We start from the raw sequence: 57,006 nt of genomic DNA on the forward strand, positions 1-57,006 counted from the left end.
TGGCCACCCAGGCGGCGATCTCCCTGGAGCACGCGCAGATCTACGAAACCCTGGAGCAGCGCGTCGGCGAACGGACCCTCGAACTGGACCAGGCGCGCATCCGGGCCGAGGAAGCGGCGGCCGCCAAGTCGCTGTTCCTGGCGACCATGAGCCACGAGATCCGCACCCCGCTCAATGCGGTGATCGGCCTCAGCCGCCTGACCCTGGGCACCCGGCTGTCCGGCGAACAGCGCGGTCACGTCGGCAAGATCCTCGACTCCGGCGAGACCCTGCTGGGGGTGATCAACGACGTGCTCGACTATTCGCGCAACGAAGCCGGTGGTACCCAGCTCGAACAACTGGGCTTCAACCTGGCCAAGGTGCTCGAACGCACGCTTAATCTCTGCGCCATCAAGGCCCACGAGAAGGGCGTCGAACTGGTGCTGGATTGCGGTCCGGACATTCCCCTGGCGCTGGAAGGCGATCCGTTGCGCCTGCAGCAGGTGCTGGTCAATCTGCTGAGCAATGCGGTCAAGTTCACCGAGCGGGGCCATGTGCTGATCCGCGTCGGTGCCGTCTGCGAAGCGGGCCGGGCCCATTTCAGCCTGGCGGTGGAAGACACCGGCATCGGCCTGACCGAGGCGCAGCAGGCGCAACTCTTCCAGCCCTTCACCCAGGCGGATGGCTCCATCAGCCGTCGCTATGGCGGTACCGGCCTGGGCCTGGCGATCTCCCGCCAGCTCACCGAACTCATGGGCGGCACCCTCGAGGTCCATAGCGAAGCCGGGCGCGGCTCCTGCTTTACCCTGCGTCTGACCCTGCCGGTGGTGGGCGAGCCGGAGCGGCTGCCCAGCCAGACGCCGCGGCAGGTCCTGCTGGTGGACGACCACGGCCTGGCCCGGCGCACCCTGGGGCAACGCCTGCGCGAACTGGGCATGCAGGTGGTGGAAGCGGAATCCACCGAGCAGGCCCTGGCGGCCATGGCCACGGCGGTCTTCGAACTGGCCATCGTCGATTGGCGCCTGGGCGCCGAGGACGGCCTGGCGCTGGCGCGCCAGTTGCGCTTCCGTCAGCCGGAGCTGGCGCTGACCCTGCTGGCCTCGCCCTACGAGGCGGAAGAGGTGCGCAGCCTGGGCGAGGATCTGCCAGGTCTGGAACTCCTCGACAAACCGGTTACCGGTCCCGCCGTGCAGCGACTGCTGTCCGGGCTGGGCCTGACACCGGTGACCGCGCCGACGGTGGGCCAAAGCGTGGTGGATCTGCAGGGCATTCGCCTGCTGCTGGTGGACGACAACGCCATCAACCGCCAGGTGGTCATCGGCTTCCTGCAGGGCAGCGGCATCCTGATCGACGTGGCCGAAGATGGCCAGGTGGCGCTGGACCAGCTGGAGCGGCAGCGCTACGACCTGGTGCTGATGGACGTCCATATGCCGCGCCTGGACGGCCTGTCGGCCACCCGCGAATTGCGCACCCGCCCGGCGCTGGCCGCGCTGCCGGTCATCGCCATGACCGCCAACGGCCTGCCCGGCGATCGCGAGCGGTGCCTGGATGCGGGCATGAACGATCACCTGGTCAAGCCGCTCGATCCCGCCGAGCTGTTCCGTATCATCGCCGCCTGGGCCAATCTCGAGCAGCTGCAGCGCGCCGAGCGCAAGGCAGTGGAAGAGGGGGGGGATGTGAAGGAGGTCGGCGTGCTGGCACGCGCGCGGGCCAGTGCGGTGCTCGAACCCGAGTCGGCGCTGCGCCTGCTGCGCGGCAGCGCCGAGCTCTATGAGCAGCTGATGCGGGATTTCCGCGTGCAGCAGGCCGAATTGCCTGGGCGGATCGCCGCTTGGCGCGCGGCCGACGATGTCACCGCGCTGTTCGAATGCGCCCACGGCCTGCAGGCCACCGCCGCCTATGTCGGCGCCATGGACTTGCAGGACGCGGCGCAACGCCTGACCACCCGGATCCGGCTGGCCCAGCCCATCGGCGAGGAGGTGCGCCGCCTGCAGGCCGAGGCCGAGCGGTGCCTGGCGTCGCTCGACGAGATCCTGGTCGAGGTCGCCGGCGGCGAGGAGGCCGCCGTCGAGGAGCTGGAAGCCCTGCTCGAACGCCTGGTCGGACTCCTGCAGACGTCGGATTTCGCTGCCGAGGAGGTGCTCGATACCCTGCTGCGCGCCTGCGTGAGCACCCCGCACACCGCCGATGTGGTACGGATCCGCGAATGGGTGAACGACGTCGAGTTCGAGCATGCCGCCGATGCCACCGCGGATCTGCTGCGGCGAGTGCGGCAGGCCGGACAACGGTCGGGATAGTTGCCGATGGAGGGGCGTCGTCCCGAGCTGCCGTTGATCCTTATCGTCGACGATCAGAAGAGCAATCTGCGCGTCCTCGGCGATCTGCTGCGCAACGAGGCGCGCATCATGCTGGCCAAGAGCGGGGTCCAGGCACTGACCAAGGCCGCCCGCGAACACCCGGATCTGATCCTGCTGGACGTGGTGATGCCCGGCATCGACGGCCTGCAGCTGATCCAGCTGTTCAAGCGCCGCGCAGAGACCAGCGCCATCCCGGTGATCTTCATCACCGCGGCCAACGACCTGCACCGCGAGGTGGAGTGCTTCGAGCTGGGCGCCAGCGACTTCATCCAGAAGCCCTTCAATCCACTGGCCGTGCTGGCGCGGGTACGGCTGCACCTGCAGCTGGCCCGTCAGCGACGGCTGCTCGAGGAATTGGCGCACATGGATCCGCTGACCGCGGTGGGCAATCGCCGTCGCTTCGACGAGCAACTGACGATCGAGTGGCAGCTGGCGGTCAGCCGGCGGGGTTCGCTGGCCATCGCCATGCTCGATATCGATTACTTCAAGCAGTACAACGATACCCACGGCCATGGCGCCGGGGATCAGGCGCTGGCGCGGGTCGCCCAGGTGCTGGAGCAGCGCATCCGCGAGCGGGATTGCCTGGCGCGCTATGGCGGGGAGGAATTCGTGCTCCTGCTACCGGGCGCCACGCGCACGGCGGCGGAAGCGGTGCTGGAGCGCTGCCGGCAGGGCATCGCCGAGTTGCGCATCGCTCATCCGCTGGCGGAGGACCGCCTCTGGCTAACCATGAGCATGGGCCTGGCCTGCTGCAATCCGACCCCCGAACAGACTCCCGACGGACTGCTCAAGGCCGCCGACAACCTGCTCTACCAGGCCAAGGCCGAAGGGCGTAATCGCCTGGTGAGTCGCAGCTTCTAGCCGGTTGGCGAAACGCCCTGGGACGCCAGCTCCTTGCCGCCCTTGACCAGATGCACCCGGTTGCGGCCTTCGGCCTTGGCCTGGTACAGCGCCTGGTCGGTGCATTCGATGAAGGCTTCGTGATCGTCGCCGCTCTGCGGCTGGATGCTGCCGACGCCGATGGAGATGGTGACGAAACCGAGGTCGCTGCCGGAGTGCGCCACCTGCAGCCGTTCCACCCCGGCACGGCAGGCTTCGGCGACCTTGAGCGCGCCTTCGGCATCGGTCTCCGGCAGGACCATGGCGAATTCCTCGCCGCCGTAGCGGGCCACCAGATCGGCCGGGCGCTTGAGTTGCTCGGTGAGCACCGCCGCCACCTTCTTCAGGCAGAGATCGCCGCTGAGATGGCCATAGGTGTCGTTGTAGCGCTTGAAGTGGTCGACATCGCACAGCAGCAGCGCCAGCGGCTGGCGATTGCGCCGGGCGCGCAGCCATTCGCCTTCGTAAGTCTGGTCGAAATGACGGCGGTTGTTGATGCCGGTGAGGCTATCGATGGCCACCAGCTTCTGCAACTGGATATTGGCTTCGGCGAGCTGGCGCTGGCTCTCGCGCAGGAAGCGAAAGGCCTCGTCGCGCTGGGCGCGCAGGACGTGGGCCTCGGAGTGGTAGCGCACCCGCGCCAGCAGTTCCAGCTTGTCGGGCAGCTTGACCAGATAGTCGTTGGCACCCGTGGCGAAGCTCTGCGCCTTGACCTGGGGATCCTCCTTGGAGGAGAGCACCACGATGGGCACGTCGCGCAGGGCCGGTTCGGCGCGGAAGCGCCTGACCGTTTCCAGACCGTCGATCTCGGGCATGATCAGGTCCTGCAGGACCACCGTGGGCTTGAGTTGCAGGGCCATGTTGACCGCCTGGTGCGCGTCCAGGCAGTAATGCAGCTCGATGTCGGGCTGATCGGCGATCATCCGCCGCAAGGCTTCGATGATGATCAGCTGATCGTCCACCAGCAGCAGGCGCACCTTGGGTGCGGTCAGGCTGTCCTGGGCGTTACCCTCATGCGTGGCCATTACTGCGAGTCCTTGTGCGGGCGGGGTCGGGCGTCCCGCGTCTCTTCTTGGCCAATCCCTGCCACTGCGCCGTCCAACGCTCCTGTTGGCGACCTTTCATGTCATGTTACGCGAGCCGTTGCCGAAGCGTCTTTGCAGCCAGGCGCCGATCTGCGCGGGGCTGAGAATGCGCTCCGCGGCGCCCATTCTAACCGCAGCCGCGGGCATGCCGTATACGGCACAGCTGGCCTCGTCCTGGGCCAGGGTCGGGCAGCCGCTCTGGCGCAGGGCATAGAGGCCGCTGGCGCCATCGCGGCCCATGCCGGTCAGCAGGATGCCCAGGGCCTTGCTGGCCCGCAGCGGGTGGCTGGCGAGCTGGGTAAAGAACACATCCACGGAGGGACGATAGGGGTAGTCCACCGGCTCGGCGGTATAGGCGAAGCGGCCGCGCTCATCCAGCAGCAGGTGGTCGTCGCCCAGGGCCACGGCGACGTGGCCGGGCTCCGGCAGGGCGCCGGGCATGGCGGCGGTGACCGGCCAGGCGATCTGGGTGCCGAGCCAACCGATGAAACTGGGGGCGAAGCGGCGGTCGATATGTTGCACCAGTACCACGCTGGCCTCCTGGGTAGGCGCCCAGGTCTCGAACAGGCTCACCAGGGCCGCCGGTCCACCCGTGGAGGCACCGATGGCCACCAGGCTATCGCGGGTGGCCTCGGCCGCGGTGCTCGGCGTGGCAGCGCTGGCCTGGGGCGGGCGCGAGGCCCGTTCGGGCAGCCGCACCAGGGGTTCGATACGGGCGATCTTGCGCAGCAGGGCGCCACCATCGGCACCGCCGCTCAAGGCCGGGGTAGCGGTTACGTCGAGGGCGCCGGCGCCCATGGCGCGAAACACCCCTTCGCAGTCGTCGGGGGTGGCGGTGACCATGAGGATGGCGCAGGGCGACTGCGCCATGATCCGGCGCGTCGCCTCGATGCCGTCCAGGCGGGGCATCTGCAGGTCCATGAGGATCAGATCCGGGCGGTCCTCGGCGCAGCGCGCCACGGCTTCCTCGCCGTCATGGGCGATCCAGGCGACCGTATGGCGCCCGTCGCCGATCAGCAGGCGACGCAAGGCCTCGGTGGCGAGCAGCAGATCGTTGACGATGGCGATTCTCATGGCGCTCCGATGAGGTCCTGCACGGCGGTGATCAGGGCGTCGTCGTGGAAGCTGCCCTTGGTCAGATAGTAGTCGGCACCGGCCTGCATGCCCTTGAGCCGATCTTCCGGACGATCCTTGTAGGAGACGATCATCACCGGCAGGGCATGCAGACGCGGATCGCGGCGCACCAGTTCCACCAGCTCGATACCGTTCATGCGCGGCATGTCGATATCCGACAGCAGCATGTCGAATTCACCGGCGCGCACGGCGTTCCAGCCGTCCATGCCGTCCACCGCCACCTCCACCTGATAACCCTGGCCTTCCAGGAGCTTGCGCTCCATCTCGCGCACGGTGAGGGAGTCGTCCACCACCAGGATCCGCTTGACCCTGCGGCTGTCGAGGGCGGCGCCGCTCTGCACCTGCCGCAGGCGGCCCTCGCCGAGCAGTCGCTCGATGCCGGTGAGCAGGTCGGCCACGTCCAGCAGGAGCACCGGGCTGCCGTCGTCGAGCAGCGCCCCGGCGATGACCGAGCGCAACTTGCCGAAGATCTCGTCCAGCGGCTTGAGCGCCAGGCCCTGTTCGCCGCGCAGGCGATCCACCACCAGCCCGTAGCGCCGGTCACCACCACCGATCACCAGCACGGCGAGATCGCCGCTGGGCGGCGCTCCATCCAGCTCCAGCAGCTGATGCGCCGCGACCAGCCCCAGGCGATCCTCGCCGAGCAGGAAGAAGGCCTTGCCCTCCAGCGAGTGCACCTCGGCCGGATCCAGGCGCAGCACCCGTTCGATGCGATTGACCGGCAGGGCATAGGCCTCGCCGGCGATGTCGACGATCAGCGCCCGGACGATGGAGCGACTGACCGGTACCAGCAGGTGGGTACTGAAGCCCAGCCCCGGCCGGGTTTCCAGGCGCACCTCGCCATCCAGGGCGCGAATGGCGTCGGCCACCACGTCCAGGCCCACCCCGCGACCGGACAGCTCGGTCACCGTCTCCTTGAGACTGAAGCCGGGCAGCAGCAGGAACTCCAGCAACTCCGCCGGGCTCAGCTCGGCGGCCACCGGCGCCGGACTAAGGCGCCGGGCGATGACCGCGGCGCGGATGCGCTCCAGGTCCAGGCCGCGGCCGTCGTCGTGCAGGCTGACCTGCAGGCGGCCGGCGACATGGCGGGCCTCCAGGCGGATCTGGCCGCACTCGGGCTTGCCCAGGGCGCGGCGTTCGGCCGGGGTTTCCAGGCCATGGTCGACGGCGTTGCGCAAGAGGTGATTGAGCGGGCTTTCCAGTCGCGCCAGCACCTCCCGATCGATCAGGGTGTCGGCGCCGTCCACCTGCAGCATGGCGTCCTTGTCCAGGCCCCGGGCCAGGTCGCGCACCAGCCGCGGAAAGCCCTGGACGGCATCGCGCAGCGGGCGCATGCGCACCCCCAGCACCTCGTCCAGCAGACCCTGGCAGACCCCGAGCAGGCGCCGCTCGTAGGCTTCCAGCGCCTGCAGCTGCTGCTGATAGCGATCGAGCAACCCTTCCTGGCGCTGACGCACTTCGCTGCTGACCGCCTGGGCCTGGCCGAACAGGCCCTGCAATTCCGCGCGATAGCCCTGGAAACCCTGGACCAGGCCATGCAGGCCGAGGCCCATGACCCGGGCTTCGCTGGTGAGGGCGAGAATCTGGTTGAAGCGACCGCTGTCCACCCGCAGCGGGTCCCGGCCGCGCTCGACGTCGGGGGCTGGTTCTTCGGGTACGACGGGCGCCGGCGCCGACTCACGGGGGGCGCCTGCGGCCGCTGGCGGCGGATCGCCCGCGCCAGCGCTCAGCGCCTGCGCCAGCGCCCGCTGGCTATCGCGCTGTTCGCGCTGCCAGCGCTGGCTGGCGGCCTCGTCCAGGCGACTGACCTCGCCGAGGACGTCGACGCAGCGAAACAGCCGATCGAGGTCCGCCGGGCCGAGCTGGCGACGTCCGGCCTGGACCGCGACCAGGCAGTCCTCCATGGCGTGGGCCAGCTCCACCAGGCCGTCGAGGTCGACGATGCGCGCCGCGCCCTTGATGGAATGGGCCGCGCGCATCATCGGCTCGATCACCCCGGTGTCGCTGGGGTCGCGCTCCAGGCGCAACAGACCGGCATCCAGCGTCTGCAGATGACTCTGCACCTCGCTGGCGAAGAGATCGTAGAGCGACATCTCGCGCACATCGCGCGGCGGCTGACTCATCGCAGCGCCTCTTCCAGGGCCCGCTCCAGGCGCGTCAGCTCGAGCAGGCCGACCTGGTGCGCGCCTTCGCGATAGACGCCGCCCAGGTAGCTGAGCAACTCGCCGCCCAGGGTGGCTGGCGGCGGCTGCACCTCGCCCGGGGCATAGCGCTGCAGGCCCAGCACCTCGTCTACCTGCACCGCCCAGTCGCGGCGCCCGACATGCAGCAGCAACAGGCGCGGAAAGCCGCGGGTCTGTTCAGCCGGCGCCACCGCCAGCAGCAGCTCCAGGGCGATGCAGGGCTGCAGCTGACCGCGCACCGGGACGATGCCGCGCAGCAGTGGCGAGCGCCGGTGCGGGACGCGGTGCACGGCGGTGGGTTCGGTGGCGGTCACCAGGCAACTGCCCGGCAGCCCCAGCCATTCCGCGCCGAGGCGAAAGACCAGCGCACTGGCCGAGCGCGCCTGGCGATCGTCCAGCGGCTCGGCATAGTGCTCGGCCCAGGCGGCGCGCTCCAGGGCGCTGAGTTCACGGTTCAGGCTCATGCCTCGTCACCGGCGCGGGTCTGGATGCGCGCGGCACGTTCGCGCAGGCGTCCGGCTTCGTCGAGTCGGCCGGCTCTTTCACAGATCAGCGCCAGGCGACAGAGGGCGGGGTAGTGGCCTGGCTCCAGATAAAGTGCCTGGCGCAGCGCCCGCTCGGCTTCGGCGGCGCGGGCGTCGGGCAGGATCAGCGCCAGCAGGAAGTGGGCACCGGCCTGGCTGCGATCCGTCTCGAGCAGGTTGCGCAACAGCGCCTCGGCTTCGGTGCCGCGCCCGGCATCGGCCAGGCGCCGGGCTTCTTCGAGCGGCGCAGGGGCGGCGGAGACGGGGGTAGCCGGGGCAGGTGAAGGCGTGCTTCTGGCGCGCAGGCGCGCAGGCAGGTTCGCCGCCGCGGGTGGGCGCGGCGCGGCCTTGCGCCGTGGCGGCGCAGCCGGTGTGGGCGGGCGCGGTTGTTCGGGGGCGACGGCCTGACGTTTGACCAGGGCGGAGGCGTGGGCCACGCCCAGGCTGGCGAAGCCGTGGCGCATGGCGCTGACCATCTCCGAACTGCCGACGCAGAGCAGGCCGTCGTCGTGCATGAGCGCGGCCAGGTGACTGAGGGCGCGGCCCTGGGTCTGGTCGTCGAAATAGATCAGCAGGTTGCGGCAGAGCACCACGTCGAAGGCGGTGCCGTCGCGCAGGCTGCCCAGCTGCAGGATGTTGCCCTGGCGAAAACGCACTTGGTTGCGCACCCGTTCGGCCAGGCGATGGCGATCGCCCTCGGGTGCGAAATAGCGATCGCGAAAGCTCAGGTCGCGGGCGCGAAAGGAATTGCGCCCATAGAGGCCGCGGCGGGCGCGCTCCAGGGACGGCTCGTTGATATCCACCGCGGTCACCTCGAAGGCCTGGGCCGGCAGGCCGGTGTCGAACAGCGCCATGGCCAGGGTATAGGGCTCTTCCCCGGTGGAGCAGGGCAGGCTGAGCAGCCGCACCGGTGCGCCGCTGCGGGCATGGCGTTCCTGGGCGAAGCGGGCGGCATGGGCGATGGCCTGGGGATCGCGAAAGAACCAGGTCTCGGGAATGACCAGCAGGTCCAGCAGATCGGCGAATTCCGCTTCGTCGTCGAGGACGCGCGCCATGTAGTCCTCCGCATCGCCCTCCTGGCGCTCGCGCAGGCGCTGGCGGATGGCGCGACCGAGCATGTCGTCGGCGATGGCCAGGCCGGTGCGCGCCCGTACCAGGGGCGCCAGCCGGGGATCGAGCTTCACGCGGCCTCCTGGAACAGCAGGGCGGCCAGGGCCGGTGAGAGCAGGCGATCCGGTTCCAGCCACATCCAGAGGCCCTCGGGCGTCTCCAGCACCTCGCCGAGCCAGGGATAGTCGGGTAGTCGGACACCTGCCGGTCGCGGCACGCTGGCGGAGATCCGACGCACGCCGGCGACGCCTTCCACTACCAGTCCGAGCGGCCGGCTGCGGCCATCGGGCAGGGTGAAGTCCACCAGCAGGATGCGGGTGTCCTGGCGCGCCCGGGCACCCAGGCCGCCGCTCATGGCGGTGACATCGACCACCGGGATCGCCGCGCCGTGCAGGTTCATCAGGCCGGCGACGCCCGCCGGCGCAGCAGGGAAGCGGGTGAGCTGCAACAGGGGCAGCACCTGGCGGATCGCCGTCGTCGGCAGGGCCGCCGCGGCATCGGCCAGCTGGAAGATCAGGATCTGCATGGTCAACGGGTGACCGAGAAGGTGGCGACGCTGCTCTGCAGGTCCTGGGCCGCCTGTTGCAGATACTGGACCGCCTCGCTGGTGGCCTTGAGCGCCTCGGTGGTCTGCTGGGTGCTGTCGTTGAGCTGGGTGATGGTCTCGGCGATCTGGCCGGCACCCACCGCCTGGGACTGCATGCCCTCCAGGACGATATCGAACCGCGCCGGCAACTTCTGCACGTCCTCGATCACCCCGGCCAGCTGATCGCTGACGCTGGCCACCTCCTGCACGCTGCGGCGGATCTCCTCGGAAAACTTGTCCATGCCCATGACGCTGGCGGAAACCGCGGAGTTCATGTCCTTGAGCATCTGCTCGATGTCGTCGGTGGCCGCGGTGGTCTGGTCGGACAGGCGACGGATCTCGGTGGCCACCACCGAGAAGCCGCGGCCCGCTTCACCGGCCTTTTCCGCCTCGATGGCGGCGTTGAGCGACAGCAGATTGGTCTGGTCGGCCACCTTGGTGATGGTGGTCAGCACCTTGTTGATGTGGCTGGACTTCTCCGACAGGGCGGCGAGCTTGGCGTTGATCGAATCGGTCGCCGCCACCATGCGCTGCATGGTGCCGTCCATGCTCGCCAGGCTGCTGCGCGCCTGCTCCGCGCCCTCGGTGGTCTCGTCCGCCACCTGCACGGCTTCTTCCATGGTGCGTACCAGGGCATTGGCGTTGGCGGCGATCTCGCGCGTGGTGCTCAGCACCTCGACGCTGGTCTGCGCCTGCTCGATGCTGGTGGCCTCCTGCTGGCGCGAGGAGGCGGCGATCTCGGTGGTGGAGGAGGTCACCTGGATGCCGGCGCGCTGCACCTTGGCGAGCATGCCGCGCAGGTCCTCGATCATCTTGCTAAGGCCGCGGGCCAGTTGGCCGATGGCGTCGTCGCCGCTGACCGCGGTCCGTCCGGTGAGGTCACCGGCGGCGGCCTTGTTGACCAGCCCGAGCAGGTCGTCGACATCGGCGCGCAGGCGCTGCATCAGCGCCTGTTCGCGGGCGTGGTCGTCCTGGATCTGCTGCGCCATCTGATTGAAGGCCAGACCGACCTGGGCGAGTTCGTCACGGCCCTGGACCGCCACGCGCGCGCTGCTGTCGCCCGCGGAAATGCGCGCCACGGTATCGGTCAGCCGGCGCACCGAACGCAGCAGATGATGGGACAGCAGCCAGGCGATGAGGGCGGCCAGCACCACGCAGAGGGCGCCGCCGGCGACCAGGGTCCAGGTCAGCTGGTCGCGTACCTGCTCGGTATGACCCGCGCGTTGCGCGTACAGGCGGCGTTCTTCATCGGCGATGGTCTGGATCTGCTGACGCATGGCCGCGACCTGATTGGTCAGGGTGGTGATCAGGGGCTCGTTGGCCAGCTGCACCGCTGACAGATTGCCGGTATCACGCAGGCGCAACAGGGGTTCGAAGGTCTGCTGGCGCCAGGTGTCGAGGTCCGCGGCAAGGCGAGCGAAGCGCTGCTGTTGCTCAGCATTATCCTGGGTCAGCTGCTGCGGCACGCGCACGGCTGCGGCCAGTGGCGCCAGCGCCTGCCGCGCAGCGTCGGCATCCGCGGTTGAGCCGGAATACCAGTAGTTGCGCAACTTGGCCCGGGTCTCGAGCAGATTGTTGTCCAGCGTGGTGACCGACAGCAGCACCTCGGCGGTGTGCCTGTCCCAGCGATTGGCGTCCACCAGGCTCTGCAACGCGGCATAGGTCAGCCAGAGCAGCAGGACCACCAGGGCGATGATGGCGGCGAAGCCGGCGAAGAGTTTGTTCTGGATGCGAATGTTGTTGAGCATGGGCACCGGTGCAGACGGACAGAGGCAGAAAGAGTGAGCCCTGGGGAGCACTCGGGTTGTCCGATAAAAGTAGCACGGTCATGCATTTGTGTGAGTTGTAACGCACTTCGGGGCTCAGGCGCCTGAGGTGCCAGCAGCGATGGAACAGCAATAACAGAAAGGGCAGCCTGCCAGGTCTTGCCATGCCTGGAGGGCTGCCGGGCGGCATCGAGGAACGCGGGTCAGGTCGCCTCGACGTCGTTCGCCGCTTCGGGTCGGCGAGTGCCATGGCTGTTCTGACCACCCTTGCGGCCGGCTTCGGAAGCCCGGGTCGGATTGTTGGCGAAATTGCCACCGCTGGCACGTCCACCCTTGCGACCAGCCTCGGCGGCGCGATCGCGGTTGTTGGCGAAGTTGCCTGGATTGCTGCTCTTGTTGGCCATAAGAACTTCTCCCACTTTCAATTATTGAAGAGTCGAACGCTGCGCTCCCCAAAGGCTAGGCGTTTCGGTTATTGAGAGTAGGGGGCGGAAGGCGAGTTCGGGCGAGGTGATAAGGGGATATTTTGTTATACGAGGTGCAAGTTAAATATAGACTTTTATTTAACGATGGCCTGGCCAGAGCCGTCAGGCCAAAGGTTGTACAGGGGCTGTAGAAGAATCGGCGAGCGGAGCGACAGTATTCCAGCAGGCTATCTGTCATGTGCCGAAATGTCTTGATGCATCTGGCTGCAGGGCGTATCCGGGTTGAGCTTTGCCGCAGTCTGACTCAGACGCCTTGGCCGAGAGCTTGTTCTTTCTTCATGGGTAAATTTATCGCCGATTCGATAGCGCCATTTCTCGCGCTGTTACAGGGTAACGCTGTTCGCCTGACGATAAAATATGGGCGAACAGCCAAGCTAGAGCGCTCGACCAAGTAATCAAGTCGATCAGTCAGGTTGCTGGACAGTCGGTGATATAAGTTCTTCCGATAAAGTTTAATGCGATAGGAAGTTCGTTGATACGTCTGATAAGGCAGGTCTTGCAAAAAAGCCCTTTCCAAATTTTCCCGAATGTGAGAAAAAATCCCTAAATTGGGAGATGGCCATGCTAGATCAACGTCTTGCCGTCCGGCTGAAGGCCCTGCGTCTGGAGCGCGAGCTGTCACTGGAGCAGTTGGCAACCCTGAGCGGGGTCAGTCGCGCGACGCTGTCTCGGCTGGAAAATGCCGAGGTCAGTCCGACCACGGCGGTCCTCGGGCAGCTCTGTTCGGCCTACGGTCTGACCCTGACGCGCCTGCTGCATAGCGTGGAAGGCGCCTATCCGGCCCAGGTCGAGCGCCAGGCGCAGCAGATCTGGGCCGATCCCGAGCAGGCCTTCACCCGCCGTTCGGTCTCGCCGCCGGCCCAGGCCCTGGCGGGTGAGGTCATCGAGAGCCAGCTGGGGCCGGGTGTGGACATCCGCTATCAGGCAGCACCCCGGCCAGGCCTCGAACACCATCTGCTCCTGCTCGAAGGCGAGTTGCAGCTGTGGATCGAAGAGCAGCCCTATCAACTGGGCGTCGGCGACTGCCTGCGCTATCGCCTCTGGGGTAGCAGTCGCTTCCTGAGTGGCCCGGCGGGCGCCCGTTATCTCCTGTTCATGATCTGAGGTGTGTCCATGAGTGCTTCCCTGCGTATCGAACAGCTCGACGCCGCCGCTTTCACGAGGCATCTGAATGAATTCCAGCAACTACTGGCCGCCTGTGTCGAGCAGGGCGCCAGCATCGGCTTCATCCTGCCGCTGGCCGACGTGGTGAACCGGCGCTTCTGGACCGAAGCCGTGGCCCCGGGCCTGGCCCGGGGCATCCGGCCCTTGTTCGCCGCGCTGCAGGACGGCCGCGTGGTCGGCAGCGTGCAACTGGTGCTGGATACCCCGGCCAATCAGCCGCACCGCGCTGACGTGGTCAAGTTGCTGGTGCATCCGGACTGCCGTCGCCAGGGCCTGGCGCGTCGGCTGATGCAGGCGGTGGAAGCGGCCGCCCAGGCCCAGGGGCGGGAATTGCTGACCCTGGACACCCGCAGCGACGACCATGCCGAGCCGCTCTATCTGTCCCTCGGCTATCAGGTGGTCGGCAGGATTCCCGGCTATGCCCTGGATGCCCGCCAACCCGAACGCCGTGACAGCACCACCCTGATGTACAAGACGTTACCGGCCGCGCCCGCTAAGCTGGGCGCTCCCAGTTAAGGACCCTGTCCCGCCATGCCGCTTCGCTCCGCTCCCGAACTCTGGCAACTCCTGCGCGCCCAAGCCGAGGCCGGGCGCCGCGACGCCCCGGCCCTGGCCGAGGGGCTGACGCGAGCGCTGCTGCAGCCGGTGGATCTGGCCGCCGCCCTGGTCCGGCGCTGCGCCGAGGCCCTGGCGGAGGATCCAGGGCAGGCCGAGTCACTCGGCGAACGCTTCGCTGCCCTGCACGCCGAGTGGCCGGCGCTGACCCTGGCGGCCTGCGCGGACCTGGAAGCGGTGCTGGCACGGGATCCGGCCTATGCCAGCCTGCTGGAGATCTTCCTGTTCTCCAAGGGCTTCCTGGCGCTGCAGACCCAGCGCCTGAGCCATGCCCTCTGGCACAACGGCGAGCGGCTGCTGGCCCTGCACCTGCAGGCGCGCTGCAATCGGCTGCTGGCCATCGACATCCACCCGGCGGCGCGGCTGGGGCGCGGCATCATGCTCGACCACGGTACCGGCATCGTCATCGGCGAAACCGCGGTGGTGGAGGACGACGTCTCCATCCTGCAGCAGGTGACCCTGGGCGGCACCGGCAAGGAGCAGGGCGATCGCCATCCCAAGGTGCGGCGCGGGGTGATGATCGGCGCCGGGGTCAAGATCCTCGGCAATCTGGAGATCGGCGAGGGCGCCAAGATCGGCGCCAACAGCGTGGTCCTGCATCCGGTGGCGCCCCACACCACGGTGGTGGGTATTCCCGCTCGCCCGGTAGGGCGTCCGCGCGATGCCCATCCGGCCGAAAGCATGGATCAGTCCTTCGACGGCTGAGCCAGAAAGACCTCGGCCTTGGGATAGCGCTCGCTGTTCAGCGCGCTCGACCGCAGGCCCTCCGCCTGCGCCAGGCTGCGCACCAGCTCGCGGTTGAAGGCACTGTTGCCCGGATCCGCCAGGTAGTCGGGCAGCGCCAGCCAGCGGGCGTCCTCGATCTCGTCCGGATCCTGGATGGCGATGTCGGCACTCAGGGGATCGAGGCGGCAGACCACATAGAGATTGGATTTGCCGAAGCGGTAGGGATGCGTGGTCACCAGGCCGACCACGCTGCGAAAGGCGCTGTGGATGCCGGTTTCCTCCCAGACCTCGCGGATCACCGCCGGCCCCAGGTCTTCGCCCAGCTCGACATGGCCCCCCGGCAGCTTGTAGCCCTGGCTGCCGCGTTCGCGGATCGCCAGCAGTTCATCACGGGCATTGAGCACCAGGCCGCCGACGCCCAGGCTGTGGGTCGGGACGAAGGGGGCGAAGGCCGTGGCGGTGCCCCGCCAGACCAGGGTCAGCTCCTGCTCCAGGCAGTTGTGAAAGACGAAACCGGCGCGGGTGGCCACCCCGACCAGCTCGCCAAGGGCCAGCGGCAGGGTCAGCCAGATCAGGTTGCGTCCGTCGCGGCGGGCGCTGTCGAGCAACTCCGCCAGCGCCGGGGCAAAGGCCTCGCGGGTGGACGGCAGCGAGGCGGCGTCGATGATCAGGCCGTTGAAGGCGTCTTGACGGTATTGCACAGCTGTTACTCCGCAGGCCGTGGCTGGATGGGCGAGGAGGGCACGATACCGGCTTCGCTGGGCAGCAGCAGGCTGGCACGCGGATTGGCGATCTCGATGCCGCGTTCGCGGAAGCGTTCGAGGATGCGGCGGTTGAGTTCGCGCTGCACGCCCCAGCGGCCCTTGTCTAGGCATCTCATCTGCCCGGCGATGGTCACCATGGAGCCGTCGACGGCGTCCACGCCCCAGATCTCCAGATCGGCGAGGATCAGCTCCTTGAAGGCCTCGTCGGCGCGCATGCCGGCGCCGATGTCCTTGAGTTCGGCGATGACGCGCTCGATGTCCTCTGCGTAGCCCACGCTGATGCGCAGGGCGGCGTTGCCCAGCCCACGGTTGATGTTGTTGACCGCCGACACCGAGCTGAAGGGCACGATGTGCAGGGAGCCGTCGCCGGCGCGCAGGCGCACGGTGCGGATCGAGAGGTACTCCACGGTACCCGAGACCCCGGCCACGGTGACCCAGTCGCCCACCTGCATGGCGTTTTCCAGCAGCAGGAAGATACCGGTGATGAAGTCCTGCACCAGCTTCTGCGAGCCGAAGCCCAGGGCCACGCCGATGATGCTGGCGCTGGCCAGTAGCGGCGTGGTGTTGATGCCCAGTTCGCTCAGCGCGGTCAGGCCGACGATCAGCGCGACCAGGATGAACAGCCCGGTGCGCAGCATGGGCAGCAGGGTACGCAAGCGCGCGGCCCGCACCGTGTCACCGCGTTCGTTCCAGCTGCTCAGTCGACGATTCACGGTGGCGTTGGCGCCTTCCCAGACCACCACCGCGATGACGGCGGCGATGAGGATGGTGAGAAAGGCGGACAGCAGACTGCGCCCGATGCTGCCGTCACCGAACCAGTCCAGCACGCTCCAGCCCCAGGACTGGAACAGCGCCAGGACGGTGATCAGGGTGACGATCACCCCCACCAGCCAGCGCGCCAGCGGATAGTAGCGCTGCAGGTGCAGATCGGTAGCGCTGCCGCCTTCGGTGGTTGCGGGCTGGAACAAGCGACCCAGCAGGCCGAGCAGGAATACCGCCGCCAGGCGCCCGAGGATCACGATGCCGGCGGACAGCGCGACGAAATTCATCAGCCGCGGCAGCCCGTTCTCGATGTCCAGTGCCCACATGGTCCAGCCACCCATGACGAACACGGCGGCGAATACGGCCCAGACCTGACCCAGCCAGGCGCGCAGCACGGTCAGGGCGCCACTGCCATCCTGGCGCCCGGCGATACGGGCGGCCACCGGCCGGCGGACATGAAAGATCAGTCCCACCACCAACAGATGGGCCAGCAGCGAGACCAGCTTGACGATGGCTTCGCGGCCCTCTTCGTTGGCACCCAGGATGTCCGCGGCCTGGGCCAGCGCCAGGCCGAAGGTGATCAGGGCCACGAAGGCGTGCAGCCAGCGCAGCAGGGTACAGGCGAGGGCGGTCCTGACCTTGAGCAGGCGGATGCCGTGGGCGGCGGGATCGATCAGCAGGCGGATGACGATCAGCGCCAGGCGGGTGGTGAGATAGGCACCGAGGAAGCCACCGACCAGCTCGCGCTGATTGGCATCCGCGCCCACCAGATAGTGGATCAGCAGCGCCGCCGTGGCCCAGAAAGCCAATAGCGGCAGCAGTTCCAGCAATAGCAGTCCCAGGGCGAAGGGCAGGTGCCGCAGGGTGGTCCAGTGCTCCTCGGCGCTGGGTCGGGCGCGGTTGGCGGATGCGGGATCGGTGGCAGTGGATTCGGTCGCCGGCGCGGCTGGCGCAGGTGCGGCGCTGTCGGACGGGGCGATGGGCACCTCTTCGAGTTGATCCACGCCATCACGCTGAGTCTTGACCAGGGCCACCGCGGCTTCGGCCGGGCGGGTAGCGGCCTCCTCGACCGCCGGTGCCGACGCTTCAGCAGGGGACTGCTGGGCCGCCTGCTGCTGGGCCTGGCGTCGGGCGCGGGTGTCGGCCAGATCGGCATGGCGCTGCAGCCGTTGCCGCGGGCGCCGGAGCGCCCGATGGATCAGCCACTCGCCCACCAGGCCGGCGGCAAAGAGGGTGGCCAGGGTCAGCAAGGCCTGCAGCAGGGCGCGGCGACCCGCTTCGGACGTGAAGCTGGCGCGCGACCAGTCGGGCAGGGTACGCACGGCCCGCTGCACCTGGTTCAGCTCGCTGCCCAGATTGTCGGCCCAGCGACCGACGCGACTGAGGGTCTGGGCGATCAGGCCATTGGCTTCCAGCGGTACCAGCGCCTTTTCCTCGCCTGGCGCCGGGGCGGCTGCCGCTGGTGCAGTGGCGGCGGTTGCCGTAGCCGCCAGTGCCGCCTTCGTCCCGGTCGCGCTCGCCGGCTGGCTGGCGATGGCCTGCAAGGTCAGGATCAGCTCCTGGCGGCGCTGCGGATCCTGCAGCAGGGCCGCGACCTGGCGCGCCTGCTGAGGATCGAGACCGGTCGGGGGCGGGCCAGGGGTTTCGGCGGCGCGTAGGGGCAACGCCAGGCACAGCAGCAACAGGGCGAGCAGGAAGTTCGGCATGGGGCGATAGCGGTCCTGATGAAGGATCAGCCAGTTAGGACCCGCGATCCTCGCCTATGCTCCCTTCAGTTGGCCACTCCCTGCCGCTGGAGACGCCGCCAGTCACCCGGCGTCTGCTCGGTCCAGCGCTTGAAGGCGCGCTGGAAGGCGGCGGGGGAGGCGAAGCCAAGCAGATAGGCGATCTCGCCGAAGCTGGCCTCGGTATCGCGGATATAGGCCAGCGCCAGGTCGCGGCGGGTCAGGTTGAGCAGGGTACGGTACTGGGTACCTTCTTCGGCCAGCTTGCGCCTCAGCGTCCAGGACGGCAGACGCAGCCGGCTGGCGATCTGCTCCAGGGTCGGCTCGCCGTGCCGCAGCAAGGGCCCCATGACTTCGACCACCCGCTCGGTGAGGCCGCGGGTGCGGGTCAGGCGGCCGTGTTCGGATTCGCTCAGGGCCAGCAGCTGGCGCCAGGTGGCCGGGCAATGCTCGGACCCGGTCCGGGCCAGGGTCGCGGCATCGAGCAGCAGCGCATTCTCGGCGGCGCCGAATTCCACCGCGCAGCCGAAGGCGGCCTCGTAGGGCGCCACGTCCGCCGGTGCGGGGTATTCGATGAGGACGCGGCGCGGTTGTAGCGGGCGCCCGGCGACGGCGCTCAACAGCGCCAGCCAGGCGCTGAGCACCACGTCAACCACGAAGCGGTTGTAACCGTTGTAGGGGCTGATGCTATAGAAGTGCAGCCAGGCGTCGCGGCCCTGGGCGGCATAGCGCGACCGGCCCCGGTAGTTGCGGCCATAGAGCGGTTCCAGTTCGAGCAGCGTCTCGGCGGCGTGACGCACGTCCGGCGCCTGGCCCACGGTGACGCCGGCGAGACCGAGAAAGGCCGGCCGCATCGCCCGGCCCATGGCCAGGCCCAGCGCCGAATCACCAGTCAGTTCCAGGGCCGCATGGCCCAGGCGCATGTAGTGGGGGATCGACAGCCGTCCGCCAGGTTCGGCCAGCCGCGCCGCGGTCAGGCCGAAGCGTGCCAGCAGGCCGGCGGCATCGGCACCCCGCTGGGCGACGGCTGCCGCCAGCGCCAGCACGAAGCCGGTGGAGAGGTCGCCCAGGCGCAGCGCCGGCGCGCTCATAGCCGCAGATTGATCAGCTTGCTCCCGGCCTGGGCAGCATCGGTGGCCGCTGTCGCATCCGGGGTGAAGGCCTGGCTGCCGCCGCCGGCCTGCCATTCCCAGAGGCGGCCGCGCAGCTGCACTTCCAGGGCGGCGCGGATGCCGGCGGCGCGCAGGCGCTGGATGTCGAAGGGTGCCGGTGCCGGGGTGGCGCCCGAGGCGAGGGCGGGAATCGCCAGCAAGTCCACCTGGGGAGCGTCCAGCACGCCGGCGCGACCGGTGTCGCTGCCCTGGATGACGCCGAGACGGCCCAGCGGCGTCTCCAGTCGCAGCAGGGGCGGGCTGAGATCGTCGCCGCTGTCCCTGGCCGTCAGCGGTCGCACCAGCGGTTGGCCGAGCACCTTGCCGTCGGGTCCGAAGACCAGGGTGACATTGCGCAAAGGTCCCGTACCCACCTGCAATTCGCCGTCCACCAGGGTCGGACCGGGCAGGACGATGGAGCCGGCCACCAGGGTGACGCCGTACTGGCGGGCGAGGCCGCCGAAGAGCTGCTGGTAGGCGCTGGCCATGTCCCAGGCCTTCATGCGCAACAGGCTGTCGGCCAGGCGCCGGTCACCCTCGGCCTGGAACCAGGCGCGAGCCACGCGCAACGGATTGCCCAGCAGCAGCCACTGGATGGCCTCTTCGCTGCGTGCCGCGGCATAGACCTCGGGCTTCTCGCCCATCAGCGCCAGGGGCGTGCCCAGGTGCTCGGGCAGCACCACGATGGTCTGGGCGCCGATCAGGCCCAGGCGCCGTGCATTGGCCAGATAGGCAGCGAGCTTAAGGCGCAATCGCTCGGGATTGCCATAGTCCAGGGCGACCAGTTCGGGCTCGATCCCCAGCAGGTTGCCGGTGGTGGCCGCCGCTGGCGTGGTGGTCAGGTCCACCGCCAGGCTGCTGCGCAGATCCGACAGGTAATGGAAGGCTGGCCGCTGGGCCACCCAGCCCGCCAGCACGGCGAACAGGGCGATCAGCACCAGGAACACGAGCTTGCGCATCGGCACTCCAGAGCGGTCCCGGCCTCCCGGGCCGGGCGAGATAAAGGTGCTCAGGGTAGGAGACCAGACCGCCACTGCCAAGGGGCGGCTGTACATTTGGGTAAAGAGGTTGTCATTTCCGGTGATTGAGGCCAGCCCGCGCTGCTCCTATCGTGGCGCCAGGCTTTCCCAGAAAGGCCAACCACCGGAGACCGCCATGATCGAGCTTGCCCCCCTTAATACCACCCCTATGGATAGCTATCCGCATCTGCTCGAACCCCTGCCCGTGGGGTCGATCACCCTGCGCAACCGGGTGGTGATGGGGTCCATGCACACGGGGCTGGAAGAGCGGCCTGGCGGCTTCGCGCGGATGGCCGCCTTCTTCGCCGAGCGGGCGCGGGGCGGGGTGGGGCTGATCGTCACCGGGGGCATAGCGCCCAACGAAGAGGGGGCGGTGGCCAAGGGCGCGGCCAAGCTGACCACTCCCGAGGAGGCCGAGCACCATCGGCCGGTGACGGACGCGGTGCATGCCGCCGGCGGCCGTATCTGCCTGCAGATCCTGCATGCCGGTCGCTATGCCTATAACCCCCAGCTGGTGGCGCCCTCGGCGCTGCAGGCACCGATCAATCCCTTCACCCCACGCGAGCTGGACGAGGCCGAGGTGGAGGGGCAGATCGCCGCCTTCGTCCGCTGTGCCACGCTGGCGCAGCAGGCCGGCTACGACGGTGTCGAGGTGATGGGTTCCGAAGGCTACTTCATCAATCAATTCATCGCCGCGCGGACCAACCATCGCACGGATCGCTGGGGTGGCGACTTCGCCAGTCGCTGCCGCTTGCCGCTGGCCATCGTCGCAGGCATCCGCAGGGCGACCGGCCCGGATTTCCTGATCATCTTCCGCCTCTCGCTGCTGGATCTGGTGGAACAGGGCAGCACCCCCGAGGAATGCCTGCAGCTGGCGCTCTGGCTGGAAGACGCCGGGGTCAGCCTGATCAACACCGGCATCGGCTGGCACGAGGCGCGCATCCCCACCATCGCCACCCTGGTGCCGCGCGGCGCCTTCGCCGCCGTCACCGCCCAGCTCAAGGGCCGGGTGCGGGTGCCGCTGATCGCCACCAACCGCATCAACACCCCGGAGGTGGCCGAGGCCATCCTCGCCGCCGGCCAGGCCGACCTGGTGTCCATGGCCCGGCCGCTGCTGGCCGACCCGGACTTCGTCGCCAAGGCCGCCGCCGGCCGCGCCGACGAGATCAATATTTGCATCGCCTGCAACCAGGCCTGCCTGGACCACACCTTCGCCGGCAAGCTGACCAGCTGCCTGGTCAATCCGCGCGCCTGCCACGAGACCGAGTTGCAGATCCTGCCCGCCGCCGAATCACGCCGCTTTGCCGTGGTCGGCGCCGGGCCGGCCGGCCTGGCCGCCGCCTGCACCCTGGCCGAGCGCGGCCACCAGGTGGTGCTGTTCGAGGCCAGCGAGCGCATCGGTGGCCAGTTCAATGTCGCCAGGCGCATTCCCGGCAAGGAAGAATTCGGCGAGACCCTGAGGTATTTCCAGCGGCGTCTGGAGCGACTGGCGGTGGATGTCCGCCTCAACCAGCGCGTCAGCGCCGCCGAATTGCAGGCCGAGGGCTTCGCCGGGGTGATCCTGGCCACCGGGGTGACGCCGCGGGTGCCGCCCATTCCGGGGGTCGACCATCCCAAGGTGCTGGGCTACCTGGACGTCCTGCTTGAACGCAAGCCGGTAGGGCGGCGGGTGGCCCTGATCGGCGCCGGCGGCATCGGTTTCGACGTGGCGGATTTCCTCACCCACGGCCATCAGGACGCGGAGCCCATCACCGCCTTCTACCGCGAGTGGGGCATAGATCCCAGTTTCAGCAGCCGCGGCGGGCTGGCCCCGGCGACGCCGCCGGCCGTGCCACGCGAAGTCTGGCTGCTGCAGCGCAAGCCGGGCAAACCCGGCAAGGGCCTGGGCAAGACCACTGGCTGGATCCACCGCTCGCGCCTGCAGCAGCGTGGCGTCCAGGCGTTCGGCGGGGTGGAATACCTGGGTATCGACGACGCCGGCCTGCGCCTGCGCCTGCCCGATGGCAGCGAGCAGGTGCTGGACGTCGACAACGTCGTGCTCTGCGCGGGCCAGGAGTCCCTGCGCGAGCTGGAAGACGAGTTGCTCGGCGCCGGCGTGGCGGTGCACCGGGTCGGCGGCGCGGATGTCGCCGCCGAGCTGGACGCCAAGCGCGCCATCGATCAGGCCACTCGCCTTGCCGCCCAGCTGTAACTCTTCGTTGCGATCAGGGATGATTTCTGTGATCCACTCCGCATAACATCGGTTCCGGACCGACCCTCGTCCCAATGTCTGGCCTCTCTTCCATCCCGCCGACCAGGATTGGCTAAGCTGCCGTCCTGATGCGTCGGGTGGGGGCCCGGCGCGTCGAAGGAGTTGGGCGGCGACGCGGGTCTACCGTGTCGCCGCCAGAGGTCGGCGGGCGGACGCAGGTCCGGTCGCCAATTGGCGAGACGCCGGCCTCGGTATTCATGTGGGATCGACAGAGCACGCGGCGAGAGATGGCAGAGACGTTGAACGTAGAGACGGTACTGACCCCGGTGGTGCTGGGGTTCGGCGACCAGGGTGTGAATCGCGCCTTGCTGTTCCCCGATTTTCAGGCGCTCTGGCAGGGCGACCAGACGCTGCTCGACTGCGCCGGACGGCGCCATCGCTTCGTCTATCTGCTGCTGGACGAGCACCGCAGGGTCAAGGCCGCGGTGTTCTTCCTGCTGGCCTTCGATGCCCAGGGCAAACCGCTGCCGGAATGGGACCTGCCGCTGGGCGAGCTGGCCGAGCGCGGCGATGTCGGCCCCGACCTGGGCGCCGGACCGATCCGCCTGGCCAGTCGCAGCCATTGCCCGATTTCCTGGCACCAGGGCGATCTCTGGGATCCCCGCAGCGAGACCGAGCACGACGACTGGCAGGCGATCCGCGATTGCCTGGGCCTGGTCGCGCCGCGCGATGGCGAGGTGGAGCTGGCCGGGGAATACCACCCTAGCGCCGCCGACGGCATCGATGTCGAGGCCCGTCTCGAACGGGTCCGCCGCATCCTCGCCCAGGAACACCAGGAGGCGCTGGACAAGCTGATCGCCGGTCAGCGTACCCGGCTGCTGACCCTGACCCGCCAGCACCAGGAAGACCTGGCGCGTCTGCAGCGCGACGCCGACGAGGTACGCGCGGCCAAGGCCGAGCTGGAGGTGCGCTATGCCGCCCTGGCCCAGCACCTGGAGCAGCAGCACGAGCAAACTCGCCAGCAGCGCGAAGAGCTCAACGAGCAGATGCGCACCCTGGAGCGCAACGCCCTCTACAAGATCGAGGCGCTGCGCATCCAGTCCGAAGCCGAAAGCGAGGCCCGGGTGGCCGCCGCCGTGGGTGAGCTGAAGAACCAGCTGACCATCCGCGAGGTGGAACTCAAGTACCGCGACGAGCTGGACGGCCAGTTGCAGGAAGACATCCGCCAGCTGCGCGAGCGCTGCGCCCAGCTGATCGGCGACAGCAACGAAGGCCAGCTGGAGCGCCTGGCGCGCCAGGGCATCCTCTTCGTCACCTTCCAGCCCGGCGCCGGTCATCTGATCCTCAGCCGGCAGGACGTCCCTCGCTTCAGCGCCGATCCCCTGGGTTACGTCGCCGAGCACTGCAAGGTCAGCCGGGAGCAGTATCAGCGCTGGCTGGAGCATCACCAGCAGCCGGTCTGCCAGGCCGAGGTGGAGGGCGAGCGCTGCGGACGGCCGGTGGTGCGGGTGGAACACCCCGCCCAGTTCGATCCGTTGCGCTCGACCCTGTGCGCCGAGCACCGCGGCGATGACAGCGATGGTGACGTCGCCAATCTCTGACTCCCTGGTTGATGATCTTTCCTTCGCCCGCCGTGCTCCAGGAGGTGCAACTCGCCATCCTGGCGGCGCGGGACCTGCGCCTGGCGGTGCTGCGCCTGGATCAGCGCCCGGCTGCGCATAACGGCAACAAGGCCTACAAGCTGCGGCCCTGGCGCGAACGCCTGGCCCGGGGCGAAGGCCGCGGGCTCATCAGCCTGGGTGGTGCCCACTCCAATCATCTGCATGCGCTGGCCGCCCTGGGCCGGGAGGAAGGCTTCGCCACCGTCGGCCTCTTGCGTGGCGAGCACTGCCTGACGCCCACGGTAGAGGATCTGCAGGCCAATGGCATGACCCTGCACTGGCTCGGCTATGGCGGCTATCGCCGCCGCCACGACAGCGACTTCTGGCAGCCCTGGCAGGCGCGCTATCCCGAGTTGCTACCCATTCCCGAAGGCGGCTGCGACGCGCAGGCCGCCGCGGCCTGCGCAACCATCGTCACGGAACTGCGACAGGGACTCGCCGCCCTGGGCTGGCCCGATTGCCAGCAGCTCTGGCTGGCCGCCGGCACCGGTACCACCCTGGCCGGGGTGATCCGCGCCGCCGACCCCGCCTGGCAGGTGGTGGGCGGCCTGGCGGTGCCACCCGGGCATGGCGTCGAAGCCACGCTCGACCGGCTGCTCGCGCAGCACACTGGCGTCAACTGGCGCCTGATGGACGCCAGCCGCGGCGGCTTCGGCCGCCTCGATGCCGAGCTGGCGCGGGCCATGGCGGAATTCGAGGCGCAGACCGGGATCGCGCTGGAGCCGCTCTATACCGGCAAGCTCTGGCTGGCGCTGCGCCAGGCAATCGAGGGCGGCGCGCTGGCGCCGGGCAGTCGCCTGGTGCTGGTCCACAGCGGGGGTCTCCAGGGCCGCCGCGCGCTGGAAACTCAGCTGGCGGCGTTGGCCGGCGGCTGAACCGGCCAGCCCGCAGGCACCAGGAACAGTCGCGCCTCTTCGTCGCCACGTGCATCGCGCCGCACCAGCAATTGCGGCCAGCTCGGCTCGCCGTCCGGCAGCGGCAGGCAGGGCGTGTCGGCGACTGCGGGCGCCAGCCAGTGGCCCTTGGGCAGCACCTCCCAATGACCGTCCGGCAACAGCTGCCGCTCGCACCACAGCTGGGGTTGGCGGGGTGCCAGGGCGCCAACCGGCCAGGGCAGGGGGCGGTCGAGTGGCTGGAACAGATAGCCGCCCAGCCACAGCGCCGCCCGCGGCGGGGCGATGTCCAGCGCCGTCAGGCTGGCCTGGGCCAGGGGCGTGGCCGACAGCGGCAGCTGGCGCTGGCGCAGGTGTGAGAGTTTGCGCGCCAGCTGGTCTTCGCCACCGGGACCCAGCCAGCGCGGCGCGTCTGGTGGACCTTCGCCCAGGTAGAACTTCACCGCCAGTTCCAGGTGATGCACCCCCTCGGCGTCTTCCACCAGCAGGTCCAGTTCGCCCAGGGTACGGTCACCGTCGCGCAGGGGCAGGTTGGCCGCACGCAACCTGAGCCCCGGTGCCCGTTCCAGGGCAAATTGCCAAAGCCTTTCGTACTGGCGCCCCAGCCGGCGGTCGCTGCCCTGGGCAAGCCAGGCTGTTAGGGCCGCGGGCGCCGCGTCCTGTTGCCGCAGCCAGTCGGCCAGTCGTTCAGGATGGCGCGCCCAGTCGCTGGCGACCAGTGGATGGCGGGTGTCGGCGGCTTCCAGCAGCGGCGGGGCGATCAGCGTCCAGGCAAGGTCACGCACCTGGGGCTGGTTCAGGCGGCGGGGCAGGGCGTGCAGCTCGGCGAAGGGCGTCATGGTGCCAGCATAGGCCAAGCCGGACCGCTGCGGATCACCGGCGGCGACCCGCGGTCGGATGAGGGCGGTTTGCCGCTGCCACGGCCTTTCGCCCATACTTTCCGCACTTTCCAGCCAACGGGGCCGCCGGCGCGTCATGGACTCCTTTCGTAACATCGGCATCATCGGTCGACTCGGCAGCACCCAGGTGCTGGACACCATCCGCCGGCTCAAGACCTTTCTGCTGCAACGCGGGCGCAACGTCATCCTGGAAAACACTATCGCCGAGGTGCTGCCCGGGCATGGCCTGCAGACGGTGTCGCGCAAGCTCATGGGCGAGATCTGCGACCTGGTGATCGTGGTTGGCGGCGACGGCAGCCTGCTCGGCGCCGCCCGCGCCCTGGTGCGCCCGCGAGTGCCGGTGCTGGGCATCAACCGCGGCAAGCTGGGCTTTCTCACCGATATCCGTCCCGATGAGCTGGAGACCAAGGTCGCCGAGGTGCTCGACGGTCAGTACCTGATGGAGACGCGCTTCCTGCTCGATGCCTTCGTCGAGCGTGGCGGCGAGATCATCGGCCAGGGCGATGCCCTCAACGACGTGGTGCTGCACCCGGGCAAGTCCACCCGGATGATCGAATTCGAGCTGTACATCGACGGCCAGTTCGTCTGCAGCCAGCGCGCCGACGGCCTGATCGTCGCCACCCCCACCGGCTCCACCGCCTACTCGCTGTCGGCCGGCGGCCCCATCATGCATCCCAAGCTGGATGCCATCGTGGTGGTGCCCATGTATCCCCATACCCTGTCCAGCCGGCCCATCGTGGTGTCCGGCGACAGCACCCTGTCGATCCTGGTGTCGCCGAACATGACGATCTATCCGCAGGTCTCATGTGATGGCCAGAATCATTTCACCTGCGCACCCGGCGATACCGTGACCATTCAGAAGAAGCCGCACAAACTCAGGCTGATCCACCCGCTGGATCACAACTACTACGAGATCTGCCGGACCAAGCTCGGCTGGGGCAGTCGGCTGGGAGACGACTGATGCCCCTGGGCTACGATCTGATCGGCGATCTCCACGGCTGCGCCCATACCCTGGACCTGCTGCTGGAGCGTCTCGATTATCAGCAGGTGGACGGCGTCTGGCAGCACCCCGAGCGCCAGGCGATCTTTCTCGGTGACCTGGTCGATCGCGGCCCGCGCATCCGCGGCTCCCTGCGCCGGGTGCGGGCCATGGTCGAAGGCTGCCATGCCCACTGCATCCTTGGCAATCACGAACTCAATGCCCTGGCCTGGCACACCCCGGCGCTGCCCGGCACCGGCCAGACCTGGGTACGCGAACACACGCCGCGCCATCGCCAGCTGATCCAGGAGACCCTGGCGGCCTTCGCCGACCATCCCGGCGAGTGGCAGGATCACCTGCGCTGGCTCTACCGGCTGCCACTGTGCAAGGACTTCGGGCACTTCCGCATCGTCCATGCCTGCTGGGATCAGCGGCTGATCGACGAATTCCTCCACCACTATCCGGATGCCTGCATCGACGAGGACTTCGTGCGCCAGTCCATCGTCGGCGGCAGCCTGGCCAGTCGGGTCGCCTCGCGCCTGCTCAACGGCGTGTCGCTGCCCTTGCCCCATGGCCTGCGCCTCACCGGCAGCGATGGCTATGTGCGGGCGCGCTTTCGCACCAAGTTCTGGGAAAGCGATCCCCAGACCTATGGCGACGTGGTCTTCCAGCCCGATGCCTTGCCGGCGGAAATCGCCTGCGAACCCTTGAGCGACGAGGAAAAGGCCGGGCTGCTCTGCTATGGCGAGGATGAGCCGATGCTGTTCGTCGGTCACTACTGGCGCGATGGCCATCCCGAACCTCTGCGGCCGAACCTCGCCTGCCTGGACTACAGTGCGGTCAAGTACGGCAAGCTGGTGGCCTACCGCCTCGACGACGAACGCCAGATCGACCCGGCCAAGTTCGTCTGGATCGACGTGCAGCGCGAGGAGGGGCGATGAACCAGCCGCAACCCGTGCTGCGCGTGCCCCTGGGCCGTGACCTGCTGGGCTTCACGCGCCTGCTGCGGCGCCTGCAGATCCGCCACCGGGTGGTGGAAGAGGGCGACAGCCAGGTGCTCTGGGTGCTGGACCCGGCGCGGATCGAAGAGACCCGCAGCCTCTATGAACGCTATCCCGACGGCGATCCGCGCGGCGAGGTCCAGGCGACGCGTGGACCGCGGGGCTTCGGGCTGCTGGCGCAACTCAAGGCCAGTCCGGTCAGCGCCGTCTTTCTCGCCGTCACCCTGCTGCTGGGCCTGGCCACCGAACTGGGCGACAACCTGGCGTTGATCCACTACCTGACGCTGCAGGAATTCCGCCTGATCGACGCGGAGCACATCGCCTTTCTCGATCTCGACTCCAGCCTGGCCCGCGGCGAATGGTGGCGACTGGTCACCCCGATCTTCCTGCACTTCGGCCTGCTGCATCTGGCGATGAACGCCCTCTGGTACTGGGAGCTGGGTCGCCGCATCGAATTCCGCCAGGGCGGCCTGCTGCTGCTGCTCCTGACACTGGTGTTCGCCGCCGGCTCCAACCTGGTGCAGTACGCCTGGACCGGGCCGGCGCTGTTCGGCGGTCTGTCCGGCGTGCTCTATGGCCTGCTCGGCCATTGCTGGCTGTTCCAGTGGCTGGCGCCCAATCCGGCCTATCGCATGCCCCGTGGCGTGGTGGCCATGATGCTGATCTGGCTGGTGATCTGCCTGACCGGGGTCTTCGATCTGCTCGGCTTCGGCTCCATCGCCAATGGCGCCCATGTCGGCGGCCTGGTGCTGGGTTGCCTCACCGGACTGCTGGGCGGTGGCCTGGCCCGCCTGCGGCAGCGCTAGCTAGCGTCGCCGCTTGAGCTCGGGAGAAAGGCTCAAGGCGTTGCGATAGCGCCAGCGCCGCTGGCTGCGGCGACGCAACCAGCGCCCCATGAGCAAGAGCAGCGCACCGCCGCCCAGGCAGCCCTGGGCGGTCTCGCGGGTCAGGCTCAGATAGGCCGTCAGCTGCGGCCACTGCAGCAGGGCCGCACCGCCCGCCAGCAGCGCGGCCAGGCCGGTCAGCACCGAGAGGGTGCCGAGGCCGGCGGCGAGGGAGGTCAGGAAGGGCCGCCGCAGGCGCAGCGGCGGTGGATCGAAACGGTCGTGCTCGGGCAACTGCATGCTCATACCCCAGGCTCTGTAAGGCCGCCGAGGTTATACGCCTCGGCGTTGCTTGGCGAGCCTGAGCGGCGCGGGCTAGCGCAGCAGCTGCCGGGCTCCCTGCTTGAGCATGTCCCAGCGATTCGGATCGCCACTGGCGATAGCGCCGAGGAAGGGCCTGGCCTGCTCGAAGCTGATATGCGGCGGCAGCGGCGGCACATTGGGGTCGGTGACGAATTCCAGCACCACCGGGCGATCCGCCTCGAAGGCCTGCTGCCAGGCATCGGCCACCTCGTCCGGGCGATGGATGCGCAGACCCTTGAAGCCGAGCAATTCGCCATAGCGGGCATAGGGGAAGTCGAGTACATCCTGGGCCGGGGCGAACTTGGGGTCTCCAGCCAGGGCACGCTGCTCCCAGGTCACCTGATTGAGATCGCCGTTGTTGAGCACCATGACGATGAAGGTCGGATTGCTGAATCTCTTCCAGTACTGCTGCAGGGTGACCAGTTCGGCGTTGCCGTTCATCTGCATGGCGCCATCGCCCACCAAGGCGATCACCGGACGATCCGGATGAGCGAACTTGGCCGCGATGGCACAGGGAATGCCGCAGCCCATGGTCGCCAGCTTGCCCGACAGCGACCCCAGCATCTGCCCGCGCATGCGGATGTCGCGGGCATACCAGTTGGTGTGGGAGCCGCTGTCGCCGCAGAGGATGGCATCCTGCGGCAACTGGCTGGAAAGTTCGTGGAACACCCGCTGCGGATTGATCGGCTCGGCGGGCGCCAGGGCGCGCTGCTCGATGGAGTGCCAGGAAGCGGCCACGCTCTTTTCGATGCGCGCGCGCCATTTATCGTGGGGTTTGCTCTCCAGCAGTGGCAGCAGGCGTCTCAGGGTCTCGGCGGCATCGCCCAGCAACGGCTGCTCGATGGGATATCTCATGCTGATGTTGCGCGCATGCAGGTCGATCTGCACCGCTCGCGCCTGGCCTTCCTGAGGCAGGAATTCGGTATAGGGGAAGGTCGAGCCGACGATCAGCAGGGTGTCGCATTCCTTCATCAGCAGATCGCTGGCCTCGGTGCCGAGCAGACCGATGGCGCCGGTGACATAGGGCAGTTCGTCGGAGAGTACGCCCTTGCCCAGCAGCGCCTTGGCCACCCCGGCGCTGAGCTTCTCGGCCACCGCCATCACCTCGCTGCGCGCCTGCAGGGCGCCGGCGCCCACCAGCAGGGCAACCTTCTTGCCGGCATTGAGGATGTCTGCCGCGGCCTGCAGGTCGTCTTCCTGGGCATAGGGTCGCGGCGGGATGGCACCGGCACCGGAAAGGACATTGGCGTGCTGGTGCGGCGGACTTTCCACCGCCGGCAGCTGCTGGATGTCGTTGGGGATGATCACCGTCGCCACCTGGCGCTCGGCGATGGCCACGCGGAAGGCGCGGTCGATGACATGGCGCAGCTGCGCCGGATGCACCACCGTCTCCACATAGGCGGAGACGTCCTTGAACAGGGTGTGCAGGTCGACTTCCTGCTGATAGTCGCTGCCCAGTGAAGAGGCGGCCTGCTGGCCCACCAGGGCCACTACCGGCATATGGTCCATCTTGGCGTCGTACAGGCCGTTGAGCAGATGGATGGCCCCGGGCCCGGAGGTGGCCAGGCAGACGCCCACCTCGCCGGTGAACTTGGCATGGGCGCAGGCCATGAAGGCGGCCATCTCCTCGTGGCGCACCCGCACATAGTCGAACTGGTCGGCTACCCGACCCATGGCGCCCATGATGCCGTTGATGCCATCGCCGGGGTAACCGAAGATGCGCTCGACGTGCCACTGGCCGAGGCGCTCCCAGAGATGGTCGGCTACGGTCTTGCTCATGACGTTCTCCTCATTGAAGGTCTAGATTTAGGAAGAAGGGCCCGGACGTTAAGTTCCTGCAGCCGGACCGGGCGCGGGTTAGAATGCGCGGCTGATCATCCGGAGCCTTTCATGAGCGAATCCCGCCTGCGCACCTTGCGCGACCACATCCGCTGGGCCGTCAGCCGCTTCCATGCCGAAGAGCTGTTCTTCGGCCATGGCCACGACAACGCCTGGGACGAGGCCCGCGCCCTGGTGCTGGGCGCCGTGCACCTGCCCTGGGACACCGCCGATCGCTACCTGGACTGCGCCCTGGAAGACGACGAGCGCTACGCACTCGGGGTGCTCCTGCACAAGCGCATCCAGGAGCGTGTGCCGACCGCCTATCTGCTCGGCGAAGCCTGGTTCTGCGGCCTGCCGTTCACCGTCGACGAGCGGGTGCTGGTGCCGCGCTCGCCCATCGGCGAGCTGATCGACGCGCAATTCGCGCCCTGGCTGCCGGGCGCGCCGGCGCGCATCCTCGATCTCTGTACCGGCTCGGGCTGCATCGGCATCGCCTGCGCCTATGCCTTCCCCGAGGCCGAGGTGGCCCTGGGCGATCTGTCCTACGACGCCCTCGAAGTGGCCTGGCAGAACATCGAGCGCCACGACCTGGAGGATCGCGTCTATACCGTCCAGGGCGACGGCTTCGCCGGACTGCCAGGGCAGCGTTTCGACCTGATCGTCAGCAATCCGCCCTATGTGGATGCCGAGGACTTCGCCGACATGCCGGCCGAATACCAGCACGAACCGGCCCTGGGCCTGGCCTGTGGCGACGACGGCCTGGACCTGGTGCGGCGGATGCTGGCCGAGGCCGCCGATCACCTCACCGAGCAGGGCATCCTCGTCGTGGAGGTGGGCAACAGCCAGGTCCACGTCGAGGCGCTCTATCCGGAAGTCGATTTCACCTGGCTCGAATTCGAGCGCGGCGGCCATGGCGTCTTCCTGCTGGCCGCCGCCCAGTGCCGCGAGCACCAGGCGCTGTTCCGCAGCCGTCTGGTCCCCTGATCACCTGCGGTCGCCCGCGGCGGCCGCCCTTTCTTTACCGAGGTCTACCCGTGTTTACCGAACTCGCTCTGCACGAGCGCCTGCTCAAGGCCCTCGACACCCTGGGCTTCAAGACGCCCACTCCGGTCCAGGCCGCTGCCGTGGGCCCGGCCCTGGCAGGTCATGACCTGCGCGTCACCGCCCGCACCGGCAGCGGCAAGACCGCCGCCTTCCTGCTGCCGCTGCTGGATCGCCTGCTCAAGGATCCCAAGCCCCGCTCCGGCGCCCGCGCGCTGATCCTGCTGCCGACCCGCGAGCTGGCCCAGCAGACCGCCAAGGAAATCGAACGCTTCGGCCAGTTCACCTTTCTCAAGGCCGGCCTGGTGATCGGTGGCGAGGACTTCCGGGTCCAGGCCGCCGGCCTGCGCAAGAATCCGGAGATCCTGGTGGCCACCCCCGGTCGCCTGCTGGAGCAGCGTAACGCCGGCAACGTGAACCTGAAAGACATCGAGATGCTGGTACTCGACGAAGCCGACCGCATGCTCGACATGGGCTTTTCCGAGGACGTGCTGCAGATCGCCGCGAGCTGCGAGCGGGAGGGTCGCCAGACCCTGCTGTTCTCCGCGACCAGCGGTGGCAACAGCCTGCGTCAGGTGGTCGAGCAGGTCCTGCGCGAGCCGCAGAATCTCATGCTGGACCGCACTGGCGAACTGAACGAAGCCGTGGTGCAGCAGGTGATCCTGGCCGACGAGCCCCCGCACAAGGAGCGCCTGCTGCAGTGGCTGCTGGCCAACGAGACCTATCGCAAGGCCATCGTCTTCACCAACACCAAGGTGCAGGCCGATCGCCTCACCGGCCGCCTGGTGGCCGAGGGCCTCAAGGTCTTCGTGCTGCACGGCGACAAGGACACCAAGGACCGCAAGCTGGCGGTGGAGCGGCTGCAGAGCGGCGCGGTCAAGGTGCTGATCGCCACCGACGTGGCTGCCCGCGGCCTGGACGTCGAAGGCCTCGACCTGGTGATCAACTACGACCTGCCGCGCAGTGGCGACGAATACGTCCACCGCATCGGCCGCACCGGGCGCGCCGGCGAGGCGGGTACGGCGATCTCCTTCGTCACCCATGGCGACTGGAATCTGATGTCCAGCATCGAGCGCTATCTCAAGCTGAGATTCGAGCGCCGTCACCTGCCGGGTCTCAAGGCCAGCTACAACGGCCCGAAAAAGCTCAAGGCGTCGGGCAAGGCTGCCGGCGTGAAGAAGAAAAAGACCGAGGGCAAGAAGGACGGCAAGGCCAAGACCAAGGCCAAACCCAAGTCCGAGCGCCGCCCCGGCGCCCTGGTGCCGACTTCGGCCGACGGCTTCGCGCCGCCGCGCAAGCGCACCCAGGAGTGATCCCGCGCCAGGCCTGAGGCGCCACCCCGCGGCGCGACCGCGGGGCAGGGCGGGCTCAGTGCTTGGCGGTGTTGTCGAACAGCTGGAAGACCGGTGCGCGACGGGTCGAGCGTTGCAGATCCGGTTGCTGGATCAGCAGCCAGGCCTGCAACTCCGGTTCGGGCATGGGCTTGCCGATCCAGAAGCCCTGGCCTTCGTCGCAGCCCATGGCCAGCAGGCTGGCCAGGGCCTCGGCGGTCTCGATGCCTTCGGCGGTGATGCGAAAGCCCAGCTGGTGGGACAGTTCGATCAGCGAACTGACGATCAGCCGGTCCTTGGTGCGATGGGTCAGCTCGCGCACGAAGCTGCGATCGATCTTGATGGTGTCGGCCGGCAACTCGCGCAGGTGCGAGAGGTTGTTGTAGCCGGTACCGAAGTCGTCGATGGCGATGCCGATGCCCAGCTCGCGCAGGGCGGCCAGCTGGCGATGGATCAGCGCCACGTCACCCAGCAGGGCATTCTCGGTGACCTCCAGTTCCAGGCGCCTGGGATTGACCGGATAGCGCTGCAGCAACTCGGTGGTCTGCTCGGTGAAGTCCGGATCGTTCAGGTCATGGGCGGAGATGTTGATCGCCACGCCCAGACTCCGACCTTCCCGCTGCCAGGTATAGGCCTGGCTGATCGCCTGCTGCATCACCCAGCGACTCAGGGCGGTGATCAGCGCGGTCTTTTCTGCCAGTGGAATGAATTCCGCCGGACTGACCGACCCCAGGTGCGGATGTTGCCAGCGCAGCAGCGCCTCGACGCTGTGGCAGCGACCGGTGGCCAGATCGATGCGCGGCTGGTAGACCAGGCTCAGCTGATCCTCGGCGCGCAGCGCCTGGGGCAGGGCGCTGAGCAGGGCGAAGGCGCGGCGGTAGGCGGCATCGTGCTGCGGATCGAAATGCCGGCAGCCGCGCATCTCGGCGCGGGCATCGTCGGCGGTGGCGATCAGGGCGCGCAGCCAGTCGGCCGGATGATCGTCGGTCAGGGACATGATCCCCAGGCCCAGGCGGGTCTGGATGGGAATGCCGTTGTAGTCGAGCACCCCGGTCAATTCCTCCTGCAGGCGTTCGAGCAGCGCCTGTTGCGCGGCCTCGTCGGCGTCGTGCAGCAGAAAGCCGAAGCGGGCCGGCCCCAGGCGATACAGGGGTAGCTCGACCGGCAGCAGACGGCGCAAGTGCTGCTTGATGGCGCGTTGCAGGCCATCGAAGTGGGCCTGGCCCATGGCCTTGATGAAGTCGTTGAGATAGCTCTGGGCGAACAGATCGGCCGCCACGGCCACCACGCGGGTGCCGGCGCGGGTTAGGGCTTCGGCATCCTCGATGAAGCGCTGGCCATTCGGCAACTGGGTGACCGGGTCCCAGAAGGCTTCGGTGCGCAGCAGTTCGATGTGCTGGCTGGCAAGGGCCGCCAGTTGCTGCAGCGCGATCAGCCGATCCTGGGGCAGGGCGGCACGGGGTGCCGAATCGAACAGGCAGAGGCTGCCGAGCATCAGCCCTTCGGTCGTGCGCAGCGGTGCGGCCAGGTAATAGCGGATGTGGGGCGCTCTGGTGACCACCTGGAGGTCAGCGAAGCGGGCGTCGTTGCGGGCGTCTTCCACCTGCAGCGGCAGGCTGGTTTCCTGCAGATGCTGGCAGAACGACTGGGTGCGCGGCACGGTCAGGGGCGCACAGCCCACGGTGGCTCGACAATGAACCTGCTGGCCGTCCAGAAAGCAGATCATGGCGTAGGGAACATCGAACAGCCGCGCGCAGAGCTCGGTGAGATCCTGGAAGGCACGGTCGGAAGGACGGTCGATCAAGGCGAGATCGCGCAGCAGTGCAAGACGCTGGCGTTCATTGGCCGCAGTGAGTGGAGCAGGCTCCATAGCAACGTCTCGGTGCGCTGTAGTAGCAGATTGCTACTTAGAGCGTGATCGGGTCGAGAGTTCCCTCACCACCCGCCTCACACTCTGTCAGTCGTCATTTATCTGTCGAAAGGCTCAGGCCGCGAAGTAGAAGACGGCGAACAGCGCCTGGGGGTCGGTCCACACCCGCACCTGTCTGAAACCGGCGTCTTCGGCCAGCGCGCGAAAACTCTCCAGGCTGTACTTGTAGGAATTCTCGGTATGCAGACGTTCGCCTTCACGGAAGGCGAAGCGGCGACCTTCGAGACGTACGGTCTGGTCGCGGGTGCTGACCAGGTGCATCTCGATGCGCGCCTGTTCTTCGTTGAAGAAGGCCAGGTGCCGGAAGCGCTGCGGATCGAGATCGGTGTCCAGCTCGCGGCGGATGCGTTCCAGCAGGTTGAGATTGAAATCGGCGGTCACCCCGGCGGCGTCGTTGTAGGCCGCATCCAGCCGCGCCCGGTCCTTGATCAGGTCCACCCCGATCAGCAGGCCCCCGGTGGCCGGCAGCATCTGGTGCAGGTTGCGCAGGAAGACGCCGGCTTCTTCCGGGGTGAAGTTGCCGATGCTCGAGCCCGGAAAGAAGGCGATTGGACGCAGGCCGTCGAGACTGTCGGGCAGGGTCATGGGTCGACTGAAGTCGGCGCAGGCGGCGCTGACGTCCAGCCAGGGGTAGTCGGCCGCCAGCCGCTGGGTGCTGCTGAGCAGGAATTCCCGGGAGATGTCGATGCCCAGGTAGCCGGCCGGGTGCATGGCTTCCAGCAGCAGGCGCACCTTGCGGCTGGCTCCGCTGCCCAGTTCGACCAGGGCGGCATCGCGTCCGGCCAGGCGCGCGATCTCACCAGCCGCCGTGGCGAGGATGGCCTCTTCGGTACGGGTGGGATAGTACTCGGGCTGCCGGGTGATGGCCTCGAACAGCTCGGAGCCGCGCTGATCGTAAAAATATTTCGGCGACAACGCCTTCGGGGTCTGGGCAAAGCCCTGGAGCACATCGTCCCGCAGCGAGCTGTCGGCGACGCTCACCGGTTGCTGATCGAAGAAGCGCACGGCTAGGGCCATGGGTCAGACCTCTCTGGCCAGGCGCAGGCCGGAAAACTGCCAGCGCATGGTGGGATAGAAGAAGTTGCGATAGGAGGCGCGCACATGGTCCTGGGGCGTGGCGCAGCAGCCACCGCGCAGGACCATCTGGCCGGACATGAACTTGCCGTTGTATTCGCCCAGGCTGCCCGGCAGCGGTTTGAAGCCGGGGTAGGGGCGGAAGGCGCTGCCGGTCCATTCCCAGACATCGCCGAACAGCTGGCGCATGCCCTGGCCCGTGCTACCGACCGGCTGCAGGTGATCCTGCTCGACGAAGTTTCCCTGGATCGGCTGGCGCGCCGCCACGGTCTCCCATTCCGCCTCGGTGGGCAGCCGGGCGCCGGCCCAGCTGGCGTAGGCATCGGCTTCGTAGAAGCTCAGGTGGCAGACCGGTGCAGCCTGATCCACCGGAGTCAGGCCGCCCAGGGTGAAGTGATGCCAGACGCCATCGAGCTTCTGCCAGTACAGCGGCGCCTGCCAGCCGAGGCTGCGGATGGCCGCGGCGCCGTCGGACAGCCAGAGATCGCTGCGGCCGTAGCCATTGTCTTCGATGAAGGCCAGGTATTCGCCATTGGTGACCAGCCGATCGGCCAGCTGGAAGTCATCGACGAACTGGCGGTGGACCGGCGTCTCGCAATCGAAGGCGAAGCCGTCGCCGCCATGGCCGACATGCCGGACGCCGCCTGGATGGCTTTCCCAGCCCAGGGGCGCTATCGGCGCTGTGGGCCCCTTGGCCAGGTCGGCGCGATAGACCGGGTGCAGGGGGTTCTGCGCCAGGATGTGCTTGATATCCATGAGCAGCAATTCCTGGTGCTGCTGCTCGTGGTGCAGACCCAGCTCCAGGCGTCGGGCGATCTCGACGGCGTGTTCGGCGGGCGGCGCGCTGAGCAGTTCGGCCATGGCCGTGTCCACCGCCGCACGAAAGCGATAGACGTCGTCCACGCCCGGTCGCGACAGGTGCCCGCGGGCCGCCCGGGGAAAGGGCTTGCCATGGGTCTCGTAATAGGAGTTGAACAGGTAGTCGTAAGCCGGATTGGGCGTCTGGTAACCCTTGAGGAAGGGCTTGAGGATGAAAGCCTCGAAGAACCAGGTGACGTGGGCCAGGTGCCATTTCGGCGGACTGACGTCGGCCATGCTCTGGATGACGTAATCCTCGACGGTGAGCGGGGCGCACAGGGCCTCGCTGGCCCTGCGCACGCGCTGGAAGCGGTCGAGCAGGGTGGTGGCGGTGTCACTCGCTGCGGGCAGCTCGCGGGCGAGAGGATTCATGGCGTTCTCCCTGGTCGGCCTTTTGGTTGTCAGGAAACCGACCGGACGCCATAAGTTTAGTTCGCCCGGTTATGACGGGCGGTCTCGCTTGCCGCTCTCTACCACCAGGTTTCCAGCTGCACACCGAAGTTGTTGCCGTGGCGGGCATCGCCGAAGGCACCGCTGTCGGACAGCGCCGTGCCGGCCACGGCAGCGTCCTGGGCGCCGCGGTTCCAACTGGCGTAGGTCCAGTAGAGGCGGATCTCCGGCCGGTCCATCAGCCCCATGCCGCCCAGCGCCAGGGTCGGCGCCACGGTGACCTTGTTCAGCGTGCGGGTTGCACCACTGTCGGGGTGGATCTGGTCGTGGCCGAACTCCACCTGCAGCTTGAACAGCCGGGTGAAGGCATAGCTGGGCCGCACGCCAAAGGAATACCAGGTCTGGCCGCCATCGCCCGGCGCCCGGTCGCGCTGGTAGAGCGCCAGCAACTGGCCGCCGAAGCGCGGGGTGAGCTGCCAGCGCGGCGATTCGAGTACGCGCAGGCTTTCGTAATCCCGGTCGGCGGTCAGGCTGCCGGTGGCGCCCAGACCGGTGCCCGGACCGCGGCCGTATTGCACGGTGAAGACATTGACCCCGCCAAAGAACTGCGACTGCTTGTGCTCGGCGGTGGCCGACCAGCCGCTGTGGGCGTTCTGCACCTGGCCGGCGCGCTGGATATAGGACAGCCCCAGTTCGATCTCGCCACCGGGATTGGTCTTGATGCCGCCCAGGTTCAGGTCGTGGCGATTGGCCTTGTCCGGCTGGTCGACGTTGTCTTCGCGACTGAAGGCGTAGCTCAGTCGCAGCCCGCTGTCGCCCAGGCCGTAGTCCTCCACGCCGAAACCGGTGCCGCTCGGATTCCAGTAGTAGAAGTCGTTGATATGGATGTCGTGACGCTTGTAGTAGCGGCGACCGGCCCAGAGTCCGCCGCCATTGAGCGCCGGCAGGCTGAGACTGGTCCAGATCTGCGGCAGGCGGACGTTGCCGTTGTCGCCACTGAAGGTGGGGGTCTGGTCATAGACGTTGTAAAGGCTGGCCATGCCGTGCACCTTGAGTTCGGTGCCATCGACGCCCTTGTACAGGGTCTGGTGCAGTTCGAGTTCCCAGTAGGTCTCGCATTCATTACCCAGGCGGTACTTGGCGGGTGCCCCGGGCAGCTGGAAGCAGCTCTGCTTGCCGCCTTCCGCAGCGCCACCGACACCTACCCGGCCGTAGCCGCTGAATTCCAGCGCCACGGCGTTCAGTGGCAGGCTGCCGGCAAGCAGGGCGAGGCAGGCGGCGGTGCCGGCCTGGCGAAAAACTCTACTCATACCCAAAAATCCCTCTGTGGTTTGGCGAACGCCGATCGGACCTGATGCCAGGTCGACAAGTTGCGCGAAAACCTCGTCCTATCAAGGACTTGGATCGAGATCGAGACCTGGGCGAACAGGGTCGAGAGCGGTGGCCTAAAGAGAATGGTTGACGACCAGGCCTCCCGCTGGCGACGCTGGGGTTTTTGGCCAGGGAAAGTATTACAAGATGAAACCGACGCTGCTGATGGCCCCGCAATTGCCCCAGGGACTGGTTGACCAACTCGAGGCTCACTACCGGGTACTGGGTCCCTTTCCTTCAGCCGATCCTGCGGCCTTGCCTGTCGGTGCCGAGGAGGCGGTGGCCCTGCTGACCATTGGCGGCCTGCCGACTCGCGCGGCCTTGCTCGACGCGCTCCCGGCGTTGCGCCTGGTGGCCTGCTATGGCACCGGCTACGAGGGCGTGGAGCTGGCGGCCTGTCGCGAGCGCGGCATCGCCGTGACCACCGCCGGTGACGCCAACGCCACCGCCGTGGCGGAATTCACCTTTGGCCTGATCCTGGCCAGCGCCCGTCGCCTGTTGCAGGGCGATGCCTTCGTCCGCAGCGGTCGCTGGCAGGGCAATGCCGTCGAGCGCATGCCCCAGGTCCCGGGCCTGGCCGGGCGGCGCCTGGGCATCTATGGCCTGGGCGAGATCGGTCGGCGCATCGCCCGCCGCGGTGAGGCCTTCGACATGGAGATCGGCTACTTCAATCGCTCGCCGCGGGAGGGGCTGGACTATGCCTATCACGGCAGTCTGCTGGAGCTGGCGCGCTGGAGCGATGTGCTGGTGGTGGCGGTCCGCGCCAGCGCCGAGACCGTGGGCGCGGTGGATGCCGGGGTCCTGGCCGCGCTTGGTGCGGAGGGCCATCTGGTCAATATCTCTCGCGGCAGCGTGGTCGACGAAGAGGCCCTGGCCGAGGCCTTGGAGCAGGGAGTGATCGCCGGCGCGGCGCTGGATGTCTTCGCCCGCGAACCCGAGGTGCCCGAACGCCTGCGCCAGCAGCCCAACCTGGTGCTCAGCCCCCATGTCGCGGCCAATGCGGCCTCGGCCCAGCAGGCCCAGCAACAGGTGATGCTGGCCAACCTCGAAGCCATGCTGGAGGGGGGCGAATTGCGCAATCGCATCGCCTGAGAGCCTGTTGAAAGTCTGCTGCGCGTCGGCCAAACGGCGTTGAATACACCCTGGATCGCCAGCCCGGTCGGAATGCTCATTTACCACTCGTAAACTCGCACGCGAGCTCGGTCCGCTTCCTCAGGTCTCTTCGTCTTGTTTGGCTCTAGCTCGCTAGACTTCAAACAGGCTCTTGTTCGCCACCGGTCGGCTTGGGTTGTGGCCCCTGCTAGCCACTCCCATATTGAGCGCATGACCTCGAACTCGCCTGCCGCCGTCCTGGCGGACTTTCACGACGCGCCGCGCAGCTGGTTCACGACGCGCTTTCCCGCCCCGACCGAGGCGCAGCTGCAGGCCTGGCCGGCCATTCGCGCCGGCGCCTCGGTGCTGGTGGCGGCCCCCACCGGCTCGGGCAAGACGCTGACCGCCTTCTTCGCCGTGCTGGATGGCCTGGTCCAGGAGGCGTTGCAGGCAGACGGCCTGCCCGAGGCCTGTCTCTGGCTCTATGTGTCCCCGCTCAAGGCCCTGTCCAACGACATCCGCCTCAATCTCGAAGAACCCCTGGCCGGCATCGGCGCGGCGCTGGACGCGCGGGGGTTGCCGCCGCTGGCATTGCGCACGGCGGTGCGTACCGGCGATACCCCGCAAAAGGAGCGGGCGGCCATGCGCCGGCGGCCGCCGCACCTGCTGGTCACCACGCCCGAATCCCTCTATGTGCTGCTGGGTTCGGATTCCGGGCGACGAATGCTGGCCAGCGTGCGCGGCGTCATCGTCGACGAGATCCATGCCATCGCCGATGGCAAGCGCGGCAGCCACCTGACCCTGAGCCTGGCGCGCCTGGAAGCCCTCACCGGGCAGCCGCTGCAGCGCATCGGTCTGTCGGCCACCCAGAAGCCGCTGGCCGCCGTGGCCGCCTTTCTGGTCGGGCGCGATGCCCAGGGCCAGCCCCGCCCCTGTACGGTGATCGACATCGGCCACCAGCGCGCCCGCGACCTGGCGCTGGAAGTGCCGCCCATTCCCCTGGAGGCCCTGCTGTCCACCCAGGCCTGGGAGCTGGTCTACGACCGCCTGGCCGAACTGGCCGAGGCGCACCGCACCACCCTGGTGTTCGTCAACACCCGTCGCCTGGCCGAGCGCATGGCGCGCCAGCTGTCGGATCGCCTCGGCAGCACCCAGGTCGCCGCCCACCACGGCAGCCTGGCCCGGGAGCAGCGACTGGACGCCGAGCAGCGCCTCAAGCGCGGCGAATTGCGCCTGCTGCTGGCGACCGCTTCCCTGGAGCTGGGCATCGACATCGGCGAGGTCGACCTGGTCTGCCAGATCGGCTCGCCGGGTTCCATCGCCGCCTTTCTGCAACGGGTCGGTCGGGCCAACCACCAGGTCGGCGGCCTGCCCAAGGGACGGCTGTTTCCCACCTCGCGGGACGACCTGGTGGAGTGCGTGGCGCTGCTCGACTGCGTGCGTCGCGGTGAGCTGGATACCCTGCACATCCCCGTGGCGCCCCTGGACGTCCTGGCCCAGCAGCTGGTGGCCGAGGTCGCCTGCCAGGAGTGGTCGGAAGCGGGCCTGCTGGCCGTGCTGCGCCAGGCCGAGCCCTATGCGGCGCTGAGCGAGGCCGATTATCGGGCCGTGGTGGAGATGCTCAGCCAGGGCTATACGGATCGCCGCGGTCCGCGCGCCGCCTATGTTCATCGGGACGCGGTCAACGGTCTCCTGCGTGGCCGCCGGGGCGGCAAGGCGACTGCGGTGATGAGCGGCGGTACCATCCCGGAGAGCGGCGATTTCAGCGTGCTGCTCGAACCCCAGGGCCATACCGTCGGCAGCGTCAACGAGGACTTCGCCTTCGAAAGCCTGGTGGGCGACGTCTTCCAGCTGGGCAACACCGCCTACCGCATCGTCAAGATCGAAGGCAGCAAGGTGCGGGTGGAGGATGCCAGGGGACAGCCGCCCAATATCCCCTTCTGGCACGGCGAGGCGCCGGGGCGCAGCGATGAGCTGTCGGCCGGCCTGGCGCGGTTGCGCGCGGAACTCGAACCCCTGCTGCCCGCGGCCGGCGAACCTCCGGAACCGGCCATCGCCCGCCTCGGCGCGGCCTATGCGCTGGAGGAGGGCGCGGCGCGCCAGCTGGTGGACTATCTCGGTCGGGCACGCCAGGCGCTGGGCGCCTTGCCGACCCAGCAGACCCTGGTGATGGAGCGTTTTTTCGACCAGGCCGGCGGTATGCAGCTGATCATCCATGCGCCCTTCGGCAGCCGTATCAACCGCGCCTGGGGCCTGGCCCTGCGCAAGAGATTCTGCCGCAATTTCAATGTCGAGCTGCAGGCGGCAGCCACCGAGAACGCCCTGATTCTCTCGCTGGCAACCAGCCACAGCTTCATGCTCGACGAGGTCTGGCGCTACCTGCATCCGGCCACCGCCGAGACCGTGCTGATCCAGGCGCTGCTCGACGCCCCGCTGTTCGCCGTGCGCTGGCGCTGGAATGCCACCACGGCCCTGGCCCTGCCGCGCTTCAGCGCCGGGCGCAAGGTGGCCACCCAGGTGCAGCGCATGCGCAGCGAAGACCTCCTGGCCACGGTCTTTCCCGAGCAGGTCGCCTGCCTGGAAAATCTCGCCGGCGAGCGGCAGGTGCCGGATCATCCGCTGGTCCGCCAGACCCTCGACGACTGCCTGCACGAATCCCTCGACAGCCGTGGCTGGCTGGCCCTGCTGGAACGTATCACCGGTGGCCAACTGACCCTGCTGAGCCGCGACCTGCCCGGACCTTCGCCACTGGCTGCCGAGGTGCTCACGGCCAAACCCTATGCCTATCTGGACGACGCTCCCGTCGAAGAGCGGCGGACCCTGGCGGTGCAGAATCGCCGTTTCGGCGGCGCCGATCCGGACGAGCTGGGCGCCCTGGATCCGGCGGCCATCGACCTGGTTCGGGCGGAGGCCTGGCCGCGGCTGGAGAGCGCCGATGACCTGCACGAAGCCCTGCTCGGCGTCGGCTTTCTCACCGAGGCGGAGCTGGCCCCCCACCAGACCCAGGCTCGCCAGTTGGTCAAGGCCGGGCGGGCAGGGCGGTTGCGGCTGCCGGCGGCGACCCTCTGGATCGCGGCCGAGCGACTGCCGTTGTTCCAGGTGCTGTTTCCAGGCGCCGCCACGGAGCCGGTGCTCAGTGCGCCGCCAGGTTTCGCGGCGCCCGCGGATGCCGAGGCGGCCCTGGTCGAGGTGCTGCGCGCGCGCCTCACCGCGCTGGGTCCGGTAGGCCAGGAGGAGCTGGCCGCCAGCCTCGGGTTGCCAGCAGCGCAGCTCACGCCGGCGCTGCTGGCCCTGGAGGGCGAGGGCTATGTCCTGCAGGGGCGCTTCACCACGGCAGGCAAGGCTGTGGAATGGTGCGAGCGGCACCTGCTGGCGCGGATTCATCGCTACACCCTGGGGCGGCTACGCAAGGCCATCGAGCCGGTGGCCCTGGCCGACTACCTGAGATTCCTGCTGGAGCACCAGCAGCTGGCCGGTCCGGCGAGCCTGAGAGGCAACGAGGGCCTGGAGCAGGTGATCGGCCTGCTGGAAGGCTTCGAGGTCGCCGCCGCCGGCTGGGAAGGCGAGATCCTGCCCAGTCGCCTGCCGGACTATCAGTTCACCTACCTCGATGACCTCTGCCGCGCCGGTCGCGTGGTCTGGCTGCGCCTGCCCCAGGCGGGGCGGGGCGGTAGCGGACCGGTCAAGGGTTCGCCCATCGTCCTGCTGCCGCGGCGACACCTGGCCGACTGGAACAGCCTGACCGAGCCCACCGGCAGCGAGATGCTGTCACCCAAGGCGCAGCGGGTGCTGGAGGTGCTGACGCAACGCGGTGCCTCCTTCTTCGATGAGCTGCTCGGCGCGGCGCGCCTGCTGCGCAGCGAACTGGAGACGGCCCTGGGCGAGCTGGTGGGAGTCGGTGCGGTCAACGCCGACAGCTTCGCTGGTCTGCGCGCCCTGCTGCAGCCGGCGGCCAAGCGCGGCAGCGGTCGCAGCGGTTTGCGCCGCGGGCGCATGGCACTCTATGGCGGGATGGAGGATGCCGGCCGCTGGGTCGCCTTGCGGCCGGCCGAGGCGCCGGACGATGCGCGGCTGCCAGATGCGCTGCTGGAGCGCCTGGTCGGGCTGCTGCTGCGTCGCTATGGCGTGCTCTGCTGGCAACTGCTGCAGCGGGAGAGCGCCGTTTTGCCGCCCTGGCGCGATCTCCTGCGTGCCTGCCATCGCCTGGAAGCCCGCGGCGAGATCCGCGGTGGTCGCTTCATTGCCGGGCTCTCCGGCGAGCAATTCGCCGATCCGGCCGCCATCGCCCCCCTGCGCGAGTGGCGCCAGCGCCCGGCGGAAGACCTGTGGGTGTGCGTCTCGGCGCTGGATCCGCTCAACCTGGTCGGTACCCTGCTGCCCGGCGCCAAGATACCCGCCGTGGCCGGCAATCGCCTGCTCTATCGCGACGGAGTGCCCATCGCCGCGCGGGTAGGAACCAGGGTCAGCTGGCTGGTGGAGCTGGAAGCCGGGGAACAGGTGCGGGCGCGGCAGGCCCTGCAGCAACTGGGGCGGGAACGACCCCAGGTCGGCATCGGGCGCAGCCTGCTGCGGCAGTAAAGACTAGAAGAAGGGGTGCGAGGCCTTGAGCATCAGGGCGCTGTCGCAGTAGGTGTTGTGGCCCGAATACACCGAGCAGTCGGCCCCTCTCAGGCTGGTGCCGCTGTAGGTCAGGTTGAACAGGGTATTCACCCACTTGCGACTCAGATTCACCGACCAGTCGTTGAAACTGCGCACCATGCCGCCGCTGTCGAGGGTCGAGGGCACATCCAGCACATAGTTGGTGTACTTGAGCGAGACCCCGGTCTTGATCAGCGGCAACGTCCCCAGATCGGCATAGAGCGAAGCGTTGTGGCGCCCCGGGTCATTGGCGAAGGCCGCGCCCAGGCGCTTGCCATAGACGGTCATCCCGGAATACAACTCGCGGCTGGGATCGACGTTCTGGATCAGGTTGCTGTAGTTGATCACGCCCAGCTCATAGCCATAGCCAGGGGCGAAGCGGTGCTTGTAGCCCGCGTAGGTGTCCATCTCTAGCAACGGCGCATCCGCGGACGAAGCATTGTTGGTCGTCCACTGGCCGAAATACAGCCCGCTGTCGTGGGTGAGATCGAAGCCCCCGCCCATGCCGGCGGAGTTGGGCGCGACCAGACCCTGAGCCATGCTGCGTGACGGCGCCGTGCCCATCTTCAGATCGAAATCCCCTACCTCGCGCTGCATGCCCCAGGTGGCCGCCAGCGCCGGACTGGCCAGCAGCCCGAGCGCGATGAAGAGAGGTAAGGATCTGGTCATGGGAGCACTCCTGCCGTGCCGGTCACGCTAACTGGAGAAAGAATGTGATGGGGATAACAACAAGCAGGGAGAACATCGAGGTGCGAGCACCCTGATGACATCGTTGTTATTGGATGAGAAACCGCGGCTAACCCGTTATCGTCCGGCGATGATAACCAACGACGGTGGCATATTTTCACCATTCGTCAGTTTCCAGGTCGAGAATTGAACTCGATAGCAATATCAAGACCGACAGATTTGATATGGGTTCCGATAACAATCGGCAGCGCCTGACCAGGCGAGCGTCGGAGCGGCACCGGCACTGTCTTCGGGCAAAAGACACACTTTTTGACAAAGCGCCGCCCTGTTGCGACGAACAACCGCACGTGGGTGGATTGAATCGACCAGGAAAGACTCAATATTGTGGAGGAGGGCAGCAAGGTCTGCCCGCTATGGCTGTCCCTGATTGAGCGCTGGCTCGAGGAGTTTCCATGAACGACCGTATACAAGCTCTGATGCTGGACCTGCTCGCGCGACTCGGTCTGGTCAAGGCCATCCCGATTCCCAGCCGTGAACGCGAGCAGCTGGCTGCCCAGCGTCGTCGCCAGCAGCAGCGCCGCTAAGCGTTACCGGCCTTGACGGGCGCGAAGCCGGTCGGCTGGAGCCGCCCGGTTCGCGCGCGGTCCCCCGAGCGGGGACCCAGGCTTACTTGAGGTTGCCGCTGAGGAACTGGCGCAGGCGCTCGCTACGCGGGCTCACCAGCACTTCGCTCGGCGGACCTTCTTCCTCCACCACCCCCTGGTGCAGGAACAGCACCTGAGAAGACACCTCGCGGGCGAACGCCATCTCGTGGGTCACCATGAGCATGGTACGTCCCTCTTCCGCCAAGGCGCGAATCACCTTCAGCACCTCGCCGACCAGCTCCGGGTCGAGCGCCGAGGTGGGCTCGTCGAACAGCATGATTTCCGGCTCCATGGCCAGGGCGCGGGCGATGGCCACCCGCTGCTGCTGGCCACCGGAGAGGAAGGCCGGATACTGATCAGCGACCCGCGCTTGCAGACCGACCTTGTCCAGGTACTTGCGCGCGCGTTCTTCGGCTTCCGCCTTGCTGATGCCCAGCGCCTTGCGCGGCGCCAGGGTGATGTTGTCCAGCACGCTCAGGTGACTCCAGAGATTGAAGTGCTGGAAGACCATGGCCAGGCGGGTGCGCAGATTCTGCAGCTGGGCCGCGTCGGCCACCCGGACGGCGCCGCGATCCTCGGCCATGCGGATGGTCTCGCCATCCAGGGTCATGGTCACGGCATTGGGCTGCTCGAGGAAGTTGATGCAGCGCAGGAAGGTGCTCTTGCCCGAGCCACTGGCGCCGATCAGGCTGACCACATCGCCGGTCTTGGCCTTGAGCGAGACGCCCTTGAGCACTTCGTGGTCGCCGTAACGCTTGTGCAGGCCTTCGACGGTCAGTTTGTACATGGATAGGAATTCCACAGCTGAAAAGGGGTAGGGGTCACGGCGAGAGCAGGTAGCCGCTGCGATAGGCCTCGGTGCCCGCCACATGGGCGATCACCATGCCGGCCGTGGCCATGCGGCGATTGGAACGCGCATAGAGGATGCCGGCGACCGCGCTGCGGACCTCTTCGACGCGGTCGCTGATGGGGTCCACGACCTGCGCCAGCACCTGGCCGACCGCGATGCGCTCGCCCACCTGGGCCTTGAGCACCAGCACGCCACCCTGGGTGGTCGCCACGGGCTCCACGGCCGCCAGCGGCGTGGCCGGTTGCAGCAGCGGCGGCAGGGGGGCGGCGGCGCCGCTCAGAAAGCCCTGGTGGCGCAGGTAGTTGACGATGGCCTCGGCATCCGCCGCGGCGAGTTCGTCACGCACGTCCAGCTGGCCGCGCAGCTCCAGGGTCACCGACAGGCTGCCCAGGGGCAGGCGCTCGCCAAAGCGCTGGTTGAGGTTCCACCAGAGCAGGGTGAAGCATTCGTCGAAGGACTGGCCGCCCGAATCGGTGGCGAGCAGGCTGGCTTCGGAACCGAAGTAGCGCGCCAGCGGCTCGACCTGGGGCCAGGCTTCCGGCGTGGTGTAGAGGTGGGCGACCGCGTCGAAATCGCAGTGCAGATCGAGCACCACCTCGGCGTCGCAGGCCAGGCGCTGCAGGGTCAGGCGCTGACTGTCGAGCTGGGTGGTGGCGGCTTCCCCGGCCAGGGCGGTGCGGAAGGCCTCGCGCACCAAGGCCTGGTTGGCGCTCACGTCGTCACCGAGGCGTTCGGCGATGGCGGCTTCGACCTGGGCGGTCATGTCGCGGAAGCGGCGATTGAAGTTCTGCCCGCTTTCCAGCTCGTAGCGACCGAGGTGGACGTCGGCGACCTGCTGATCCTGGCCGATGGGGTTGGCCACCGGTACCAGGACCACCTCCGCCAGGAGTTCACCGGCGGCTTCCAGCGCCCGGAGGCGCTGCTTGAGGTGCCAGGCGGTGAGCATGCCGGGCAGTTCGTCGGCATGCAGCGAGGCCTGGATATAGACCTTGCGGCCACTGTCGGCGGGACCGAAGTGGAAGCTGTGGATGCAGCGCTCGGTGCCCGGGACCGGGGCGACCAGCGGATGGGTGAGATGGCGCATGACAACTCCGGGGCCGCGCCGGGCGCGGCCGCTTGGGTCAGTGGGTCGGGCCGAGGAAGGCCAGCCAGCGGCGCTCCGCCAGGCGGAACAGGCCGATCAGGATGAAGGACACCGCCAGGTACAGCAACGCGGCCAGGCCGAAGGCCTGGAAGGTCAGGAAGGTGGCGGTGTTGGCGTCGCGGGCGATCTTGAGCAGGTCCGGCACCGTGGCGGTGAAGGCCAGGGTGGTGGAGTGCAGCATCATGATGACTTCGTTGCTGTAGAAGGGCAGCGAGCGGCGCAGCGCCGAAGGTAGGATGACATGCACGTACAGGCGCCAGCCATCCAGGCCGTAGGCCTTGGCCGCCTCGACCTCGCCGTGGGGGGTGTTGCGGATGGCCCCGGCGAAGATCTCGGTGGTGTAGGCGCAGGTATTCAGGGCGAAGGCCAGGATGGTGCAGTTCAGGCCGTCGCGGAAGAAGCTGCCCAGCATCGGCTGGTCGCGCACGAAGCCCAGGCTGTAGATGCCGGTGTAGCAGATCAGCAGCTGCAGATAGAGCGGGGTGCCACGGAAGACGTAGGTATAGAAGCCGATCGGCCAGCGCAGCCAGCGGCGCTCCGAGACCCGGGCCACCGACAGCGGCACCGAGACGATGAAGCCGATCACCACCGAGGCCACCAGCAGCCAGAGGGTCATGGCCAGGCCGGTGATGTGGTAGCCATCGGTCCACAGCAGGGGTTTCCAGTATTGCTGCAGGAGTTCGATCATCGCTTGGCCTCCCGCACGCCGACGTGATAGCGCCGTTCCAGGGCCCCGAGGATGGCGTTGGTCATGGCGGTGATGAGCAGATAGATGACGCCGGCGACGATCAGGAAATAGAACAGCTTGAAGGTGCCCTTGCCGGCCTCCTGGGAGGCGCGGACCAGATCGGCCAGGCCGATGATGGAGACCAGCGCGGTGGCCTTGAGCAGCACCTGCCAGTTGTTGCCGATGCCGGGCAGCGCGAATCTCATCATCTGCGGAAAGGTGATCAGGGTGAAGGTCTGCCAGCGGCTCAGCCCGTAGGCCAGGGCGGCCTCGCCCTGACCGCGCGGCACGGCGAGGATGGCGCCGCGAAAGGTCTCGGTGAAGTAGGCGCCGTAGATGAAGCCGAGGGTGGCGATACCGGCGGCCATGGGATCGATGTCGATGTAATCCCAGCCCATGTAGTCGGTGAGGGCGCCCAGCCAGTTCTGCAGGCTGTAGAAGATCAGCAGCATCAGCACCAGATCGGGCACGCCACGGATCAGGGTGGTGTAGCTCTGGGCAATGAAGCGCAGGGGCGCGAGGCGCGACAGCTTGGCCGAGGCGCCGAGCAGGCCGAGGATGACCGCCACGATCAGCGCGAAGCCGGCGAGCTTGAGGGTCGTCAGGGTGCCTTCCAGGATCAGCGGGCCGTAGCCATGCAGGCTGAGCGTGCCCAGTCCGATGGACTGCAAGAAGGAGTCGAAGGAATTCTGCTGCATGCGTCTTGGGAAAATCGCCTGGTGAGGCCGCCGGCGCGGTGGGCGCCGGCGGTCATACGTAAAACGCCCCCGGTGGCACCGGAGGCGTTTGCCGAACCGACCTTACTTGGGATCGTAGAGGTTCAGGTCGCCGAAGTACTTCTTCTGGATCTTGTCGTAGGTGCCGTCGGCGTGGATGGCCGCGATGCCCTTGTTGACGAAGGTCTTGAACTCGTCGTTGCCCTTGCGGATACCGATGGCGGTATCGGCCGGCAGCAACTCGTCATGGATGGCGGTGTTGGTGTAGCCCTTGCCCTGGGGCGACTTCATGAAGCCACCTTCGGCCTGCAGCATGTCCTGCATGGCGACGTCGATACGACCGGACACCAGGTCGGCATAGACCTGATCCTGGTTCTGGTAGCTCTGGACGTTGACGCCGTTGGGCGCCAGTTTCTGCTTGGCGAAGGTTTCCTGGATGGTGCCCTGCTGCACGCCCACGGTCTTGCCCTTCAGGCTTTCCGCGGTGGCCTGCAGGTTGGCGCCTTCCTTGGTGACCATGGAGGAGGGGCCCGACCACAGCAGGTCGGAGAAGTCGATCTGTTCGGCACGCGCCGGGGTCTTGGTCAGCGAGGACAGGATGCCGTCGAACTTGCGCGCGCGCAGGCCGGGAATCAGGCCGTCGAAGTCACTCACCACCCACTTGCACTTCACCGCCAGCTTTTCGCAGATGGCGTTGCCCAGCTCGATGTCGAAGCCGACGAAGCTGCCATCGGCGGCCTGGGATTCGAAGGGCGGATAGGTGGTATCCACACCGAAGCGGATCTCTTTCCATTCCTTGGCCATCGCCGAACCGGCGGCCAGACACAGGGCGAGCGCAGAGAGAGTCAGCCAGCTTTTTTTCATGTCGGATCCTAGTGCGAATGTGGATGAAATCATGGCGCCAGTACGACGCCCGTGCCCTCGCGGGAGCAATAAGCTTACCAGTCGGCGAAGATCGTCCCAAATCTGTACGCGGTTGCCGCGTTGGTTACATCCTGTAGCAGCCGACCCCGCCGAGCGGCGCGCATTATGCACCGGAAAGGCGCGGCTTTCCTGCCCGGCGCGGACGAACGCACCGCTTTGGGTCTAAAAAAATACGCATGCGCCAAAGGTGGGCAGAAAGGTAGCAGAAGACCCGTTTCGCTAAGACATCGTATCTGTTCGGTAGCAATCACGGAGTACAGCTGTGTGCAAAGGAAACGGGAGTGAAGCCGGATGAACTGTGGAGACAAGACCACACATCTAAACAACATTGAGGTGGCATCTGCCGCTCAGGCCACCGCGATCGCCCAAGGTTTCCAGGCGTTTGTCAGCGCCCAGCATCCGCAGTTGGCTGACGAGTCAGCCGATGTCCCACTGCAGCTGGTCATCGTCGAGCATTCCCGGGTCATAGCCGGTCTTCTAGGTCGTGTGTTCTGGAAGGGGCTGGAGATCGAGGTGCTCTGGGTAGACCAGGGGCATCGCCAGCGCGGACTGGGTCGGCAACTCCTGCAGCGAGCGGAAGCTGAGGCGCGCATCCAGGGCGCTCAGGTGGCTTATCTACGCACCGCCCAGGCAGCGGCCTTCTATGAGCGGTGTGGCTACCAGCATTGCGGCTACCTACCACGACCGCTGGGGACAGGCCTGCACAGCTACCACAAGGTAATGGGCTAGCCGGTGGCGCGGAGCCTGGGCAGGTTGCTGGCGCTGGTCTTCCTGGCCGCGCTCTATGGGGCGCTGCATGACCAGCTCAGCTACGGCCTGGGTCCGGATTACTTCGATTGCCTGAAATTTTCGCAATTCGGGCTGCTCGATAGCGACCTGGCGGCCCGCTGGCGAGTGGCCCGGGTGGGTCTCCAGGCCGGCGCGGCGGCAGGACTGCCCCTGGGCCTGGCGCTGCTCTGGTTGGCGCGTGGACGTCCTGTCGGTGACCGTTATCTCTGGCGCGGCAGCGCGGCCGTGCTGCTCGGGGCGCTGGGTTGCGCCGTGCTGGGCCTGGGCCTGGGTTGGCTTGCCCTGGAGCTGGGCAGCGTCCTGCGGGTGCCGGACTGCGTGCAGGACCGCAGAGGTTTCCTGCTGGCGGCCTGGATGCACGATGGCAGCTACCTGGGCGCCCTGCTGGCTTTGCTGGTGTTTGCCTGGCGCAACCGGCTGCGCCGCTGAAACCGCGCGAGGATTCGCGCGACGCCGGCTTCCAGCGCCAGAAAGAGCAGGGCGACCGTACCGCCGAGCAGGGTGCTGCCGATCCGCTCACGGGCGATGCTCGCCTCGGGGGCGCCGGCCAGGGCGACCATCAGCACCGTGGTGCCGGTGATGAACAGCGTCTGCAGCGAATAGCGACCGTCCTGCAGCAGATAGGCGCCCGCCGCACACAGCAGGCAGGCAGCGGCCAGGACGGCAGGCGTGTTGTCGAGCCAGACCACCGCGCCCGCCAGCAGGCAACCGGCCAGGGTGCCGCCCAGCCGACCCAGGCCACGCCGCCAGGTATCGCCCAGCCGCGGCTTGAGCACCAGCAGGGCGGTCATCGGCGCCCAGTAGCCGTGGCCGTAATCGAGCAGGCCGGTCAGGGTCTGGCAGAGGGCGACCACGGCGGCGGCATAGAAGCCGTAGCGGCCGAGCCGAAATCTGTCTTCGAACAGCACCACCACCTCCCTGAGATGGGCCTTGAGGGAACCGGTGCGCAGCCGCCATTGGGAGCGATAGAGGGCCTTTTGTACGAGGGCGAAGAACAGCAGTTGCAGCAGTCCGCCGCCGAGCACCAGGCCACCCCGCAGCAGGGCCTGGTGGAGATCACCGGGAAAGCCGCCGGCTACCAGCAGGGCCACCGTCCACTGCTGGGTGATCCACCAGGGTCCATTGCCCACGGCGAACAGCCAGGCGCAGCAGGCCGCCCACAGGGCGCCGGCCAGGACCAGCGCCGGCAGCTGATGACCCAGCAGGGAGCCAACCACGGCGGAAAAGGCCATGCCCAGCGCCGCCACCAGCATGGGCGCCAGGGGCTCGGCGGCAAAGCTCTTGTAGGCGCCGAAGCCGACGGTATAGGCGCCACCCAGGGCCACCACGCAGGGGAGCCAGGCCCCGGTCCACCCGCCGGTGAGCAGGATCGCCGCCAGGGCTGGCAGGCAGGCGAGCGCCAGGGCCCAGCGCGGTTCCCGCGGCGAGCCCAGGGCGCCATCGGTCACCGGCGGCGCGGTCTGGCCGGCCATGGCTAGGCCAGCAGATTCTGCAGGATGTCGAGGGTGTCCGCTTCGGCCACCGGCTTGTCGTGGCGCCAGCGCAGCATCCGTGGAAAGCGCACGGCGACACCGCTCTTGTGGCGCTTGGACAGGGCGATGCCCTCGAAACCCAGCTCGAACACCAGGGTCGGCTCGACGCTGCGTACCGGACCAAATTTCTCCACGGTGGTGCGCCGGACGATGGCGTCCACCTTGCGCATCTCTTCGTCGGTGAGGCCGGAGTAGGCCTTGGCGAAGGGCACCAGGGTGCGTTCGCTACTCTCCGGCGGACCGTCCCAGACGGCGAAGGTGTAGTCGGAATAGAGACTGGCACGCCGCCCATGGCCGCGCTGGGCGTAGATGAGCACCGCATCCACCGAGAAGGGATCGACCTTCCATTTCCACCAGGTGCCCATGTCCTTGGTGCGGCCGACGCCATACAGCGAATCCTTGGCCTTGAGCATCATCCCTTCGACCCCCAGGGTGCGCGAAGCCTCGCGCTGGCGGGCAAGGTCCTGCCAGTCTTTGCCGTGCAGCAGCGGCGAGGGGCGCAGCAGCGGACTGGCGCAGCGCGCCACTACCCCTTCCAGTTCGGCGCGACGCTCGCGTTGCGGGTGGCTGCGCAGGTCATGGCCATGCCATTCCAGCAGGTCGTAGGCGAGCAGGATGACCGGTACGTCTTCGAGGATCTTCTTGCCCAGGGTCTTGCGCCCGATGCGTTGCTGCAGCAGCGCGAAGGGCTGCACGCCGAAGGGGATGGGCGCGGCCGGATCGCGGCCGTCCTGCTGCTCGCTCACTTCCTCGCTGCTGAGCAGGGCGTCGGGCGCGGCGTCTTCCTTCCAGACCACGATCTCGCCGTCGATGACAGTGCCATCGGGTAGCGATTCCGCGAGGGGATGCAGTTCGGGAAAGCGATCGGTGACCAGATCCTCACCCCGCGACCAGATCCACAGGCGACCGTCGCGCTTGACCAGCTGGGCGCGGATGCCGTCCCACTTCCATTCCACCTGCCAGTCCTCGGCCGGCCCCAGTTGCGCCTCGAACTGCTCAACCGGCAATTGCAGGGCGTGGGCCAGAAAGAAGGGATAGGGCTGGCCGCCACGCTGGGCATGCTCGTCCGGACTTTCCGGGGCGACCAGGCGGGCATAGCCCTCGGCGGTGGGGCGGTGGGACAGATCGGTGTAGCCCACCAGGCGCTGGGCGACGCGCTTGGGGTCCAGGTCCGCCAGAGTGGCCAGGGCGCGGGTCACCAGCAGCTTGGAGACACCGACGCGGAACTCGCCGGTGATCAGCTTGATGCAGACCATCAGGCTCTGCCGATCCAGCTGGCCCCAGAGCGGCGGCAGGCGCTCGGCCAGCTCCTCCGGTGGTAGGCCGCGCAGGGGCAGCAGGTACTCCTCCAGCCAGAAGGCCAGGCCCTCGGCATTGGCGGCATCGGCGGTGGGAATCAGCAGTGCCATGGTTTCGGCCAGATCGCCCACCGCCTGGTAGCTTTCTTCGAACAGCCACTCGGGCAGCCCGGAGAGGGTCATGGTCAATTCACGCAGCTGCCGGGTCGGCACCAGCCGGCGGGGGCGGCCGCCGGCGAGGAAGTACACCGCCCAGGCGGCATCCGCCGCCGGGGCGCTGCCGAAATAGTCCACCAGCGCCGCGAGCTTGGCATTGCTGGAGGTGGTGGCGTCGAGACGCCCATAGAGTTCGGCGAAGGCCTTCATGCCTGGGCCTCCGCGGTGACGGGGGTATCGTCTTCCTCACCGTATTCGGTGGTGAAGCCCTGGGCGTCCAGGCTCTGGTCGCGCAGGTAGCGCACCAGGGTGGCGACCGAGCCATGGGTGACCATCACCCGCTCGGCGCCGGTCTGCTCGATGGCCCACAGCAGGCCCGGCCAGTCGGCGTGGTCGGAAAGCACGAAGCCGCGATCCACGCCGCGCCGGCGGCGGGTACCGCGCAGCATCATCCAGCCGCTGGCGAAGGCGTCGCTGTGCTCGCCGAAGCGGCGGATCCAGGTGCTGCCGCCGGCCGAGGGCGGCGCGATGATCAGCGCCTGGCGCAGCGTCGGGTCGCTCTTCTTGAAGTCGCCGGCATAGTGGGTTTCCGGGATGCGGATGCCGGCTTCGCGGTAGACCCGGTTCAGAGGCTCCACCGCACCATGGGCGAGGATGGGACCGATCTCCGGATCCAGGCCGTGCAGGAGCCGTTGCGCCTTGCCGAAGGCATAGCTGTAGAGCACGCTGGCCAACCCCCTGGCCTGGTTGGCGCGCCACCAGGCGTTGACCTCGGCAAAGATCTCCGCCTGGGGGCGCCAGCGATAGATCGGCAGGCCAAAGGTGGATTCGGTGATGAAGGTGTGGCAACGCACCGGCTCGAAGGGGGTGCAGGTGCCATCGGGTTCGACCTTGTAGTCACCCGAGGCCACCCAGACCTCGCCACGGTATTCCAGGCGCACCTGGGCCGAGCCCAGCACATGGCCGGCCGGGTGGAAGCTCAGCTTGACCCCGTGGTGATCGATGACCTCGCCGTATTCCAGGGTCTGGAGATTGATGTCGGCACCCAGCCGGGCGCGCAGGATGCCGGCGCTGCCGGAGGTGGCAAGATAGTGGCCGTTGCCCACCCGGGCATGGTCGCCGTGGCCGTGGGTGATGACCGAACGTTCCACCGGATGCCAGGGATCGATGTAGAAGTCGCCGGGCGGGCAATAGAGGCCGTCCGGTCGGGCGATGACGAGGTCCATGGGCGCCGCTCTGCTGGGGAATACCCATAGGAACGGCGGCCGGGCTCCGGAGTTCGCCGCTCAGGCCTGGGCGGCGAAGCTCAGGGCCTGTTGCAGGGCGGCCTGGCCGACCACCTCGCCGATCACCAGGATCGCCGGGCTGCGCAGCTGGAAGAGGGCGGCGTCCACCTGCAGGTCCTGCAGGGTCGAGCGGCACTCGCGCTGGTCCGGCAGGGAGGCGTTCTCGATCATGGCCACCGGTGTGGTCAGCGCGAGACCGCCGTCCAGCAGGCCCTGCTGGATTTCGGCCAGGCGGGCCACGCCCATGTAGACCACCAGCGTGGTACCAGTGGCGGCCAGGGCTGCCCAGTTGGGCGCCGTGTCGTCCTGGGTATGGGCGGTGACCAGGGTCACGCCGCGGGCCACGCCTCTCAGGGTCAGGGAGATGCCGCAGGCGGTGGCACCGGCCAGGCCGGCAGTGATGCCGTTGACGATCTCGCTGGCGACGCCACGGGCGGCCAGCCATTCGGCTTCCTCGCCGGCACGACCGAAGATGCAGGGATCGCCGCCCTTGAGCCGGGCCACGCAACGGCCCTGGCGGGCATAGCGCAGCATCAGCCGGTGGATGAAGGCCTGGGGCGTGGAGCGGCAGCCGCCGCGCTTGCCGACGCGGATCACCCGGGCGGTAGGGCAGTGTTCGAGCACCGCCGGATTGACCAGGTCATCGATCATCACCACCTCGGCCTCGCCCAGGGCGCGCACCGCCTTGAGGGTCAGCAGCTCGGGATCGCCGGGGCCGGCACCGATCAACCAGACTTTCCCGCTCATGTAGTGACCTCTCGTTTCCAGGGTGGCGACTGTAACGCAAAAAAAAGGCGTCCCGCTGCAAGCAGCTGGGACGCCTTTGTCCGGAGGGTCTTTCCTCGCCGTTGAAGAAAGACCTATGTGTATTGTGGAATTGCAGACTTCATGCCAAGGCGCAGATCCGTTCTTTCCGGCGGTTTACCGCTGGAAAGGGGGCAGCGGGCTGCCCCTTTTGGGCGCAGCGTGCTGCAAAGGAGGGCATGACGCCGCGAGGTCTTCAGTGCCGATAGAGCCAGAGCAGCACCAGCAGCAGATTCAGCAGCAGCGAACAGGCGGCCACGATCTGCCAGGTGCGCAGGGGATCGCGCTGCAGCAGCGGCAGCGGGCGGGCCAGGGGTTGGCGCTCGCCCTGCTCCAGCAGCAGCAGGGCTTCCTCGGCGGTTTCGAAGCGGTCGGCGGGGTCGACCGCCACGGCGCGCTGCAGCCAGTCGTCGAGCCAGGCCGGCGCATCCGGGCGCCGGCGCAGGACGCTGGCGGGCGCGCCGAAGCGGGGGCGCTGGAAGGGTTCCACCTCGCCGTAGGGATAGCCACCCGTCAGCAGCTGGTAGAGGGTCACCCCGGCCGCATAGAGATCCTGGGCCGGACTGGGCTCGGCGCCCTCGAAGGACTCCGGCGCCCGGTAGCTGGGAGTGCCCGGGCTGTCATGCAGATCCTCGGACAGCTGCGGACAGTAGGCCAGGCCGAAGTCCAGCAGGCGCAATTCGCCATCCTGGCCGCGATGCAGGTTGTCCGGCTTGATGTCGCGGTGAAGGATGTTGCGCCTGTGCAGCTGGCCGAGGGCCCGCAGCAGGCGGGAGGCGACGTCCAGCCAGTCGGCCAGGGCCAGGGGGCCTTCGCTGCGTAGCTGCTGCGCCAGGGTACGACCGGCATATTCCCGTTGCACGAAGTAGAGATGCGCCCGCCGCGGCAACGGATGGACCTCGACGAAGGCGCGCCCGGCGACCCGGCGCAGGAACCACTCCTCCATGAGCAGGGCATGACCGGCCAGGGTGTCGAATTGCAGCGCCGCGGGCAGGGTCTTGAGCAGCCAGGGACGGCCGCCCTCGTCCTTGACCCGGTAGAGCAGCGATTGCCGCGACTCGGCCAGACGCTCCACCACC

47 protein-coding genes and 1 pseudogene (2 of these 48 running past the window's edge) are annotated in these 57,006 nt (G+C 68.0%); 18 read left to right on the plus strand and 30 right to left on the minus strand.

Annotated elements, in window-relative coordinates:
* Together OMP44_RS03165 and OMP44_RS03170 are read left to right on the plus strand one after the other, a co-directional pair.
* On the plus strand, nt 1–2,276 hold the 3' end of the coding sequence (locus OMP44_RS03165) for a response regulator (protein WP_280306395.1). Its footprint begins 4,330 nt before the window's first position; only the last 2,276 of its 6,606 coding nucleotides appear in the window; its start codon lies off the left edge, out of view; the stop codon is at nt 2,274–2,276.
* 6 nt (nt 2,277–2,282) lie between these two features.
* On the plus strand, nt 2,283–3,197 hold the full coding sequence (locus tag OMP44_RS03170) for a diguanylate cyclase domain-containing protein (protein ID WP_133861098.1): 915 nt from the start codon (nt 2,283–2,285) through the stop codon (nt 3,195–3,197).
* Here the strand turns inward: OMP44_RS03170 and OMP44_RS03175 are convergent.
* From OMP44_RS03175 to OMP44_RS03210, 8 genes and pseudogenes are all read right to left on the minus strand, one after another.
* Nucleotides 3,194–4,240 (minus strand): GGDEF domain-containing response regulator, encoded by a 1,047-nt coding sequence (locus OMP44_RS03175; RefSeq protein ID WP_273862282.1) that lies wholly within the window; start codon nt 4,238–4,240, stop codon nt 3,194–3,196. The two genes, OMP44_RS03170 and OMP44_RS03175, sit on opposite strands and share 4 nt — an antisense overlap.
* Before the next feature lie 96 nt (nt 4,241–4,336).
* Nucleotides 4,337–5,374, minus strand: coding sequence for a chemotaxis-specific protein-glutamate methyltransferase CheB (gene cheB, locus OMP44_RS03180; RefSeq protein ID WP_280306397.1), 1,038 nt, complete (start codon nt 5,372–5,374; stop codon nt 4,337–4,339).
* Nucleotides 5,371–7,557: a hybrid sensor histidine kinase/response regulator gene (locus OMP44_RS03185; RefSeq protein WP_280306399.1), complete on the minus strand. Its 2,187-nt coding sequence runs from the start codon at nt 7,555–7,557 to the stop codon at nt 5,371–5,373. Before OMP44_RS03185 ends, cheB begins: the two co-directional genes overlap by 4 nt.
* Entirely contained in the window at nt 7,554–8,081 is a 528-nt protein-coding gene (locus tag OMP44_RS03190) for a chemotaxis protein CheW (protein WP_187979686.1), read from the minus strand. Before OMP44_RS03190 ends, OMP44_RS03185 begins: the two co-directional genes overlap by 4 nt.
* Nucleotides 8,078–9,325 (minus strand): CheR family methyltransferase, encoded by a 1,248-nt coding sequence (locus OMP44_RS03195; RefSeq protein ID WP_187979685.1) that lies wholly within the window; start codon nt 9,323–9,325, stop codon nt 8,078–8,080. The genes OMP44_RS03190 and OMP44_RS03195 overlap by 4 nt, the downstream gene beginning before the upstream one ends.
* The gene (locus tag OMP44_RS03200) at nt 9,322–9,777 is read right to left on the minus strand and encodes a chemotaxis protein CheW (protein WP_273862279.1); all 456 of its coding nucleotides are present in this window, start codon (nt 9,775–9,777) and stop codon (nt 9,322–9,324) included. Before OMP44_RS03200 ends, OMP44_RS03195 begins: the two co-directional genes overlap by 4 nt.
* 2 nt (nt 9,778–9,779) lie before the next feature.
* On the minus strand, nt 9,780–11,585 hold the full coding sequence (locus OMP44_RS03205) for a methyl-accepting chemotaxis protein (protein ID WP_133861091.1): 1,806 nt from the start codon (nt 11,583–11,585) through the stop codon (nt 9,780–9,782).
* Between the two features lie 221 nt (nt 11,586–11,806).
* Nucleotides 11,807–11,983, minus strand: a pseudogene (locus OMP44_RS03210) (con-10 family general stress protein); the annotation flags it as partial.
* A 666-nt stretch (nt 11,984–12,649) separates the two neighbouring features.
* Between OMP44_RS03210 and OMP44_RS03215 the strand changes: the two are divergent.
* From OMP44_RS03215 to cysE, 3 genes are read left to right on the plus strand one after another with little or no spacing between them, the layout of a single operon-like run.
* A complete protein-coding gene (locus tag OMP44_RS03215; protein ID WP_187979683.1) occupies nt 12,650–13,192 on the plus strand; it encodes a helix-turn-helix domain-containing protein in 543 nt (180 codons plus the stop codon).
* Between the two features lie 9 nt (nt 13,193–13,201).
* A complete protein-coding gene (locus OMP44_RS03220) occupies nt 13,202–13,768 on the plus strand; it encodes a GNAT family N-acetyltransferase (RefSeq protein ID WP_280306405.1) in 567 nt (188 codons plus the stop codon).
* 15 nt (nt 13,769–13,783) lie between these two features.
* Nucleotides 13,784–14,572, plus strand: coding sequence for a serine O-acetyltransferase (gene cysE / locus OMP44_RS03225; RefSeq protein WP_187979681.1), 789 nt, complete (start codon nt 13,784–13,786; stop codon nt 14,570–14,572).
* Here cysE and OMP44_RS03230 read toward each other — a convergent pair.
* The 4 genes from OMP44_RS03230 to OMP44_RS03245 form a co-directional block, all read right to left on the minus strand.
* On the minus strand, nt 14,554–15,294 hold the full coding sequence (locus tag OMP44_RS03230; RefSeq protein ID WP_280306407.1) for an NUDIX hydrolase: 741 nt from the start codon (nt 15,292–15,294) through the stop codon (nt 14,554–14,556). The two genes, cysE and OMP44_RS03230, sit on opposite strands and share 19 nt — an antisense overlap.
* Before the next feature lie 5 nt (nt 15,295–15,299).
* On the minus strand, nt 15,300–17,825 hold the full coding sequence (locus OMP44_RS03235) for a mechanosensitive ion channel domain-containing protein (protein ID WP_280306409.1): 2,526 nt from the start codon (nt 17,823–17,825) through the stop codon (nt 15,300–15,302).
* 65 nt (nt 17,826–17,890) lie between these two features.
* Nucleotides 17,891–18,934, minus strand: coding sequence for an AraC family transcriptional regulator (locus OMP44_RS03240; protein ID WP_273862273.1), 1,044 nt, complete (start codon nt 18,932–18,934; stop codon nt 17,891–17,893).
* Nucleotides 18,931–19,953 carry a carbon-nitrogen hydrolase family protein gene (locus tag OMP44_RS03245; protein ID WP_187979677.1) on the minus strand — a complete coding sequence of 341 codons (1,023 nt, stop codon included), beginning with the start codon at nt 19,951–19,953 and terminating at the stop codon, nt 18,931–18,933. Before OMP44_RS03245 ends, OMP44_RS03240 begins: the two co-directional genes overlap by 4 nt.
* Nucleotides 19,954–20,182: 229 nt before the next feature.
* On the opposite strand from OMP44_RS03245, the gene OMP44_RS03250 reads away from it, so the two are divergent.
* The 3 genes from OMP44_RS03250 (at nt 20,183) to OMP44_RS03260 (ending at nt 24,740) form a co-directional block, all read left to right on the plus strand.
* The gene (locus tag OMP44_RS03250; RefSeq protein ID WP_280306761.1) at nt 20,183–22,204 is read left to right on the plus strand and encodes an FAD-dependent oxidoreductase; all 2,022 of its coding nucleotides are present in this window, start codon (nt 20,183–20,185) and stop codon (nt 22,202–22,204) included.
* A 287-nt stretch (nt 22,205–22,491) separates the two neighbouring features.
* Nucleotides 22,492–23,805: a chromosome partitioning protein ParA gene (locus tag OMP44_RS03255; RefSeq protein ID WP_187979675.1), complete on the plus strand. Its 1,314-nt coding sequence runs from the start codon at nt 22,492–22,494 to the stop codon at nt 23,803–23,805.
* 11 nt (nt 23,806–23,816) lie between these two features.
* Nucleotides 23,817–24,740: a 1-aminocyclopropane-1-carboxylate deaminase/D-cysteine desulfhydrase gene (locus OMP44_RS03260; RefSeq protein WP_280306411.1), complete on the plus strand. Its 924-nt coding sequence runs from the start codon at nt 23,817–23,819 to the stop codon at nt 24,738–24,740.
* On the opposite strand, the gene OMP44_RS03265 is transcribed toward OMP44_RS03260, so the two are convergent.
* Complete coding sequence (locus tag OMP44_RS03265; protein ID WP_280306413.1) at nt 24,713–25,693, minus strand: DUF1853 family protein; 981 nt, start codon at nt 25,691–25,693, stop codon at nt 24,713–24,715. The two genes, OMP44_RS03260 and OMP44_RS03265, sit on opposite strands and share 28 nt — an antisense overlap.
* Nucleotides 25,694–25,733: 40 nt before the next feature.
* Here OMP44_RS03265 and OMP44_RS03270 point away from each other — a divergent pair, with 40 nt between their 5' ends.
* The 3 genes from OMP44_RS03270 to OMP44_RS03280 are packed head-to-tail and all read left to right on the plus strand — an operon-like array spanning nt 25,734 to nt 28,443.
* Entirely contained in the window at nt 25,734–26,618 is an 885-nt protein-coding gene (locus OMP44_RS03270) for an NAD(+) kinase (RefSeq protein ID WP_187979672.1), read from the plus strand.
* Nucleotides 26,618–27,577, plus strand: a complete 960-nt coding sequence (locus tag OMP44_RS03275; protein WP_280306414.1) for a metallophosphoesterase — start codon at nt 26,618–26,620, stop codon at nt 27,575–27,577. The genes OMP44_RS03270 and OMP44_RS03275 overlap by 1 nt, the downstream gene beginning before the upstream one ends.
* The gene (locus OMP44_RS03280) at nt 27,574–28,443 is read left to right on the plus strand and encodes a rhomboid family intramembrane serine protease (protein WP_280306416.1); all 870 of its coding nucleotides are present in this window, start codon (nt 27,574–27,576) and stop codon (nt 28,441–28,443) included. Before OMP44_RS03275 ends, OMP44_RS03280 begins: the two co-directional genes overlap by 4 nt.
* Here OMP44_RS03280 and OMP44_RS03285 read toward each other — a convergent pair whose 3' ends face one another.
* On the minus strand, nt 28,444–28,767 hold the full coding sequence (locus OMP44_RS03285) for a hypothetical protein (RefSeq protein ID WP_187979670.1): 324 nt from the start codon (nt 28,765–28,767) through the stop codon (nt 28,444–28,446). It abuts the gene before it with no gap.
* A 69-nt stretch (nt 28,768–28,836) separates the two neighbouring features.
* Entirely contained in the window at nt 28,837–30,603 is a 1,767-nt protein-coding gene (locus OMP44_RS03290) for a thiamine pyrophosphate-requiring protein (protein ID WP_280306418.1), read from the minus strand.
* Between the two features lie 111 nt (nt 30,604–30,714).
* Between OMP44_RS03290 and prmB the strand changes: the two genes are divergently transcribed.
* A complete protein-coding gene (gene prmB / locus OMP44_RS03295) occupies nt 30,715–31,629 on the plus strand; it encodes a 50S ribosomal protein L3 N(5)-glutamine methyltransferase (RefSeq protein ID WP_280306420.1) in 915 nt (304 codons plus the stop codon).
* 50 nt (nt 31,630–31,679) lie between these two features.
* Nucleotides 31,680–32,999: a DEAD/DEAH box helicase gene (locus OMP44_RS03300; protein WP_158893063.1), complete on the plus strand. Its 1,320-nt coding sequence runs from the start codon at nt 31,680–31,682 to the stop codon at nt 32,997–32,999.
* 55 nt (nt 33,000–33,054) lie between these two features.
* On the opposite strand, the gene OMP44_RS03305 is transcribed toward OMP44_RS03300, so the two are convergent.
* The 4 genes from OMP44_RS03305 to OMP44_RS03320 form a co-directional block, all read right to left on the minus strand.
* Nucleotides 33,055–34,887, minus strand: a complete 1,833-nt coding sequence (locus OMP44_RS03305) for a putative bifunctional diguanylate cyclase/phosphodiesterase (protein ID WP_280306423.1) — start codon at nt 34,885–34,887, stop codon at nt 33,055–33,057.
* Nucleotides 34,888–35,001: 114 nt separating this feature from the next.
* Entirely contained in the window at nt 35,002–35,964 is a 963-nt protein-coding gene (gene egtD, locus OMP44_RS03310) for an L-histidine N(alpha)-methyltransferase (RefSeq protein ID WP_280306424.1), read from the minus strand.
* Nucleotides 35,965–35,967: 3 nt separating this feature from the next.
* The gene (egtB, locus tag OMP44_RS03315) at nt 35,968–37,251 is read right to left on the minus strand and encodes an ergothioneine biosynthesis protein EgtB (RefSeq protein WP_187979666.1); all 1,284 of its coding nucleotides are present in this window, start codon (nt 37,249–37,251) and stop codon (nt 35,968–35,970) included.
* A 98-nt stretch (nt 37,252–37,349) separates the two neighbouring features.
* Entirely contained in the window at nt 37,350–38,579 is a 1,230-nt protein-coding gene (locus OMP44_RS03320; RefSeq protein WP_280306427.1) for a maltoporin, read from the minus strand.
* A gap of 208 nt (nt 38,580–38,787) precedes the next feature.
* On the opposite strand from OMP44_RS03320, the gene OMP44_RS03325 reads away from it, so the two are divergent.
* Both OMP44_RS03325 and OMP44_RS03330 read left to right on the plus strand, forming a co-directional pair.
* On the plus strand, nt 38,788–39,732 hold the full coding sequence (locus OMP44_RS03325; RefSeq protein ID WP_187979664.1) for an NAD(P)-dependent oxidoreductase: 945 nt from the start codon (nt 38,788–38,790) through the stop codon (nt 39,730–39,732).
* A gap of 231 nt (nt 39,733–39,963) precedes the next feature.
* A complete protein-coding gene (locus OMP44_RS03330) occupies nt 39,964–44,310 on the plus strand; it encodes a DEAD/DEAH box helicase (protein ID WP_280306429.1) in 4,347 nt (1,448 codons plus the stop codon).
* 3 nt (nt 44,311–44,313) lie between these two features.
* On the opposite strand, the gene OMP44_RS03335 is transcribed toward OMP44_RS03330, so the two are convergent.
* Entirely contained in the window at nt 44,314–45,039 is a 726-nt protein-coding gene (locus OMP44_RS03335; protein ID WP_187979663.1) for a TorF family putative porin, read from the minus strand.
* 470 nt (nt 45,040–45,509) lie between these two features.
* On the opposite strand from OMP44_RS03335, the gene OMP44_RS03340 reads away from it, so the two are divergent.
* Complete coding sequence (locus tag OMP44_RS03340) at nt 45,510–45,641, plus strand: hypothetical protein (protein WP_007158915.1); 132 nt, start codon at nt 45,510–45,512, stop codon at nt 45,639–45,641.
* An 82-nt stretch (nt 45,642–45,723) separates the two neighbouring features.
* On the opposite strand, the gene OMP44_RS03345 is transcribed toward OMP44_RS03340, so the two are convergent.
* From OMP44_RS03345 to OMP44_RS03365, 5 genes are all read right to left on the minus strand, one after another.
* Nucleotides 45,724–46,488: an ABC transporter ATP-binding protein gene (locus OMP44_RS03345; protein WP_133861067.1), complete on the minus strand. Its 765-nt coding sequence runs from the start codon at nt 46,486–46,488 to the stop codon at nt 45,724–45,726.
* A gap of 34 nt (nt 46,489–46,522) precedes the next feature.
* On the minus strand, nt 46,523–47,635 hold the full coding sequence (locus tag OMP44_RS03350; protein ID WP_280306431.1) for a succinylglutamate desuccinylase/aspartoacylase family protein: 1,113 nt from the start codon (nt 47,633–47,635) through the stop codon (nt 46,523–46,525).
* 37 nt (nt 47,636–47,672) lie between these two features.
* Nucleotides 47,673–48,383: an ABC transporter permease gene (locus OMP44_RS03355; RefSeq protein WP_007158912.1), complete on the minus strand. Its 711-nt coding sequence runs from the start codon at nt 48,381–48,383 to the stop codon at nt 47,673–47,675.
* On the minus strand, nt 48,380–49,120 hold the full coding sequence (locus OMP44_RS03360; RefSeq protein WP_280306434.1) for an ABC transporter permease: 741 nt from the start codon (nt 49,118–49,120) through the stop codon (nt 48,380–48,382). Before OMP44_RS03360 ends, OMP44_RS03355 begins: the two co-directional genes overlap by 4 nt.
* Before the next feature lie 102 nt (nt 49,121–49,222).
* Nucleotides 49,223–50,002, minus strand: a complete 780-nt coding sequence (locus tag OMP44_RS03365; RefSeq protein WP_133861064.1) for a transporter substrate-binding domain-containing protein — start codon at nt 50,000–50,002, stop codon at nt 49,223–49,225.
* A 351-nt stretch (nt 50,003–50,353) separates the two neighbouring features.
* On the opposite strand from OMP44_RS03365, the gene OMP44_RS03370 reads away from it, so the two are divergent.
* Nucleotides 50,354–50,791, plus strand: a complete 438-nt coding sequence (locus OMP44_RS03370; RefSeq protein ID WP_280306436.1) for a GNAT family N-acetyltransferase — start codon at nt 50,354–50,356, stop codon at nt 50,789–50,791.
* 3 nt (nt 50,792–50,794) lie between these two features.
* Nucleotides 50,795–51,280, plus strand: coding sequence for a hypothetical protein (locus OMP44_RS03375; RefSeq protein WP_187979659.1), 486 nt, complete (start codon nt 50,795–50,797; stop codon nt 51,278–51,280).
* Here the strand turns inward: OMP44_RS03375 and OMP44_RS03380 are convergent.
* The 5 genes from OMP44_RS03380 to OMP44_RS03400 all read right to left on the minus strand — a co-directional run.
* Nucleotides 51,220–52,323, minus strand: coding sequence for an FUSC family protein (locus tag OMP44_RS03380; protein ID WP_280306437.1), 1,104 nt, complete (start codon nt 52,321–52,323; stop codon nt 51,220–51,222). The genes OMP44_RS03375 and OMP44_RS03380 overlap by 61 nt on opposite strands.
* Before the next feature lie 2 nt (nt 52,324–52,325).
* Nucleotides 52,326–54,047, minus strand: a complete 1,722-nt coding sequence (locus OMP44_RS03385) for an ATP-dependent DNA ligase (RefSeq protein ID WP_280306438.1) — start codon at nt 54,045–54,047, stop codon at nt 52,326–52,328.
* Nucleotides 54,044–55,063, minus strand: a complete 1,020-nt coding sequence (locus OMP44_RS03390) for a ligase-associated DNA damage response exonuclease (RefSeq protein WP_280306439.1) — start codon at nt 55,061–55,063, stop codon at nt 54,044–54,046. The genes OMP44_RS03385 and OMP44_RS03390 overlap by 4 nt, the downstream gene beginning before the upstream one ends.
* A gap of 60 nt (nt 55,064–55,123) precedes the next feature.
* Complete coding sequence (cobA, locus tag OMP44_RS03395) at nt 55,124–55,870, minus strand: uroporphyrinogen-III C-methyltransferase (protein WP_273862255.1); 747 nt, start codon at nt 55,868–55,870, stop codon at nt 55,124–55,126.
* A 253-nt stretch (nt 55,871–56,123) separates the two neighbouring features.
* On the minus strand, nt 56,124–57,006 hold the 3' portion of the coding sequence (locus OMP44_RS03400) for a bifunctional protein-serine/threonine kinase/phosphatase (protein ID WP_280306441.1). 788 nt of this gene lie beyond the right edge of the window; the window shows 883 of its 1,671 coding nt (coding positions 789–1,671); its start codon lies off the right edge, out of view — the gene reads right to left on this strand; the stop codon is at nt 56,124–56,126.

Source organism: Pseudomonas flavocrustae (genome assembly GCF_029872515.1).
Lineage (GTDB): Bacteria > Pseudomonadota > Gammaproteobacteria > Pseudomonadales > Pseudomonadaceae > Chryseomonas > Chryseomonas aestiva.

Coding starts and splice junctions, on each gene's coding strand:
- OMP44_RS03185 (WP_280306399.1), bottom strand. CDS start 7,557: ATGAGTCAGCCGCCGCGCGATGTGCGCGAGATGTCGCTCTACGATCTC.
- OMP44_RS03345 (WP_133861067.1), bottom strand. CDS start 46,488: ATGTACAAACTGACCGTCGAAGGCCTGCACAAGCGTTACGGCGACCAC.
- egtB (WP_187979666.1), bottom strand. CDS start 37,251: ATGAATCCTCTCGCCCGCGAGCTGCCCGCAGCGAGTGACACCGCCACC.
- OMP44_RS03340 (WP_007158915.1), top strand. CDS start 45,510: ATGAACGACCGTATACAAGCTCTGATGCTGGACCTGCTCGCGCGACTC.
- OMP44_RS03390 (WP_280306439.1), bottom strand. CDS start 55,063: ATGGACCTCGTCATCGCCCGACCGGACGGCCTCTATTGCCCGCCCGGC.
- OMP44_RS03205 (WP_133861091.1), bottom strand. CDS start 11,585: ATGCTCAACAACATTCGCATCCAGAACAAACTCTTCGCCGGCTTCGCC.
- OMP44_RS03360 (WP_280306434.1), bottom strand. CDS start 49,120: ATGCAGCAGAATTCCTTCGACTCCTTCTTGCAGTCCATCGGACTGGGC.
- OMP44_RS03370 (WP_280306436.1), top strand. CDS start 50,354: ATGAACTGTGGAGACAAGACCACACATCTAAACAACATTGAGGTGGCA.
- OMP44_RS03385 (WP_280306438.1), bottom strand. CDS start 54,047: ATGAAGGCCTTCGCCGAACTCTATGGGCGTCTCGACGCCACCACCTCC.
- OMP44_RS03265 (WP_280306413.1), bottom strand. CDS start 25,693: ATGGGCGAAAGGCCGTGGCAGCGGCAAACCGCCCTCATCCGACCGCGG.
- OMP44_RS03290 (WP_280306418.1), bottom strand. CDS start 30,603: ATGAGCAAGACCGTAGCCGACCATCTCTGGGAGCGCCTCGGCCAGTGG.
- OMP44_RS03325 (WP_187979664.1), top strand. CDS start 38,788: ATGAAACCGACGCTGCTGATGGCCCCGCAATTGCCCCAGGGACTGGTT.
- OMP44_RS03270 (WP_187979672.1), top strand. CDS start 25,734: ATGGACTCCTTTCGTAACATCGGCATCATCGGTCGACTCGGCAGCACC.
- OMP44_RS03305 (WP_280306423.1), bottom strand. CDS start 34,887: ATGGAGCCTGCTCCACTCACTGCGGCCAATGAACGCCAGCGTCTTGCA.
- OMP44_RS03170 (WP_133861098.1), top strand. CDS start 2,283: ATGGAGGGGCGTCGTCCCGAGCTGCCGTTGATCCTTATCGTCGACGAT.
- OMP44_RS03175 (WP_273862282.1), bottom strand. CDS start 4,240: ATGGCCACGCATGAGGGTAACGCCCAGGACAGCCTGACCGCACCCAAG.
- OMP44_RS03245 (WP_187979677.1), bottom strand. CDS start 19,953: ATGCGCAAGCTCGTGTTCCTGGTGCTGATCGCCCTGTTCGCCGTGCTG.
- OMP44_RS03215 (WP_187979683.1), top strand. CDS start 12,650: ATGCTAGATCAACGTCTTGCCGTCCGGCTGAAGGCCCTGCGTCTGGAG.
- OMP44_RS03190 (WP_187979686.1), bottom strand. CDS start 8,081: ATGAGCCTGAACCGTGAACTCAGCGCCCTGGAGCGCGCCGCCTGGGCC.
- OMP44_RS03235 (WP_280306409.1), bottom strand. CDS start 17,825: ATGCCGAACTTCCTGCTCGCCCTGTTGCTGCTGTGCCTGGCGTTGCCC.
- OMP44_RS03350 (WP_280306431.1), bottom strand. CDS start 47,635: ATGCGCCATCTCACCCATCCGCTGGTCGCCCCGGTCCCGGGCACCGAG.
- OMP44_RS03280 (WP_280306416.1), top strand. CDS start 27,574: ATGAACCAGCCGCAACCCGTGCTGCGCGTGCCCCTGGGCCGTGACCTG.
- OMP44_RS03355 (WP_007158912.1), bottom strand. CDS start 48,383: ATGATCGAACTCCTGCAGCAATACTGGAAACCCCTGCTGTGGACCGAT.
- cysE (WP_187979681.1), top strand. CDS start 13,784: ATGCCGCTTCGCTCCGCTCCCGAACTCTGGCAACTCCTGCGCGCCCAA.
- OMP44_RS03240 (WP_273862273.1), bottom strand. CDS start 18,934: ATGAGCGCGCCGGCGCTGCGCCTGGGCGACCTCTCCACCGGCTTCGTG.
- cheB (WP_280306397.1), bottom strand. CDS start 5,374: ATGAGAATCGCCATCGTCAACGATCTGCTGCTCGCCACCGAGGCCTTG.
- egtD (WP_280306424.1), bottom strand. CDS start 35,964: ATGGCCCTAGCCGTGCGCTTCTTCGATCAGCAACCGGTGAGCGTCGCC.
- OMP44_RS03285 (WP_187979670.1), bottom strand. CDS start 28,767: ATGAGCATGCAGTTGCCCGAGCACGACCGTTTCGATCCACCGCCGCTG.
- OMP44_RS03220 (WP_280306405.1), top strand. CDS start 13,202: ATGAGTGCTTCCCTGCGTATCGAACAGCTCGACGCCGCCGCTTTCACG.
- prmB (WP_280306420.1), top strand. CDS start 30,715: ATGAGCGAATCCCGCCTGCGCACCTTGCGCGACCACATCCGCTGGGCC.
- OMP44_RS03260 (WP_280306411.1), top strand. CDS start 23,817: ATGATCTTTCCTTCGCCCGCCGTGCTCCAGGAGGTGCAACTCGCCATC.
- OMP44_RS03365 (WP_133861064.1), bottom strand. CDS start 50,002: ATGAAAAAAAGCTGGCTGACTCTCTCTGCGCTCGCCCTGTGTCTGGCC.
- OMP44_RS03200 (WP_273862279.1), bottom strand. CDS start 9,777: ATGCAGATCCTGATCTTCCAGCTGGCCGATGCCGCGGCGGCCCTGCCG.
- OMP44_RS03275 (WP_280306414.1), top strand. CDS start 26,618: ATGCCCCTGGGCTACGATCTGATCGGCGATCTCCACGGCTGCGCCCAT.
- cobA (WP_273862255.1), bottom strand. CDS start 55,870: ATGAGCGGGAAAGTCTGGTTGATCGGTGCCGGCCCCGGCGATCCCGAG.
- OMP44_RS03255 (WP_187979675.1), top strand. CDS start 22,492: ATGGCAGAGACGTTGAACGTAGAGACGGTACTGACCCCGGTGGTGCTG.
- OMP44_RS03380 (WP_280306437.1), bottom strand. CDS start 52,323: ATGGCCGGCCAGACCGCGCCGCCGGTGACCGATGGCGCCCTGGGCTCG.
- OMP44_RS03335 (WP_187979663.1), bottom strand. CDS start 45,039: ATGACCAGATCCTTACCTCTCTTCATCGCGCTCGGGCTGCTGGCCAGT.
- OMP44_RS03320 (WP_280306427.1), bottom strand. CDS start 38,579: ATGAGTAGAGTTTTTCGCCAGGCCGGCACCGCCGCCTGCCTCGCCCTG.
- OMP44_RS03250 (WP_280306761.1), top strand. CDS start 20,183: ATGGATAGCTATCCGCATCTGCTCGAACCCCTGCCCGTGGGGTCGATC.
- OMP44_RS03330 (WP_280306429.1), top strand. CDS start 39,964: ATGACCTCGAACTCGCCTGCCGCCGTCCTGGCGGACTTTCACGACGCG.